Here is a 41,791-nt window from a genome sequence, read left to right as displayed (position 1 = left end):
CAATCGTTCCAATGTTAACATGCGGCTTCGTACGTTCAAATTTGCTCTTTGCCATGCCATCAATCTCTTGTTTTGTTCTCTTATTTCATTAGTACCTAGAAGTAGGACTATAGAACCGAATTAAGCCGAACGGCTACATCAGCCCGACTATTACAACTCTTAAAGACGGTAAAACCCGCCCACTTCATGATGGAAATATCCTTCCATCATACTCACTAGCCCAATCACTAACAACTGTTTGGCACCAACAACTGTTTGGAGCGGGTAGCGGGAATCGAACCCGCATATTCAGCTTGGAAGGCTGCTGCTCTACCATTGAGCTATACCCGCATTACCACGCACCAACTCTCCTTCGATGAATGGTGGAGGGGGTTGGATTCGAACCAACGTAGCATACGCAACGGATTTACAGTCCGCCCCCTTTAACCACTCGGGCACCCCTCCATTACATCGGCAAAGTCGCGCGACAAGGCATCACTCCAACCAAACTTTGATCACCTATTCAATCAAATTGGCTGCGAGGCGGTTATGCCGATTACTGTCCTATCTGTCAACAGAATAAACACGATTCTGTACAAATTTTCTGCTAATAATTTTAAATTACAGCTTTTTTCTATTCATTTCTGCTGTTAACAAGCTATAAAGAAACCATGAAAGAAAAAATATCGCAAAATTCTCATTATGCTCGTTTACGTCGCCGATATCGCGATATAAAAGGACTTTCTTCTCGTTCTGCCGCATACCTGAAAAAGGAAGCTTCTCCCTTGCAGCAAGGGACAATTCGTCTTTATGGTATCCATGCAGTTCATGCTGCTTTAAAAAACCCAAAAAGAGTTTTTGACCGTCTTTATGTTACACCAAACGCCTTAAAACGATTAGATATACCCGAATCAGATTTACCTTGTTCTGTTACATTATGCGCCCCCAAACAACTCGATGCGCTGGTGGGAAGTGATGCAGTTCACCAAGGCGTTGTTTTGGAAACTACCCCCCTCAAGCCATGCCAATTGTCCGAATTAACGAATACTGATCTTGTCATTGTAATGGATCAAATTACCGATCCACATAATGTGGGCGCTATTATGCGCTCTGCAGTTGCGTTTAAAGCTGAAGCTCTTATCACCACATGTCGCCACTCCCCACAAGAAAGCGGTGTTCTTGCTAAAGCCGCCTCCGGAGCGTTGGAGTTGATTAATTATATTACTGTACGAAACCTTGCCGAAACACTCCACGAACTTCATAAAGCAGGTTTTGTCAGCTTTGGACTCGATTCAGAAGGTGAATATCCTCTAGAAACAGCACTAACAGGAAAGAAAATTGCCCTTATTTTAGGAGCAGAAGGGAAAGGCTTACGTAAAAAAACACGTGAAACCATTTGCGCATTAACACGCCTTGATATGCCCGGAAATATCAAATCATTAAATGTTTCAAACGCAGCCACAATAGCACTTTATGCGGCACATAAATATCTTAGATCTTAGTTTTTAACTTTTTTCGCGAAATATCAAAAAAACCAATCAACAAAAAGCCTGAAAAAAAACCACCAATATGAGCCTCCCATGCTATTGAAATACCATCGCCCTCAAAGAAAAAAGATGAAATACCTACAATGAAATCAACACTCAGCCATATACTCAGGTAAACAAGCACACTTCTTGAACACAGCGCTTTTTTAATAGGTAACAAAGGACCTAAAAATCTTTCATTCTGCAGATTGCCTCCCAAATAGTCCCGAAGAAAACCGTAACGTGCAATAGCGCCCATCATTCCAGACACCGCACCTGACGCACCGACAAGTGATATTGCACTCTCTTGATGAAATAGAAAATAAGTCAACACAGCTATGATTGCTGTTAATATCCAAAAAATTAAAAAACGAAAACCACCAATCTGTCTTACCAAAGGAGACCCAAAAACCAAAAGCCAAGCCATGTTAATAGCAACATGTTTAAAACTACTATGCATGAACGAATAACTAATAATAGTATAACAAAATACTAACGGTTCAGCCTTAAATAACATTGGTGTAAATGCAAACAAATCAAGATTTTTAATGTAGAATTGATGAGAAAAAAGATACTGAGAAACAAAATAAATACAAAAACAAAGTGCTATCAAAATAACTATAATAAATGGAACATTCAGTAATGGTTCTTTAGGTTTTTCTAGAAAAAACGATACATTATTATATTGGTTTTTGGCATCTCTCATTGTATAAAATCTCATATTTTCTATGGAATTGATAATGTTTGCACAAAACAAATATATCAATTTTGATAATCAAAGAATATTTAAACCTGACGTTTATTCAGTTCTTCTTGCTAATTCCAAATATCTCTATATAAAAACATTTATTTCTTGTAAAAAATATTTAAAAAAATGAATATTAAGAACACCATTCATAAAATTGTCGCATCATACTAAATATAAATTGAAATTTCTATTGTATAGGACATAGTTTTGATTATTAATCCGCTTAACATGCTATTCAATAAAAAAGGAAAGAGTTGATCACCATGAAAACAAAACTCTATAAATTCATTTGTATTTTCTCTATAGACGAGTGACATTTTATAATTTAGCAATTTGATAGCAAATACTTTTATAAAAAGCATTATAATTGAAAACAAAATAGATAGCTTGCTTCTTAAAGACATAAGTCAAAATATCAACAAGCACTCACTTTCAGCACCTAAGCGCTCTCTTTTCAAGAGCTGTATTAAGCGACTAAAGAAGAATTATAAGATAAACAAAAGCAACGAATTAGTTCCAAGACATCACTCTATATAAAATATCATTGAAGGGGCAGATTCTGAGAAGCCTGTTTACAGTCTTTTAACCAAACGTCATAGATAGGATGCTCTACAGCACTCAAACCAGGGCTATCTGCAAACATCCATCCTGTAAAAATACGCCGTACTCTTTTATCTAATGTCACCTCATTGACTTCAATAAAACCAGTCGTACGGGTTGGTTCGTTCTTGGAGCTCGTATAACACGCGCGCGGCGTCACCTGTAAAGCACCGTATCGATAAACCTCACCCAGAGAAACTTCAAAACGCGTGGTCCGGCCGGTAATTTTATCAAGACCTGCAAAAACAGCAATTCCATTGCTCATGCGTTCGGCCTGCACTCCATAAACACAGAACAAGACCACTACAACTCCCATGAAATAAACACAAAAAAAACGTCCTAATCCTAATAGTAAAAAAGTTCTCATTACATCAAATCAATCGCATCTAAAAAATCTGTTTATAAAGTAGCGCAAATGAGAAAAAATACACGCACGCATTAAAATATTTTATTGTTTAGGCGACCATGCATCGTAATCTTCATGCACACAAGGGCGCTTGCCACTGTAAGTAATCGCTCCTTTCGGGCGATAAGCCTCACTTGTCCCAGTCATATTTGCAATATGGGGCTTTTCCCATTTATATGGGCAATAATCCTCCTGAGGGGGAGGATTATCACAACGATGATGAATCCAACCATGCCAACCTGGTGGAATACTCGAAGCTTCAGAATAATCTTTATAAATGACCCAACGGCGCAGATAACCATCCTTATGAGTGCCCCCTTCATAATAAACATTCCCAAACTGATCTTCTCCCACACGTTTACCTTTACGCCACGTAAAAAAGCGCGTGTTTATAGTATTACCATTCCACCATGTAAAGATTTGCTTTAAAAAAACAGCCATCTTTTAATCCATTCCTTTAGTATACTGAGGAAGTTAATCCTTGGAGTAAACTTGTCATAATATTTGAAATTATTAAAAATAAAATTCCACCGATAAAACCACCCACGATTTCATTTGATAGTCCCATTTATATTCCTTAACATAGGAGTATCGTATTTATGGATCTCCCTCTACTCCATAAAACTTAATCTATGCCAAGTTTCATCTTAACCAACTCATTAACAGTTTGAGGATTTGCTTTTCCACCTGTTGTTTTCATGACTTGTCCAACAAACCAACCAGCTAAAGCAGGTTTTTGTTTTGCTTGCATAACTTTATCAGAATTATTGGCAACGATTTCATCAACAGCTTCCTCTATAGCCTTTATGTCTGTTACCTGCTTCATATTGCGCTCTTCTACAATCTGACGTGGATTCCCACCTTCATTCCAAATAATTTCAAAGAGATCCTTAGCAATTTTTCCAGAAATAGTCCCTTCTTTGATAAGATCAATAATTCCTCCTAATTGATCTGGTGATACAGGCGTCTCTTCAATCTCACGATTATCTTTATTTAAAGCGCCTAAAAGATCATTAATCACCCAATTGGCAACTGTTTTTCCATCACGCCCATGTGCTACTTTTTCAAAATAGTCAGCAATGGCTCTTTCTGTCACAAGAATAGAGGCGTCATATGCTGTCAATCCCATCTCCCTGATAAAACGTGCTTTTATATCATCAGGTAATTCAGGTAATTCAGCGGACAAAGCATCCACAAATGCTTGATCCAATTCCAACGGCAAAAGATCAGGATCAGGAAAATAACGATAATCATGCGCTTCTTCCTTTGAACGCATAGACCGCGTTTCACCTTTGGCAGCATCAAAAAGCCGAGTTTCTTGATCTATGACACCACCATCTTCTAAAATCGCAATTTGACGACGCGCCTCATATTCAATCGCTTGACCAATAAAACGAATGGAATTAACATTTTTTATCTCACAGCGCGTTCCAAAACTTTCACCAGGGCGACGAACTGATACGTTAACATCTGCACGCATAGAACCTTCATCCATATTTCCATCGCAAGTCCCCAAATAACGGACAATTGTACGCAATTTTGTCATATAAGCTTTGGCTTCATCTGATGAACGCATATCTGGTTTAGAAACAATTTCCATAAGAGCTACACCAGAACGATTAAGATCCACAAAAGACATTGTTGGATGCTGATCATGCAATGATTTTCCTGCATCCTGCTCAAGATGTAACCTTTCAATCCCAACTTCAATGTCCTCAAACTGTCCATTCGAATCTGGACCAACAGATATGATAATCCTCCCCTCTCCTACAATCGGATAATGGAATTGAGAAATTTGATACCCCTGCGGTAAGTCTGGATAAAAATAATTCTTACGATCAAAAACAGATCTCAGATTAATATGAGCCTTTAATCCCAAACCAGTTCGAACTGCTTGACGAACACATTCTCGATTAAGAACAGGCAACATACCAGGCATCGCTGCATCAATAAGCGATACATGATTGTTCGGCTCAGCACCAAATTTGGTTGACGCACCTGAAAAAAGTTTTGAATTTGATATGATTTGCGCATGAACCTCCATACCAATGACGACTTCCCAATCACCTGTAATTCCAGAAATGAAACGTTTAGAATCAGGGGTGCGCGTATCAACGATGTCCATTACCAATCCACTATCAATGTTTTCCAAACCTGATGGCTAATATAAAACCATTCTCAGTGCAAGCCTAGAATAGAAATCTTATAAAACAAGCCCGACTTTATCGGGCTTGTTCTTTTAGGATAAATATTAACCTTTTTTAGGTGTTTTTTTCTTAGATGGAACTTTCTCTACAGCTTTTTCTTTCACTGCAGATTTTTTCTTCTCTGGCTCTTTTTCTGTTAAATCTGTTTCGTCATATTCCTTCATTAGCTCTTCAACTGTCACTTCTTTATCTGTGATTTTTATCTTAGCCAACAAATGATCAATGACTTTTTCTTCAAAAATTGGAGCGCGTAAATTTGCAACAGCTTCTGGAGTCTTACGGAAAAAGTCCATAATTTCTTTTTCTTGTCCAGGATACTGACGCACCTGATCAAAAACTGCTGCTTTTAGTTCATCTTCACCTACTTTAACACCAACCTTCATGCCAATTTCAGAAAGTACCAAACCAAGACGGACACGACGCCGTGCAAGCACGCGATATTCCTCCCGTGCCAACTCCTCTGTAACCCCTTCATCTTCAAAACTGCGACCAGCCTTTTTTAAATCGTCATTAACCTGAGCCCATATATTGTTAAATTCAATTTCTAAAAGCCCTTCAGGAATCTCAAAATTATAATCAGCATCTAAAGCATCAAGAATTTGACGCTTAATTTTTTGACGTGTCATTAATCCATATTGACTTTCAATTTGCCCGCGAACAACTTCACGTAAGCGGTCCAGAGATTCTAAACCAACTTTTTGTGCAGCTTCATCATCAATTTTTAGCTCGTCCGGTTTAGAGATAGCCTTAACAGTGATATCAAATTCTGCATCCCGACCTGCCAAATGTGCTGCATTGTAATTATCAGGAAATTTAACAGAAATTGTCTTCGTATCACCTGCTTTCACGCCAACCAACTGCTCATCAAAACCAGGAACAAATTGCTTTGATCCAAGAATCAGTTGCGCATCACTTTCTGTCCCACCCTCAAATGGCTCACCCCCAAGCTTTCCTAGATAATCTATTGTAACACGATCACCTTCTTCCGAAAGACCTTCTTTTAGTGAATAACTACGCGTGGAAGAAAGGACACGCTTTACTTGATCATCAATCTCTTGTTCAGGAATAGTCGCAATCTCACGAGTAACTTCAATATGTTCGAAATCTTTAATTTCAAATTTTGGCAAAACTTCATACTTTAAACTAAAAACAAAATCAGCTTTGCCATCCAGAACTTGTTCATCTTCATTTATATCAATTTGCGGCTGCATCGCTGAACGTTCATTACGGTCAGCTAAAATAGAATGGGGGGCATCACTGATAATCTCATTGAGAATTTCCGCCATAAAAGACTTGCCGTACATTTTTCGTAGGTATCCAGCAGGTACTTTACCAGGACGAAAACCATTAAGCTTGATCTTACCCTTGGTATCATCCAACCGTTCATTCAATTTTTTTTCTAAATCTCTCGCCGGAACCACGATCTTAATTTCGCGCTTCAGTCCTTCATTAAGCGTCTCGGTAACCTGCATTAAACAACCTTCATTTTCCTGAGGAGCGGGATAATCCCACTCTGATAATAACTACATTCTAACACTTGAGTGTTAAATCACCATAAAGCGGAACTCTGAGCACATAAATATCTATAGTGCTCAAAAAAAACCTTTGGTGCGGATGGAGGGACTCGAACCCCCACGGTCTCCCGCCAGAACCTAAATCTGGTGCGTCTACCAATTTCGCCACATCCGCTCAAACTTATAAACCTGTAACCTTACATAAGCGGCGTTTCTATACCATTAATTAAAGAAAAAAAGCAAACAAATATATTAAAAATATCCAAATACACCTCATTCTTAATAAATTGCAAAAATAAAATCTATCCTTTTCATACAGAGCAGCTTCCGCTAAAAGCAGATTATGTTAAATACATTCAACACTCCAATCCATATCATCGGCGGCGGTCTTGCAGGCAGTGAAGCGAGTTGGCAAATTGCACAATCAGGAATCCCCGTTATTTTGCATGAAATGCGCCCCCAAAAAAAATCTGATGCCCATAAAACAGATATGCTTGCAGAACTGGTCTGTTCAAATTCATTTCGTTCTGATGATTCTTCAACAAATGCCATAGGACTTTTACATACCGAAATGCGACTAGCAAAATCTCTGATTATGAAAGCTGCTGACGCCAATAAAGTACCAGCAGGCAGCGCTCTTGCTGTTGACCGCGATGAATTTTCAAAAAACATCACAACAGCGCTTGAAGATCATCCCCTTATAACAATAAAACGTGAGGAGATTCAAGAGCTTCCTGAGGATTGGAATCATATTATTATTGCAACTGGCCCCCTCACCTCACCAGCACTTGCTCAAGCTATACAAGCAATAACCGGAACGGAATCTCTTTCTTTTTTTGATGCTATCGCGCCTATTGTCCATGCCGATAGTATCGATTTTGACATTTGTTGGTATCAGTCTCGCTATGATAAAATTGGACCTGAGGGGACAGGAAAGGATTACCTTAATTGCCCCCTTGATAAAGAACAGTATAAAGCATTCGTTCACGAATTAAAAAATGCAAAAAAAATAGAGTTCCGTGACTTTGAAAAAACACCCTATTTTGATGGATGCTTGCCAATCGAAATTATGGCTGAACGCGGAATTGAAACTCTCAGACACGGTCCTATGAAACCCATGGGGTTAACCAATATCCATAATCCCACGATTAAACCATATGCCGTCGTTCAATTACGCCAAGACAATAAACTTGGAACTCTTTATAATATGGTCGGCTTTCAAACAAAGCTAAAATATGGAGAACAAGTTCGTATTTTTAGAATGATCCCCGGACTTGAAAAAGCGGAATTCGCACGTCTTGGTGGGCTTCACCGTAATACTTACCTCAACTCACCAGTCATTCTTGATCAAACCCTTCGTTTGAAACGAAGACCAAAATTGCGTTTTGCGGGGCAAATTACGGGATGTGAAGGTTATGTAGAATCATCCGCGATGGGGCTTCTCGCTGGGCGTTTTGCTGCCGCTGAGTATAACCATAACTGCCCTTCTCTACCGCCCACAACCACAGCATTGGGAGCTCTTTTAAACCATATTACAGGCGGACACATTGTCGTGCAAGAAACAAAAAGATATTCCTTTCAACCGATGAATATCAATTTTGGACTTTTCCCACCTATCGTTTCTCTTAAGCACTCAGGAAAACGTCTGCCAAGCAAAGAAAAAAAGATAGCAAAAAAACAAGCTATAACTGCTAGAGCCTTGGATGATTGTATTCAGTGGCTAAAAGATGGAAAACAAAATGGCTCTTAGATCGATTTTTGTTTCTGATCTCCATGAAAGATTCGACAAGATAACCTTAAGACTTGTTAATCAAGCTGATTATCTGGACCAATAAATACCAATCTACGGCCGATCATTTAATATTAGAGTGTAACGTTTGCATTTTTTGCGGTATAATAATGGTTATAAAAAAAGATTCCAAATGTGCTTCAATCATCAAAAAGTAATCATGACACAAGTAAGAAAGATAACATGATATACTCATATGCCCACCTAATATGGATACCCAATCACTGCTATAGAGAGATCTTTTGCTATACCAAAACACCACCTCCCTCAGCTTGAAAAAAGCTACAGGTACTCTTCCCTACATCACTGCCTGTATCCAAATATTTTATATGAAATGCAACACAAGCATATTTTATGCACATATCATCTCACATATTTCCCGAAAGTACCCTCAAAAGTACGTACGGCTATTTGAAAAAACATATAATTTGACGCAAACACTTGCTAAAAAACTTTACGTAGAAAGCATGCACACAATATCTTTGAAAAAACCCGCTTATAGATAAACCGGGTTTTTTTATGTGGAACAAATTATTTTTTATTAACAGCTTCTTTGAGAGTTTTCCCTGCAGAAAATTTGGGCACAGAACGCGCTGGAATATTTATTTCAGCACCCGTTGAAGGATTACGCCCCTTTGTAGCAGCACGATGAGAAACTTCAAAAGAACCAAAGCCTGGAAGACGAACATCTCCTCCTGAAGCTAAAGCCTCTGTTACAGAAGCAATAAAAGCATCAACAACAGAGCCAGCTTGCGCTTTCGAAACACCTGCCTTTTCAGCAACGGAGCTAACCAATTCACTTTTGTTCATAAAACATTTCCTTTCCCTATATTACCAGATAACACAATTTAATCGTGTTGTCGGTTAGTTTATTGAAAAGTACAGCAAACAGAAGTCTTATTTTCATCCAAAACATTGTTTTTTTAGCAATAATCATAGTTATTCACGGAATTTTTTACTTTTTTTCAAAATAAACAAAAAAATAACCACGAAAATGCATTTTGTTGCTTTGAAAATGCAATTATAAACAAGACAATGAATCAGTGCGCTATCTGTATTCCTTCACTATCGCTCTCTGTCCTGATAGGTACAGGCACGGTGGAAGGTTCTGTCCATTCAATAGGTTCAGGAAAACGAACTAAAGCATGCTTAAGAACTTCACTCACATGATTTACTGGAATAATTTCCATATTATTTTTGACGTCATCAGGAATATCAATCAAATCTTTTGCGTTTTCTTCAGGAATAAGTACCTTTTTTATACCTCCTCGAAGCGCTGCCAATAATTTTTCTTTCAATCCACCAATCGGTAAAACACGTCCACGTAAAGTAATTTCGCCGGTCATTGCAATATCTTTATGTACTGCTATTCCTGTTAGCACTGAAACAATTGCCGTCACCATTGCAATCCCAGCTGATGGTCCATCTTTTGGTGTCGCACCCTCTGGAACATGAACATGAATATCACGTTTATCAAAAAGCGGAGGTTCAATACCAAAATCAACAGCACGAAAACGTACATAAGATGCTGCCGCTGAGATTGATTCTTTCATAATATCGCGCAAATTGCCAGTTACAGTCATTTTACCTTTACCTGACATCATAACCCCTTCAATGGTCAATAGCTCTCCACCAACCTCCGTCCACGCAAGCCCAGTAACAACACCAATTTGATTTTCTCCCTCAATCTGATTGTAGTGGTAACGCTTAACACCCAAAAAATCATTAATATTATCTTCTGTAATCTTTACAGATTTTTGATGTGTTTTAAGAATTTTTGTAACTGATTTACGTGCAATCTTCATTAATTCACGCTCAAGGTTACGTACTCCTGCTTCACGTGTATAAAATTGAATAATAGACTTTATAGCACCATCAGAAACGCTGAACTCTTTTTTAGACAAACAGTGGTCTTTTAATGCTTTTGGTAAAAGGTGTTGCTTAACAATCTCCATTTTTTCACATTCAGTATAGCCAGCGATACGAATAATTTCCATTCTATCCATTAAGGGTCCTGGAATATTAAGCGTATTGGCAGTGGTAATAAACATTACATCAGAAAGATCATATTCGACTTCTAAATAGTGATCAATAAATGTACCATTTTGTTCAGGATCAAGTACTTCCAATAAAGCTGACGAAGGATCCCCACGAAAATCTTGCCCCATTTTGTCAATTTCATCAAGCAAGAAAAGTGGATTAGATTTTTTAGATTTTTTCATAGACTGAATAATTTTTCCAGGCATAGAACCAATATATGTACGGCGGTGTCCACGAATTTCTGCTTCATCCCGTACCCCTCCTAATGAAATGCGAACATATTCACGCCCCGTTGCTTTTGCAATAGAGCGGGCTAGTGATGTCTTTCCCACACCAGGAGGGCCCAGCAAGCAAATAATTGGACCTTTTATCTTTGATGCTCGACTTTGTACTGCTAAATATTCAACAATTCGTTCCTTAACTTTTTCCAGACCAAAATGCTCATTATTCATGACTCTTTCAGCAAAGTCCAAATTGTTTTTAATCTTCGACTTTTTTCCCCAAGGTATTGCTAACAACCAATCAAGATAGTTACGTACAACTGTCGCCTCTGCTGACATGGGAGACATATTCCGTAATTTTCTCAATTCTGCCCAAGCCTTTTCATGTGCTTCCTTTGAAAGTTTTGTCTTCTTGATACGTTCTTCCAATTCAGAGAGCTCATCGCGGCTATCCTCACCCGCTCCTAATTCTTTCTGAATAGCCTTCATCTGCTCATTGAGATAATATTCCCTTTGGTTTTTTTCCATTTGCCGTTTGACATGCGAACGGATACGCTTTTCAACCTGCAAAACAGAAATTTCTCCTTCCATGAAAGAAAGAACACGTTCAAGACGATTGCGTACAGGTAATAGCTCTAATATTTCCTGCTTTTCTGAAAGTTTAATCATCAAATGGGAAGCAATAGTATCGGCAAGTTTAGAAGGATTATCAATCTGACCAATAGCATTAATAACTTCAGGAGAAATTTTTTTATTAAGTTTTACATAGTTTTCAAAATAAGAAATCACCGATCTTGAAAGAGCTTCAGTCTCAACACCATTCTCTCTAGGCTCTTCTGTAACAGTTACACAAGCCTGATGATAATCTTCACTCGCAACAAATTGACTCATTTTTGCACGCGCGGTACCTTCAACCAAAACCTTCACAGTTCCATCAGGAAGCTTTAAAAGTTGAAGAATATTGGCAAGCGTACCTATATCATAAACGTCTTCTGATTTTGGATCATCATCAGAAGCATTTTTTTGTGTAACCAAAAGTATCTGTTTATCAACCGCCATCGTTTCTTCAAGAGCACGAATTGATTTTTCGCGGCCCACAAAAAGTGGAACAATCATATGCGGGAAGACAACAATATCACGAAGAGGTAAAACAGCATAAAATCCCTCTCTTACTTCATCTGTTTTTTCACCAATATATTGCATAACTTTCCTTTCTGGAACTTATGATCTATCCATTACACAAGCCCACCTTTAGAAGAAACCTCGGCATCCCATAATACATGAAGTGGTAACTGCGAGCGTATAAATCAAGAATCATGACTATAATACATAGGAACATTCATCCTCACATGGTGTTCATTACCACTTCTCATATCTCAAAACATCATGCCGATACATTTTCTTTATCTTCTGCACGTTCTGAATAAATGTAAAGAGGACGCGCTTTTTCATCAGCAACATCACTCGAAATGACTACTTTTTGAACACCTTCAAGAGCAGGGAGCTCAAACATCGTTTCAAGAAGTATCTTCTCCATAATAGAACGCAAACCACGCGCACCGGTTTTACGCTCAATCGCCTTCTTAGCTATAACACGTAAAGCATCTTCATGAAATGCCAACTCAACATTTTCCATCTCAAAAAGACGCTGATATTGTTTCACCAACGCATTTTTGGGTTGTGATAAAATTTTAACAAGAGCGTTAACATCTAAATCTTCTAAGGTAGCTACAATAGGAAGACGGCCAATAAATTCTGGTATCAAACCAAACTTTATAAGATCTTCAGGCTCTAAATCACGAAAAATTTCACCAACACAACGCTCATCAGGTGCTTTAACAGTAGCAGAAAAACCAATAGAAGTTTTTTCACCACGTCCTGAAATAATCCGTTCTAAACCTGCAAAAGCACCTCCACAAATGAATAAAATATTTGTTGTATCAACCTGAAGAAACTCTTGTTGCGGGTGCTTACGCCCACCTTGAGGAGGAACAGAAGCAATTGTTCCTTCCATAATTTTTAACAACGCCTGCTGCACACCTTCCCCTGAAACATCTCTTGTAATAGAAGGATTGTCAGCTTTACGAGAAATTTTATCGACCTCATCAATATAGACAATGCCACGCTGTGCACGTTCAACGTTATAATCAGCAGCTTGAAGAAGCTTTAGAATAATATTTTCGACATCTTCACCTACATATCCTGCTTCAGTCAAAGTAGTCGCATCAGCCATCGTAAAAGGTACATCGATAATACGTGCCAATGTTTGTGCGAGATAAGTTTTACCGCACCCCGTTGGACCAACAAGAAGAATATTCGATTTTGCTAACTCAATATCACTGCTCTTAGACTGATGCGCAAGTCTCTTGTAATGATTATGAACAGCAACAGAAAGAACACGCTTTGCATGTTGCTGACCAATAACGTAATCATCAAGAACTGTTATAATTTCCTGAGGAGTGGGAACACCATCACGTGCCTTAATCCCAGAAGATTTATTTTCTTCACGAATAATATCCATGCAAAGCTCTACGCATTCATCACAAATGAATACAGTAGGCCCCGCGATGAGTTTACGCACCTCATGCTGACTTTTGCCGCAGAACGAGCAATAGAGAGTATTTTTTGATTCTCTCCCACTATTGCCAATTTTGCTCATTTCTCTTTCCTTTCACCACGCTATACGAATACTTTGTCTTTTCAAAGGAAGTTTTCCATAACGAAAACTAAAAGACATACAAAAAAACCGCGTGTCATAAATACTCTTTAGGTGTTTTTCCGCTATTTTCGTGATATTTTTATAAAACTCTCTCTTTAAAGTAGCTCTTTTTTCTATAAAAACTCTTAATCTTTTTCAGTTTCTGCGCGATATTGTATAACATCATCAACTAGGCCAAATTGCTTGGACTCTTCCGCTGTCATAAAATGATCACGATCAAGAGTTCTCTCAATAACTTCATAATCCTGACCTGTATGCTGAACATAAATTTCATTTAAACGCTGTTTCATCTTTATAATATCTTGTGCATGCCGTTCAATATCTGAAGCCTGACCTTGAAAACCGCCAGATGGTTGATGCACCATAATACGTGCATTCGGCAATGTAAAACGGTGACCTTTCGCTCCAGCCGTTAAAAGTAAAGACCCCATAGACGCAGCTTGCCCCATACAAAGCGTAGAAACAGGAGGGCGAATAAACTGCATAGTATCATAAATTGCCATACCAGATGTCACAACACCACCAGGTGAATTAATATAAAGACTAATTTCTTTCTTAGGATTTTCGGCTTCCAAGAAGAGCAATTGCGCACAAACAAGCATTGCCATACCATCTTCAACCGGACCATTAATAAAAATAATCCGCTCCTTTAAAAGACGGGAAAAAATATCATAAGCCCGTTCCCCACGATTAGTTTGTTCAATAACCATAGGCACAAGGCTTAATGCTGTTTTCATTAAATCACTCATGTTTTTACTTTCCGTTCATATAACAATCGCTCTTTACGCATTCAATGCTTTTCCCCATAGGCTAACAATAGTCTCTTACGCAAGCTACAATCTAATGTTCTTTAGGCAAAATTAAAACCCCAGTGGTTAAAATAGCAATAATAACTCTACCTGAAAAAATCATGCGCATTAGAAATGCGAGACACTGCCCAATGGTAAAAACTTCCTTCCTGAGGTTTTTGAGTCATCTTTGCTTTTCTGTGAATATGAAATCCTATCAAACGTGGATCTGCAAGTGGCTCAATACCAAAAGCTGAATCAAAAATGTACTCAGTTTTTCGTCCTGTCCAATAATAAAAAGTTTCCTTTTCTTTTGCTTCATGAAAAAAACCATATCGTTTAGCTAATCGTGAAATACCATCATTACCAAATATCGTAACTCCAAGACTTCCTGGTAAAATCGGCATTTTTTTCCTCTTTAACCAGAATGGTTTCCAAACACGACGCTTAAACCCAAGCCACTCAGGAACCATTTCTGTTCCGGCCCAATAATCTTCAAACACTTTTATAATAGGGTTATCGGACGGAAAATAAAGTGCAGAAACACCTACCCTTACAGCATTTTCTTTTGCAAACCAAACCTTATCCGCATCTGGGTGAAATTGTTTAACCAAATAAACATCTGTATCTAACCAAACACCTTGCCGATATTTCATCAGCATAACACGAAAAAAATCCGAAAACTGAACAACCGTACATCCTAGTTTATCATCAGAAAAATTAGGATCAAGGCGATAAATTGCTGAACGTGGTAGAATTGATTCGGCTTCATACAATTCAACACCAACAGGTAGATTTTCTATTTTTTTATCATAACTGAAAAGCTTAACGCGTTGCCCAGTTTTAACCATTGAAGATAAACAAAGTCTATCAACCAGTCTTAATGGTCCACTATACCAAAAAGTGCAAATATCCATAGGCGATATATCAAAAATATTCTAAACTCACACGAAATAGCTGCTCAACATCACGCACACACTCAGAAAGAGCAAAAATTACTATCCGGTCACCAGACAAAATACGCGTATCTGCCGAAAGCTGTATTATTGTCTTGTTGCGATAGATTGCACCAATTCTCAAACCATCTGATAAATCAAGCTCTGACAATGACTTACCAACCAATGAAGATGTTTGCATAACCTCAGCCTCGATAATTTCTGCCTTCCCATTAAAAACTGAGTGAACAGCACGTATACGACCACGGCGCATTTGTTGCAAAATTCTCGATATAGTAACACTATGTGGATTAAGATATGCATCCACACCAACTGCACGGCTAAACTCTTGATAAGCAACATTATTGATCAATACCATGTTGGCTTTGCATCCCAATCTTTTAGCAATAATAGCACTTAAGAGATTGACCTGATCCTGATTGGTCAATGTAATCATTAAATCGGCCTGGTCAATTCCAGCATCCTGAAGAATCACTGGATCTAATACGTTACCATATAAGACCGTTGTTTTTTCAAGTTGGTCAGCAATTGTTAGCGCTCTCTCTCTCTGCGATTCTATAATCTTCAATCTTAATTTATGAAGGCGCTTTTCAATAGCCTGAGCAACGTAAAGACCAATATGACCACCTCCTGCAATAATCATGCGATGGGTATCTTGTTCTTTATGACCAAAAAGCCCAACTGCACGACGCATCTGATCACGAGCAGCAACAAGATAGGTTACATCGCCAACGCGTAATTGCGTCTCTGAGTGCGCAACCAATAATTCTGAACCACGCTTAATAGCGATAACCGTCGTGCGAAGGTCGGGAAAAAGCTCCGTTAATTGACGTAAAGGTGTATTAATAACTGGGCAATCTTCCATACATTCCAAGGCTAATGTAACAATATCATCATTACAAAAATAAAGAACATCTATTGCACCAGGTAAAGCAATACGACGTAGAACCATTTCCCCAACTTCAACTTCCGGCGAAATAACCACATCAATGGGAATATTCTCTCTAGCAAAAAGCGTTTTATAGCGTGGCTCTAAATAAGATTGTGAGCGAATACGTGCTATTTTTGTTGGAACATTAAATAATGAGTGCGCCACTTGGCAAGCCACCATATTGACTTCATCAAATAAAGTTACTGCAATTAACATATCAGCTTTGTCTGCATCAGCAGCCAAAAGAACCTCAGGTCGTGAACCGTGACCGACAATACCTCTCACATCCAATGTGTCGCGAATTTTTTCAATCAATCTCGTTTCAATATCAATAACAGTAACATCATGATTTTCAGCAGCAAGACGCTCTGCTATTCCATAACCAACCTGTCCTGCTCCGCAAATAATAACACGCATAATATTACGAGACCCCAAGCGCTTTAAGCTTACGATGTAAAGCTGAACGCTCCATACCTATAAATTCAGCTGTACGAGATATATTTCCACCCAAACGACCAATCTGCGCCACCAAATACCTCTTTTCAAACAATTCCCGTGCTTCACGCAACGGTAAATCCATTATATTCTCATCTGCATCCATTTGAATACGTGGCAAAGAATCGTTCACTTCACTAGGGAGAAATTCTGCTGTTATTGGGCCATCACCATCACGCACAAGAATGAGAAGACGTTCAATATTATTGCGTAATTGCCGTACATTACCAGGCCAAGCATGTGTTTGTAAAATAGATATGACATCATCACTGATTTCACGCGGCTTAATACCAACCTGCTGCGATATTGTTTTCACAAAATGATGCACAAGTTCCGGAATATCTTCACGACGTGATGAGAGGGGTGGAACAGCAATGGGAACAACCGAAAGACGGTGAAAAAGATCCTCCCTAAAACGCCCGTCAGAAATGAGGTTTTCAAGATTTTGCGCCGTTGACGAAATGATACGAACATCCACCTTGACACGTTTTGTGCCGCCCACTCTCTCAAATGTCTGCCCCGTTAACACCCGAAGAATCTTACCTTGAGTCTCACGTGGCATATCCGCAATTTCATCAAGATATAATATTCCACCATGAGCTTCCTCTAATGCGCCAATTTTGCGCTCTCCCCCTTCCATTTCGTTGCCAAACAATTCTATCTCCATTCTTTCTGGAGTAATCGTTGCAGCGTTTATTGTCACAAATGGTCCATTTGAACGCGTTGAAAGCGCATGAATAGCACGTGCAACCATCTCTTTTCCCGCTCCAGAAGGACCTGTAATCATAACACGGCTATTAGTTGGTGCTACTTTTTCTATGATTTGGCGCAAATGTTTTATAGCGGTTGATGTTCCAAGCAGTTCCAATGTCTCACTTGAGCGTTTGCGTAATTCTAAAAGCTCACGTTTTAAATTTGAGTTTTCAAGAGTCCGTTCTGCAACCAATACAAGCCTATCAGTTTTAAAAGGTTTTTCAATAAAGTCATATGCCCCTCGTTTTATAGCGGAAACAGCCGTCTCAATATTACCATGACCAGAGATCATAACTACCGGAAGAGCAGGATATCGCGTTTTAATTTCATCAAGCAGCGCTAAACCATCGAGACGACTTCCTTGTAACCAAATATCTAAAAAGATGAGCTTTGGAATACGCTCATTAATTTGTACTAAAGCTTCATCAGAATTACAGGCAACACGCGTTTCATAACCTTCATCATCCAAAATACCAGCGACAAGATCACGAATATCTGCTTCATCATCAACAATTAAGATATCTGATACCATTCTATTACCCTATCTTGTGACTTGTGGCTTGTGTAATATTCCCCTGCTTGGCCCCATCCGATGGGAATATCAAACGGATCATTGCGCCACAGCCTTCATAAAAACTCTTCGGCGCATCATGCAATTCCATGGAACCACCATGATCTTCAATAACCTTGCGTACAATGGCTAATCCGAGCCCTGTTCCCTTTTCCCGCGTTGTTATATAAGGCTCTAATAATTTTTGTCTTTGCTCTTTAGGCAGTCCTTTGCCGTTATCAATCACATCCACAACCACATACCCTTCTTGACGATAAGAACGTACAAGAATATGCCCATGGATAGCTTCCTCTCGTATGACCATGTCTATAGATTCACTTGCGTTTTTGATAACATTGCAAAAAGCCTGTACAATAAGGCGATTATCAAATGCACCCACAAGTGGTACACTTCCTAAGTCCTGTTCAAAATAAATATCATGCCGAGTAACTTCTATCAAGAAACATGCTTCACGCAGTAAGCCGCGTATATCTAAAACATTCATTTGCGGTTTAGGCATACGCGCAAAAGAAGAAAACTCATCAACCATACGTCCAATATCTCCAACCTGTCGAATAATCGTATCAATACACCGCTCAAAGATCTCTCGATCTTGTGTAATAACTTGGTTGTAACGTTTACGAATACGTTCAGCCGATAACTGAATAGGTGTAAGTGGATTTTTGATTTCGTGTGCAATACGGCGTGCAATATCCGCCCATGCCGATGTACGTTGTGCAGCAACAAGGTCTGTAATATCATCAATTGTTAGAACCCAAGATTGTCCCTGCCCATCATCTTCTTCCATCGTAATTTGCACATTACAAACACGTTCTTGTCCTGCAACACTTAAAGTTACCTGCTCACGGTGATTTTTGCGACCTAACGAACGTGCGACCTGAAAAACTTGCCAAATTTCAGCACTTAACGATAAAAGACTATGCCCAATAACTTGTTCAGAGCGAATATCAAACATCGTTTCAATAGACCGATTGATAATTGTAACATCACCATTATCATCAATACCTGCCACACCCGCTGTTACACCAGACAAAACAGCTTCAGAAAAACGCCGTCTCTCATCAATTTGATCACGAACTGCAATCAACTCATTGCGCCGACTTTTTAATTCACTGACCATGTAATTAAAAGTTTTCGATAACTGCCCAATATCTCCATCCTTGGCGCGTACTGGTACAAAAACTTCCATATTTCCTGAAGCCACATCATCAGCAGCACTAATAAGAAGACGAATAGGGCGTACCAGACGATCAGCAACAGCAATACCAGCCCAAATAGCTGATAAAAATAAACTAAAAAAAAGACACAAATAAAGCATACCAAATGCGATTTGAGTCAGCAGACGATTTTCATTTAAGTCACGATAACGATCTGTATTGACTTCTGTCAAACGCAAAGCAGATAAAACTTCTTTATCAACATCGCGCACCAAATACAAAAATGTGTTTGGAATATTCGTAAATTTTAAAATAATGCCAAAATAATCATGAACCCCCGGTTGAAAAGAAAAAGGTCTTGCGCTGGTTGCACGCTCGATAAGATTAGCAGGAGGAATCGGTAGTTTATCCTCGTCACCAAGACTACTCGATATAAAAATATTTCCGCTAGAACTTAACAAAAATGCACCACGCAAATTGCGCCCTATAGCATGACGCGTTAATTGCATCTTATATTCAGCTGAATTACGCTCTAAAAGCTTTTTGTTATCAAGCGCAAATGCCATAGCGTAGGATAAATTTTTCATATTTTGAAGCATTTCATCCGCATAAGCATTCGCTAAATTGATAGAAGAACCTACAATTTGCCGTGTTGTCGTATCAAACCATCGATCAAGTCCTAAATTCAGTGCAGGACCTGATACAAGAGCAACTGCAACAGCCGGCATTGTTGCAACAAGTGCAAATAACGAAATAAGACGAACATGAAGGCGAGAGCCTGCACGTCTCGAACGCCACGCACGAATGATGGGAATCATCTCATAAAAAACAATGATTACGAGCCCTAAAACCCAGACACTGTTAATTCCTATAAGAACGAGAGTTACAGCCCTACTGGGAACAACAAATGTTAATCCAATAAGAATGATAAACGAAACAGATGCTGTGAGCAGAGCCAACACAATAATTGTGATCCCTAAAAAGATATACACCTTACTTAAGCGATACAACTCATCGTTAGAGATATTTTGATCTGTATCTTGGAGATTCATTACAGATGTTGTATTCATGATTAGCTTACATTACCTTATCTCGTTGCCCCATATAACCTTTTGTAACAAAAATTGACAATACTAATACTACATTTAAACTATAATCAAACGAGCAAATAGAGAAAGAACTTCTACATTTTACAAAATATCTTTAAAATAAAGCGCGTTCAGTAATATTTACAGAGGTGATAAAATGCGGTTAACCAAACAGACAAATTATGCGCTCAGGATGCTCATGTACTGTGCAGATAATCAGGGGTCTCTTAGTCGTATTCCAGAAATTGCCAAAGCATATGCTGTTTCCGAACTTTTTTTATTTAAGATCCTTCAACCACTTGTTGAAGCAGGTTTTATACAGACAGTACGCGGACGTAATGGTGGCGTTAAATTAGCTAAACCCGCAGCAGAGATTTCGGTAGCTGATGTTGTAAAAGTAACAGAAGATAACTTTTCCATGGCAGAATGTTTCGATACCGCAGAACCTAATTGCCCATTGATAAATTTTTGTGGTTTAAATACCGCACTTCAAAAAGCTTTAAATGCTTTTTTTGATGTATTATCAGTGATATCCCTTGCCGATCTTCAACGACCAACTTTTCAAAATCAATTTAAAATTGATGATCATAAAATAATAAACTAAGATAATGCAGAAGGGAGATTAAGTATTTCTATTGCAGCAATAATTCTAGCCGCTGGACGCGGTGAAAGGGCAAAATCTCTACACAAAATTCCAAAACAGTACCAGCTTCTAGGGCACGAGCCGGTTATTTGTCATGCTGTGCGTTGTTTTTTGCAAAATCCTGCCATCACGACTATTATCCTCGTTATTCATCCGGAAGACCGCCAAATTTGTGAGCAAGCTATCGTTGATTTTAAAGAGCAGCTTATCATCGTTGAAGGGGGAAATACACGTCAAATATCCACCTTATGTGGGCTTCATGCACTTAAAAAGTTCAAGCCCCAGTATGTACATATTCATGATGGTGCACGCCCCTTTATCGAAAACCAGCTCCTCGAGCAAATCCACGCGACTGTCAATCATCAAGAAGGCGTTCTGCCTGTTCTCGCAATTTCTGATACTCTCAAACGCATAAATAGCACATATTACGTTTTAGATACAATTCCACGCACTAACCTTTATAGCGCACAAACTCCACAGTGTTTTCCTTTTGAGAGCATTTTAGCTGCCCATGAAAAAGCAATGCAAGCTTGCAAAAAAGAATTTACCGATGATTCTGCAATTGCAGAATGGTTTGGGATTCCTATGCGTGGCATCCCTGGAGACCCTAACAACATAAAAATTACATGGCACCAAGATTTTGATACCGCACATTTATATCTCCAAAAAAAAATGCAAATGTTTCCTGATATCCGTACCGGCAATGGTTATGATGTTCATTCTTTCGAGGAAGGAACTTCTCTTACATTATGTGGTATAAAAATTCCTTTTCATAAAAAATTGAATGGACACTCTGATGCTGATGTCGCGCTTCATGCACTAACAGATGCCCTTCTCGCTACGCGAGGGGCAGGAGATATTGGTACACATTTTTCTCCTTCTGATCCCCAATGGAAAAATGCATCGTCAGAAATTTTTCTTCGTCACGCTCTTGATATTGTTAAACAAGCGTACGGTCGTATTGCCAATGTTGATATCACGCTGATTGCCGAAGAACCTAAAATCGGCCCCTATCGTCATAAAATGATAGAAAATCTTATGAATATACTCACAATTTCACCCGATCGAATCTCCATCAAAGCAACAACAAATGAAAAACTCGGATTTATTGGTCGTGGCGAAGGCATTGCAGCTTTTGCAACAGCCAGCGTCCTTTATCTAGGAGAAATTCCCAAATGACATATTTTTGTGAAAAACAAGCACGTGAAGTCCTTACAGCATGTCGCCAAAAAGGTTTGCTTTTAACAACTGTTGAATCTTGTACAGGAGGGCTTATTGCTGCAAATCTTACAACTATTGCAGGTTCATCAGAGGTATTTGATTGTGGATTTGTCGTTTATTCAAATGAATCGAAAACGCAGCTTGTTGGCGTATGCACTGAACTTATAAAAAACTACGGTGCCGTTTCAAAGGAAGTTGCTCTTGCAATGGCCGAGGGCGGATTAAAACACTCACAAGCTGGAATTGCAATCGCTGTAACAGGGATTGCAGGACCAGGAGGGGCATGTCTCGATAAACCCATAGGGCTTGTGCATTTTGCAATTGCTTACAAGAATCACAAAACCCTGCATACAGAAGTGCGTTTCGGAGATCTTGATCGTAACACTATACGGTATGCAGCTGTTGAAAATGCTTTAAAAATGATCTTGGAATCTCTCCAATGACATTCTCCATAGTCAAATTTCTAGATTTCACCTCATCACAATCTATAACATGCAATACTTACTATGCAACAAAATCAACAGAATAAATCATGCTACCGGAGGACCGTAAATTCGGTGCGCACGCATTTCAAAAGCATCGGTGAATTTACGAAAAGCAATATCAAACATTGATCCCATCACCAATCCAAGCATTTTGCTTTTAAATTCATAATCAATAAAAAACGCTACATTACATGCATTGGTATTCTCAATATCATAAAAAGTCCAACGATTTTCAAGATATCTGAATGGGCCATCAATATATTTAACCTCTATCAGATTTTTCTTCGGCTGAAGAAGTACTTGGGTCGTGAAAATTTCTCGGATAACCTTGTAGCCAACTATCATGTCAGCAAGAAGCAATGTCTTTTCCTCATATTCCTTACGAGAACGAACCACTAACGCCTCACACATTGGTAAGAATTCAGGATAACGCTCAATATCTGAGACAAGATCAAACATTTCACTAGCACTATGGGCAATCTGCCGATGTGTCGTAAAAGTTGGCATAACTATCTCTGCAAGGCAAATTTTTCATCACGCGCTTTTTGCAAAATTGCAAAATCATCGCCTGCATGATGAGATGAACGCGTCAGAGGATTGGAAGCCATATGTAAAAAACCCTTCACTTTACCAATCTTGGCAAAAGATTCAAATTCTTCAGGAGGTACAAAACGAATAACCGGATGATGTTTTCGCGTAGGCTGTAAATATTGTCCAATTGTCATAAAATCAACATCAGCAGAGCGTAAATCATCCATCAATTGAAGAATTTCATTTCTTTCTTCCCCAAGGCCAACCATAATCCCTGATTTTGTAAAAATTGTTGGATCAAGTTCTTTAACGCGTTGTAGTAACCGAATTGAATGAAAATAACGTGCCCCTGGACGAACCTTTAAATATTTAGATGGAACTGTTTCCAAATTATGATTAAAAACATCGGGCTTAGCAGCAACAACAATTTCTAAAGCTCCATCTTTATGACGAAAATCAGGTGTAAGAACTTCAATGGTTGTCTTAGGAGCCTTTCTACGAATAGCATAAATAACTTTTGCAAAATGCTCCGCACCACCATCCCCAAGATCATCACGATCAACAGATGTAATCACGACATGTTTTAATTCCATTTGTGCAACAGCATCCGCCACACGTTCTGGCTCATTATCATCAACTGCAAGTGGAATACCTGTTGCGACGTTGCAAAAAGCACAAGCCCGTGTACATATTTCACCCAAAATCATAAAACTGGCATGCCGCTGACTCCAACACTCGCCAACATTCGGGCAACCAGCTTCTTCGCATACGGTTACTAATTTATGAGTACGTACAATACCACGCGTTTCTTTATATATCTGTGATGTTGGCGCTTTTACGCGAATCCATTCCGGTTTTTTTTGAATGCTTGTATCCGGACGATGCGCCTTTTCAGGATGACGCAGGCGTCTATTTGTAACTCTGTCAACCACCGTAACCATTTAAGACCTCTGCCTTTTAAATATGGAACGCAAATTACATAAACAAAATTTTTCAGAAAATCCAATCATCAAGCATTTAAAACTTGGTCATAAGCATCCAATACACTCTCTTTCATCATTTCTGATAATGTTGGATGTGGGAAAACGGCGTGCATCAATTCTTCTTCGGTTGTTTCAAGATTCATGGCAATGACAAAACCTTGTATCAATTCTGTTACTTCTGCTCCTACCATATGTGCACCAAGCAGTTGTCCTGTTTTTTTATCAAAAATAGTTTTAACCAATCCCTGATCTTCCCCTAAAGCAATGGCCTTACCATTCGCTGAAAAGGAATAACGACCAACACGTATATCATAACCAGCTTCTTTTGCTGCTATTTCTGAAAGCCCTACAGAGGCAACTTGTGGTGTACAATATGTACATCCTGGAATTTTTTTCTTATCAAGCGGGTGAACATTCTCCAACCCCGCAAGATGTTCAATGCATATCACGCCTTCTTCTTCTGCTTTATGTGCCAACATAGGAGGACCAGCCACATCACCAATAGCATAAATTCCCTCTACCCCTGTCCAACTCCATTCATCGGTTACAATGCACCCACGTTCAGTTTTTACGCCCAATGCTTCCAATCCAAGATTCTCAATATTACCCTGAACCCCAACAGCTGAAATTAACCGATCAGCTGCAATTGTTTCTGTCTTACCTTTAACATCAATATGCGCAATAACAGAATCGGAAGATTTCTCAACTTTCATTACTTTCGCTTGCGTGAGGATCCGTATACCTTTTTTTTCTAACTGTTTACGAGCAAATGTTGAAATTTCAACATCCTCAGCAGGCATAATATGAGGCATCATTTCAACAACAGTTACTGTCGCTCCCATATCATGATAAAAAGAAGCAAATTCAATGCCAATTGCTCCAGACCCCATTACTAAAAGCGATTTCGGCATTGACTGTGGTATCATAGCTTCAAAATAAGTCCAAATAAGCTTTCCATCTGGCTCAAGCCCAAGAAGAGAACGAGGACGTGCACCCGTTGCAATAACGATGTGTTTTGCTTGATAAGTCCCTTCCCCTAATGTACCTTTAGGTACTGGATTTTGCGGTTGCATAATCGGTTTGGACGATGAAGAAATCATAATTTCCGTAAGCTGGCTCCCTTTCACCTTCTTGGTAAGTTTTGCTTCCCCCCAAATAATATCAATTTTGTTTTTTTTCATCAAAAAACCAACACCAGCATTTAAACGTGCTGAAACCCCGCGTGAACGTGCTACGACATCCTTGATATTTACTTCTATCGACCCGTTGAACGTTAGACCATAATCCTTTACATGTTCAGCAAAATGCTTTATTTCTGCGGAACGCAACAGTGCCTTTGTTGGAATACACCCCCAATTTAAGCAAATCCCACCAAGATGTTCACGTTCAACAATCGCCGTCTTGAAGCCACATTGCGCCGCACGAATTGCGGTTACATATCCTCCAGGACCCGATCCAATCACAATTACATCATAAAGATTCGCCACAGTAATTCCTCCATGGATATACACAAAACCGATAGGCACTCTCTGAGCTTAAGACCAAAAAACAACTTGACAGAATCGCGTGTTTTTCATTCAAAACTCACCATATATGCCTTTAACAGTCAGAAGAGATAGCAATATTGCCATTGAAACTCTCTCAGTCTGCCTCTACCATATTAACCTACCATACTCACATACAATTTATGTGAAGTACTTTTAAACAGCTCAAATTAACATTGCTAATGGATTTTCAATCATTTTCTTAAAAGTCCGCGCAAGCTCTGCTGCTAACGCGCCATCAACAGCACGATGATCGGCAGAAATTGTAACAGACATGACCGTCGCAACTGCCAATGCACTATTTTTAACAACAGCCTGTTGTTCACCTGCTCCAATCGCAAAAATTGTCGCATGCGGCGGATTAAGAATAGCAGAAAAACTTTTCACACCATACATCCCCATATTTGAAACAGCTGTTGTTCCCCCCTGATACTCTTCCATTTTTAACTTACGCTCACGTGCACGTTTTGCAAAATCCTTCATCTCATGAGAAATAATTGATAAAGATTTTTCTTCTGCATGGCGAACAATTGGTGTAATTAGCCCATTTTCAACAGATACAGCTACCCCAACATCACAATGTTTGTGATGAAGTATTCCATCTTCAAGCCAAGATACATTCGCATCGGGAACCGCCTTCAAAGAAAGAGCGACAGCTTTAATAATCATATCGTTAACGGAAAGTTTATAAACGGGCATAATCCCTTCTTGCGTCTTAATCATCGGTGCCGCAGCATTCAATTGCGTACGCAGATCCAATAACGCATCAAGTTCACAATCTAGCGTCACGCAGAAATGCGGTACTTTTTGCTTTGATTCCACCAAACGTTTAGCGATTGTTTTACGCATATTATTATGAGGTATGAAGGTGTATTCATCTTCTTTGAAAAGTTGCAATATCTGTTTATCAGAAGCAGCTACCACTATCGGCTGTTCAATTTGTGACGAGCCAGAATCCTTTAAAATACCACTACTCATAGCTTTTTCTACATCACGTTTAATAATACGCCCACGGGGACCACTCCCAGAAACAAGTGATAAATCGAGACCTGCACGAGCCGCCAATCGCCGCGCTAAGGGAGAAGCAAAAAGGCGTATGTCCTTTTTATCTTTTTCTACTAATTGCTGATACAATACAGGAGACATTTGTGCTGTCTTTGAATCTGCCTGTTTTGCGTCCTCTGATTCTTTGATTGCAAAAGAGGAAGAGGTTTCTTCTGCAACTTTTGCAGCCTCAGACAAATCTTCACCTTCTTCTGCTAAAATAGCAATTAAACTATTCACTTTAACACCTTGCGTTCCAGCAGGAACAACGATCTTAGCAACCTTTCCCTCATCAACGGCCTCTATTTCCATGGTTGCTTTATCTGTCTCAATTTCAGCAATAACATCACCAGAGGAAACCTTGTCCCCTGCCTTCACATTCCATTTTGATAAAGTCCCTTCTTCCATCGTTGGAGAAAGCGCAGGCATTGTAATTTTAATGGGCATAGTGCTTTCCTCCGTTATGCTCTATAAGTCACAGCCTTAACAGCTTCTACAATCTCAGCAATGTTTGGCAAAGCCAATTTTTCAAGATTGGCAGCATAAGGCATAGGAACATCCTTGCCAGAAATTGTAGCAACTGGCGCATCAAGATAGTCAAAAGCCTGCTGCATAACACGTGTTGCTATTTCAGTGCCAACGGATGACTGAGGATAACCTTCTTCAATTGTTACCAAACAACCTGTTTTTTTAACTGAAGCAAGAATTGTTGGAAGATCCATCGGACGCACTGTCCGCAAATCAATTAATTCTACGTCAATACCAAGCTTTTCAACTTCTGGCAGCGCTTGAACTGCATAATGCATCCCAATCCCACATGCAACAATCGTAACATCTTGTCCAGATTTATGAATACGCGCCCGACCGATAGGTAAAACAAAATCATCTATTTGAGGAACATCAAATTGATGACCATACAAAATCTCATTTTCAAGAAAAATAACAGGATTATCATCACGAACAGCAGCTTTTAGCAAACCTTTTGCATCCGCAGCACTATAAGGCATAACAACTTTAAGACCTGGTATATGACTATACCATGCGGCATAGCACTGAGAATGTTGCGCACCTACACGCGCAGCCGCACCATTTGGACCACGAAAAACCATAGGAGCAGTCATTTGTCCACCAGACATATAACGCGTTTTTGCTGCTGAGTTGATAATTTGATCAATTGCCTGCATAGCAAAATTAAACGTCATAAACTCAACAATGGGACGTAACCCTCCAAAGGCAGCACCAACAGCTAATCCTGCAAAACCATGTTCTGTGATTGGTGTATCGATAACTCGGCGTTCACCAAATTCTTCTAATAAACCTTGGCTAACTTTATAAGCACCTTGATATTGCGCTACTTCTTCTCCCAACAGAAAAACCATCTCATCACGCCGCATCTCCTCAGTCATAGCCTGATTAAGCGCTTCGCGCACTGTCATTGTAACCATTTGCGTCCCCGCTGGAATATCAAAATCAGGAGCGCTATCAAAAGTAGGAGAGACCGGAACTAATGAAGAAAGAGAAGAAGATGCAGCAGCCCCAGTTTTTTTATGTGCATTTAAAGAATTGACAGTTTGTGAAATATTCTCAACACTTTCATCTTCTTCCAACAATACCGCAATAACGGTATTAACCTTCACACCTTCCGAACCTTCAAGCACACAAATTTTACCAAGAGTGCCTTCATCGACAGCCTCGACTTCCATTATTGCTTTATCCGTTTCAATTTCAGCAATTACATCGCCAGAGCTAATTTTATCGCCTTCTTTCTTCAGCCATTTAGACAATTTACCTTCTTCCATCGTTGGTGAAAGCGCTGGCATCAAAATATCAATAGACATGCTTGCTTTCCTCGCATCAAACTAAAATATCAGTATAGAGCTCAGAAGCATCTGGCTCTTGATCACTTTGCGCAAAATCCGCTGCATCCGCAACAACCGCACGCACTTCCTTGTCAATAGACTTTAAATCGTCTTCGCTCGCCCAGCTTTGTTCAAGAATCCGATTCTTTACCTGATCAATTGGATCATGGTCCTCTTTTATTTTCTGAACCTCTTCTTTTGAGCGATATTTTGCTGGATCAGACATAGAGTGACCACGGTAGCGATAGGTCTGCATATCAAGGATAATCGGCCCTTTACCAGAACGCGCCCAAGAAATTGCTTCATCAGCAGCTCCTTTCACTGCTCGAACATCCATACCGTCAACAACAATGCCTGGAATCTCAAAAGAAAGACCACGACGAGAAAAATCCGTTTCTGCCGATGCACGTGCAACCGATGTTCCCATAGCATACTGATTATTTTCAATAATATAAACAACAGGAAGCCTCCAAAGTGAAGCCATATTAAAACTTTCGTAAACCTGCCCCTGATTGGCAGCGCCATCGCCAAAATACACTAATGTTACATTATCTTTACCAAGATACTGATTCGAAAATGCCAAACCGGAGCCAATTGGAACCTGAGCTCCAACAATGCCATGCCCGCCATAAAAATTCTTTTCTTTAGAAAACATATGCATCGAGCCCCCTTTCCCCTTAGAAAAGCCACCTTGACGCCCCGTAAGTTCTGCCATAACACCACGCGGACTCATACCAACCGCTAACATATGTCCATGATCACGATAAGATGTAATAACCTGATCGCCTTCTTTAGCCGCCTTCAGTGTTCCAATAACAACAGCTTCCTGCCCAATGTAGAGATGACAAAAACCACCAATAAGCCCCATACCATAAAGTTGCCCCGCTTTTTCTTCAAAACGGCGAATTAAAAGCATCTCACGATAAGCATCAATCTCCTCTTCTTTTGTAAAACGCGCTATTGGTGCCCTTTTTGTGGTGCTTGATAATGTAGTGCACACCACCGCCGCAGAACCTTTTTTAGACCTTTCTGCCATATTAAACTCCCTTTTATGATTGATCTAGGAATAACCTTTACGAACAAAAGTTACAAGCATTATCAATCAGCTCAAACACTACCATAGGTAATTGTTTCAAAATATTTTTTGAAATTGTATCATTTACAAGGAGTTAGAATTGTCAATTCATTTGGCTTAGAAAAGTTTAAATTCTTCCGGATATACTCATCCAACATATCTTTTTCAATGTGCCCATTGCGCAAAAGAGAAATACGCTTTTCCATGTATATCCGTTTAGCTTCTACTTTATGAAGTTCCTCTTCTAACTCCACAATATGTTTATTAACTTCACTGCGTGAATACAAGCCGTATTCACCATGGTAAATGTGATAACTGAAATAGCTCAAAACTCCCACTGTCATAAGTGGTAGTACAAAGCGTACTTTGATTGATCTGCGTTTCTGCTTTGTCCACATAAAATAGCACAGTCTTTATAGCATAATCCTCTTAATAATTAGCCAAACTATGCATGATTTTAATTAACACCTCATTACCAAAGACTTATACAAAAGCGATTTGTGGTTACACACTAAAACACCTCTGATATAACAAGGCTATGCCATATGATCTACTTTTATATTGTAATATTCGGTATATTCACTAACTTTTGACTCTAGCCCCACCGCTGTCAGTAAAAATTCCTGTTATAATAACTATAAAATCAATAAACGCCCAAAAAACTGTTAGAGTTAGAAGAAGTATTAAAGCACCTGTTCCAACTTGACCAACCATAAAGCTGTGGAGACCTAATACTCCTACAAAAAAACAAACAAATGCAAGTAGTACTTGTGATTGTTCTGATCGTTCTTGTTGCACCAAGAGAGGAACAACCGATTTAATGGCATCACCTTCACATACAAAATCAATAGCATCACCAACCTTCGGCGGCTTTTTTCCTAACCAATCCCAAATTGCGAACTGATAGCGCTTACCACTATCACCCGAAACGAGATAATTCTCTTGATCTTGACCAATAATCATACCTCTCATTTTGACCACTTATAGAATTGTCACTCACATGTTATTCATAAAGAAGTTTCTGCTAACTTGCTAATATATTGATGCACTTCACGGTACGAATACAATCCATATCCACCGTGATAAATACAATAATTAAAACAGCTTAAAATTCCCCAATAAATACACCCCCACCACTATAAGCGGCAATATAAAACACGCCTTAATCGATTTGTGTCTCTATCTTGCTCATATAAAATAACACAATCTTTAACAATGTTTTTATTTAACTATGCATCATTTTCATTAACATCCGATCATCAAATAAGTATACTAAAAAACTCTAGGTATTACAACTTCATCGATCAACTACAACAAAATTAAAAAACGTTATTTCCTTTTTACATATTATATTATGACGCATAATTTCTACCCACGTGTAATTTGCCTACCATCTTTGTCAGTAAACTTCCCAGCAACAATAATTATAAAGTCAACAATCGCCCAAATCCCTGTAATCAACAGCCCCAAAAACGTTAAAGACAGAATTAGCATTAAAGCACCAGTTCTCACTTTACCAACCATAAAGCGATGAACACCAAATAGACCAGAGGTCCAACAAATGAGTGCTAACATTGTTTTCGGAGGCTCAGAATCTTGTTGCAACAATGGGAAAACAGAATTAATACCGTTCTCTTCGAATACAAAATCAACAGCATCACCCACTCTCGGTGGATTTTTTCCTAACCAATCTCCAGTCGCAAACTGATAACGTCTGCCATCATCACCGGAAACGAGATAACTTCCTTGATCTTGATTAATAATTATACCTCTCATCCTTAATACCTATAAAATTGGTTTCACACATATCTTACAGTTACATCTTATAACCCCAATGAGATCACAAGCTAAAATCTTACGTTCATGACTCAACGATGCCAATTACCGGCATAATATGCCTGCTTCCCAAGCATTTCTTCAATACGAATGAGCTGATTATACTTTGCCAATCTATCCGAACGTGCAAGTGAGCCTGTTTTAATCTGCCCACAATTTGTTGCAACAGCAAGATCAGCAATAAAAGAGTCTTCCGTTTCTCCCGAACGGTGAGATATAATAGCACGATAACCTGCTTTATGCGCTGTTTCTACAGCATCAAGCGTCTCACTTAACGTACCAATCTGGTTAACTTTAATAAGGATAGAATTAGCAGCACCCATTTTGATACCATCGCGCAAACGCGCTGAATTTGTTACAAACAAATCATCACCCACAAGCTGACATTTTTTACCAATCGAATCAGTAAGTAACTTCCAACCTTCCCAATCATCTTCAGCCATCCCATCCTCAATCGTAATAATGGGATAAGTTTCAACAAGCTTTGCCAAATAATCTACCTGTTCCTGAGCATCACGACATTTACCCTCACCTTTATAGAAATACGAACCATTTTTATAAAACTCCGTCGAAGCACAATCTAAACCAAGTGCAATTTGTTCACCTGGTTTATATCCACAGATTGTTATAGATTCCATAATAAAATCAACTGCTTGCTCGGCGCTTTTAAATTGAGGCGCAAAACCACCTTCATCACCAACATTAGTATTATAGCCTGCATCTTTTAAACGTTTTTTTAACGTATGAAAAATTTCAGCTCCATAGCGGATTGCTTCTTTCACCGTTGACGCGCCTACAGGAATAATCATAAATTCTTGAAAATCAATTGGATTATCAGCATGGACACCACCATTGATAATATTCATCATAGGAGTGGGAAGAACATGCGCTTGTGTACCGCCAATATAGCGATATAAAGGCAAATTTAATGATTCCGCAGCCGCTTTTGCAACAGCCAATGAAACGCCGAGAAGTGCATTGGCACCAAGACGCGCTTTATTTGGTGTTCCATCCAAGGCAATCATTGCTTGATCAATAGCGATTTGATTTCTTGCATCTCGCCCACCAAGTTCTTCAAGAATTTCGCCATTTACTGCAGCAATCGCTTTTTCAACACCTTTTCCCTGATAACGCATGCCACCATCACGAAGCTCGATAGCTTCATGTACCCCCGTAGATGCCCCTGAGGGAACAAGAGCACGACCCAAAACTCCGTTCTCCAAATGAACATCAACTTCTACCGTTGGGTTACCTCGGCTATCAAGCACTTCACGTCCAATGATATCGACAATTATAGTCATGTGCGTTTCCTTATCCAACAAAAGTTTCAATTCATCTTTTTTGACAGATAATCAAATTCCATTAACGTCTCAAGAAGCCTTTGTAAATGATCAATTTTAACCATATTAGGTCCATCAGAAGGTGCATTATCTGGGTCTTGATGCGTTTCTAAAAACACCCCCGCTACCCCAACAGAAACAGCTGCACGCGCCAAAACCTCGACAAATTGACGCTGTCCACCAGATGAATTCCCCTGCCCCCCTGGCTCTTGAACAGAATGTGTTGCATCAAAAATAACAGGAGCACCAAATGAACGTAAAATAGGCAATGAACGCATATCAGAAATAAGTCGATTATAACCAAATGACGTGCCTCGCTCACAAAGCATAACATTCGGATTACCACTTTGCGTAACCTTTCTTAAAACATTTTCCATATCCCATGGAGCCAAAAACTGACCTTTTTTAATATTGATAACACGCCCCGTTTTTGCTGCTGCTGCCAAAATATCTGTTTGACGACATAAAAAAGCGGGTATTTGCAAAATATCTACCGTTGACGCAACAATCGTGCATTGCTCTTCTGTATGCACATCAGTCAATACCGGACAATCAAATTCCTTCTTCAAATCAGAAAAAATAGCCATTGCTTTTTCAAGACCAATACCACGTGCCGCATTTATGGATGTCCTGTTGGCTTTATCGTAACTAGATTTATAAACAAACCCAATACCAACCTGATCTGTAATTGTTTTAATCTGGCCTGCTATTTCAAAAGCATGATCTCGGCTTTCCATCTGGCACGGTCCCGCAATCAATGAAAGAGGTGATTCATTTGAAAAGATGACACTTCCAACTTTTACAATGGCATTTGGTTTAAACATTGTATCCCTCAAAAAGCAAATAATCCAATTTATGAATTAAACTAATCGACTCTGCTCCACAGTGGCTTTTATAAAAGAAGAAAAAAGTGGATGTGGGTCAAATGGACGAGACTTTAATTCTGGATGATATTGAACACCAATGAACCATGGATGATCTGCATATTCTATTGTTTCTGGCAAAATACCATCCGGAGACATGCCAGAAAAAATCAAACCACACTGTTCTAATTTGTCTTTATAATCAATATTTACTTCATAACGATGACGATGTCGTTCACAAATCCTTGTCATCCCATAAATTTTGGCAATATGGCTGCCTACCTTTAATTCAGCTGCAAAAGCACCAAGGCGCATTGACCCACCAAGATTTCCACACTTTGTCCGTTTCTCCAGAACATCCCCTTTGAGCCATTCTGTCATCAAACCTACAATCGGATTTTTTGTTTCGCAAAATTCACTTGATGAAGCATTCTCAATCTGTGCAATATTGCGCGCAGCTTCTATACAAGCCAATTGCATCCCAAAGCAAATACCTAAAAACGGAACTTTCCGTTCCCGCGCAAATTGAATTGCTTGAATCTTACCTTCTGCACCACGCGCCCCAAAAGCACCAGGAACTAAAATCCCATGGATTTTTTGCAAATAGGATGCAGGATCTTCTCTTTCAAGAAGTTCTGCTTCAATCCATTCAATATTAACCTTTACTTTATTGGCTAAACCGCCATGCGCAATCGCTTCGGTAAGAGATTTATAAGCATCCTTCAATCCGGTATATTTCCCAACAATAGCAATTGTTACTTCTCCTTCAGGATGGTGAATCCGATGTGTAATATCTTCCCAACGATCCATTTTAGGTTGAGGTGTCGGATTTATTCCAAAAGCGGAAAGAACTTCTGAATCTAACCCCTCTTTATGATATGCTATAGGAACATCATAAATCGTTGGCATATCCAATGCCTGAATAACTGCATTTGGGCGAACATTACAAAAAAGTGATAATTTACCCCGTTCTGTTTCTGGAATAGGACGATCTGCACGTACCAATAAAATATCAGGAGCAATACCAATTGATTGTAATTCTTTTACCGAATGTTGTGTTGGTTTGGTTTTTAATTCACCAGCCGAAGAGATATAAGGCATTAATGTAAGATGCACATAAACAACATTTTGCCTTGGTAATTCATTGTGGAGCTGACGAATCGCTTCTAGAAACGGCATTGCTTCAATATCACCAACCGTTCCACCTATCTCGCACAAAACAAAGTCAAATTCTTCGTTTTCCGCAGTAATGAATCTCTTAATTTCATCGGTAACATGAGGAATAACCTGAACCGTTGCCCCCAAATAATCACCACGCCGTTCTCGTTCAATGATATTGCGATAAATACGCCCTGTTGTGATGTTATCATGGCTATTCGCAGAACATCCGGTAAAACGCTCATAATGCCCAAGATCAAGATCGGCTTCTGCACCATCATCGGTCACAAACACTTCCCCATGTTGATAAGGTGACATCGTGCCTGGATCAACATTCAAATAAGGATCAAGTTTGCGAAGCCGTATACGATACCCACGAGCCTGCAATAATGCAGCCAACGCTGCTGCTGCGATGCCCTTTCCAAGGGAAGAAACCACACCACCAGTAATAAAAACATAACGTGCCATGGGCTTATTGTGATAAGCAGTTTATAATAATTTTTCCAGCAAAAAATGCAAAAAGAAACAATCTTTCTTCTATAAAATATAAAAAATGAAACAACCACCTTTTTAAATCTATACTCTCTTCAAAAAAACTATTTCATACCGTCATCCAGAACTGGATTTTCATGGACTGGTGGAACTGGATTTTCAACTTCAGGATCTGTAGATTGTTTTTGTTCCTGAGGTGGAATCGAAACACCTTCTAGCTGTTCAAGAATAGAAGGTTGAGGTTTTCCACCTGATGGTGGAACTGCTTCTGAAGCTCCTTTACTTGTAGAGTTCTGTTCTGAATTAACCGGTATACGTTTGAGAATATCAGAACTGGAATTTGATACACTCCCCACCACAGTAAGTCCAATGGACACGGCAAAAAAACAACATGCTAAAATAGCGGTCAAACGTGTTAACGGATTTTTTGTGCCACGCGTCCTCATCAATCCAGAACCACTACTCACACCAAGCCCGCCACCTTCCGAAGGCTGAATCAATATAACGCCAACCAAAGTAATAACAACCAAAAAATGGATAACAATAAGTACTGTTTGCATAAACCCTGCTCTTCAAATAACTTTTCATGGCTATTTACACATAAATAACACATAATCCAAGGGGGAACCGAGATTCCTCTGTTATAATTTACGATAAACATCGCAAATAGTTAAAAAATCAATCGCTTTTAGGCTTGCTCCACCTATCAGAGCACCATTAACATGTGTAGTCCCCAAAAGTTTAAATGCATTTGATGGTTTAACTGATCCACCATAAAGTAAACGCATTTTATTCCCTTGATCACCAAAACGAGAGCGCATCTCATCACGAATAAAATGATGCACTTCTGCAACATCTGCTGAAGTGGCCGTGTTTCCTGTTCCTATAGCCCATACAGGCTCATAAGCGATAATGACATTCTCTGCTGTTGCATCACTTGGCAAAGATTCCTTAAGCTGTCGTTTAAGAACATCCAGCACTTTATTACTTTTGCGCTCCTCCAATGTTTCGCCAATACAAACAAGAGCAACAAGGCCTGCTCGCCACGCTGCTTGCACTTTAGCACAAACAATTGCATTACTCTCCTTATAAACTGTGCGACGTTCCGAATGCCCAATAATGACATGACTTGCTCCTGCTTCTTTAAGCATCAAAGCTGAAACATCTCCGGTATAAGGGCCATGATCATCAAAATGACAATTCTGCCCCCCTAAAAGGAGGCTTTCACCACCTAACGTATCAGAAGCACGGGATAAAAGTGTTGTTGGAACACAAATAAGCGCTTCAAACAAACGCCCTAAATCAGAGCTAACACCAGCCGCAATGGCACGCAATTCTCCTAGCGATTCACCAGTCCCATTCATTTTCCAATTTCCAGCAATAAAAGGCCGAATATTTAGCAACATACTTTCACCTCAAGAGCTATCACAACACATTGTTTATCTTTAGGTATCAAATTATAAAATGAAAGCAAGTCTTTAAGCTTGCATCTTTCGTATCTTTATTGCAAATTCCGTTACTGCTTTGATAAATAATTTATGCAAGAAAATGGAATTGAACGATGCTTGACATCTTAAGAAATGCCACAAACTCTTGGGTTGCTAGGATTTTCCTTGCTATTTTGCTCGTATGCTTCATCCTTTTATGGGGAATACCACAATTACATACAAAGAGTGAAAGAGACCTTCTTACTTCTGGAAAATCCATAATAACTGTCGATGATTATCGTCTCGCACTTGCCGATCAAAGCGCACGTTTAGCACTCACATCTCGTCTTGGACGCATGTTCACACCAAATGAAATGCAGCAATACAAAATTCCCGCTTTTGTTTTCACTCAGTTACAACAAGATGTACTCTTTGATGAACAGGTGCGTAAAATGAAAATTAGTCTTTCAAAAGATGCGATAGCTCGTATTCTTAGTGCTGATAATATGTTTCAAATAAATGGCGTCTTTGATAAAAATTTATTTCGTAACTATCTTCAGAATTTACATATCAGAGAAAGCAATTTCCTTGATTATTACACCCAAAAGGAGAAGCGTAATCAACTCATTTCAGCTTCGCTATCTGGAATAAAGGCACCAGATCTCTTTTATAAAGCGCTCGCTCTTTATCAAGGAGAAAGCCGTATTGCCGATTATTTTGTTATTGATTTCAAAGAAAAGAAAACAATTTTTGACCCTGATCATGAAACATTGCAAAAATGGTTTGAAACTCATAGAAATGAATTTCGTGCTCCAGAGTACCGAACTGTTTCTTTATTAACTATGACATCGGCTGAGATTGTAAAACGCAAAGATATTTCAGCAGATGAGGTAAAAGCCTTTTATACCCAAAATACTTCGCGTTTTATGACTCCTGAAAAACGCACGATTGAAGAATTGCGATTCCCTACACGCGAAGCTGCCGATAATGCGGCAAGAAAAATAGCCGATGGATTGAGTTTTGATGAGCTAGTTAAAACTGAAAACAAAACTCTCAATGACATAAAAAAAGGACCTTTTACAGAGAATGACCTTTCTAGCCACCTAGCATCTGAGATTTTTGAACTCAAAAAAGGGCAAATTAGCGCTGTCATCAATGACTTACAAGGTCCTGTCATCATTCGCGTAGTACATATTGAACCTTCAGTCTCTATTCCCTTCGAAAAAGTAGAAGAAAATATTCGTCAAACACTCGCCCAGAATCGTGCTGTAGATGATATACGTAACAATTATACAGCAATTGAAAATGCACGTTTTGAGGGAGCTTCTCTCAAAGAGCTTGCTGACCAATACAAATTACCTTTGCGCACAATCACTATTGATAGAACAGGAAAAACGGTTGAAGGCACAATACTCACGGATTTACCTCAGAAAGATATTTTATTGAACGCCATCTATCAATCGAGCGAGGGTGTCGATCTTGATCCTCTCTCCCTTCAAAAAGGTGGATATCTCTGGTATAAAGTAGATAAAATTATCCCTGCCCGCGATAAAACATTTGAAGAAGCCAAGCACGATGCCCTTTCTCAATGGAAAAATGAAGAAGTCCAACGCCTTCTTGATGAAAAGGCAAAAGATGCTATCAAACAGCTTAGTGAAGGCAAAAGTCTTGTTTCTCTTGCTCATACACTTGGTGTCATAAAACAAACGACACAACCCCTACGGCGCCAAGACTCATCGAAAATCCTTGGAGCTGAAGGTGTTAAAGCATTATTTTCTGGGCCTAAAGGGCATTATGGCGTAATAAAAGGTCCGGTAGCAACAAACCGTATCATTTATCAAATAAAGACTGTAACCATTCCTCAAAACACTACCGCTCATACTCTTTCATCTGATATCCGTACCAGTATAGATATGATAATGAAAGAAGATCTAAAGCTAGAAATGCTAGAAATTGCTAATAAAGAACACCCTTTGGAAATTAATAACACGCATTATCATCAAATCTTCAACACTCTTCAGTAAAAATACTGTAAATAATTTGTAGTATTTAGGTAATAAAATCGTAGTCAGATCTTTTCTTATAACTGAGGAAGAAAAATAAATTTCTTTTTCGTTGTTATCAGAATGAGTAACATATGTATAAATAACAAGATTTACTGCAAATTTGCGAGTTTGTAGAAAAATATTAGATGCAATTCATAGTATAGTTTTCAGTGTATAAAAATGTTATCTATCCAAACTTAGACTGTAAATATTTTTATGGTAAAAGGTCATCAATTATGCTTTCATGATTTTCCTATAGCTAGAAATTTTTTGTAGGACAAAAAATGATTTTTTCGTAAAAATAAAAATCATGATTCACTAGAAATGTTCCCAATCCATACATTTACATGCTAAATATTATAAACCCAATATCACCAAAAAGAGCTGATGTATTTCATAAATTTAAGCTTAGGTTTTACATTCTCTAAACCATTCTCCGATATACAGAGCTAAACAAAATGAATAACTCATAAAAACAGTATACGCTATCTTCAATCTCATGAGTCCAATCCCTCACTGTTCTAAAACCATCGTCATCAACTTATTAGAAATGTTTCTGGAATGATAAAAAAGGATTTGGATTCATAGTATTGCAATTACCTTTAATATATTTACTAATTTTCCTGTTCTTGAATAACATTCTTTATTTTTGTAATATCTTTGGAAAATTACCGCTTATTGCTGCCCTTGTTATCACCCAATAGCGATGAATCAATGGTAAAGTTGCGCTTTCTTGGAAAATTGTAGCTCCTAATTGTACCGCTTTTTGAAGAGATGCTGGTATAATAGCCAATGGAAGAAATGCTGGTTTAAGCATTCTAGGCAAAGTACTAGAATGCTCGTAAAATTTGCTATAATGCTCTCGCGATAGCTCTACCATAACTTCAACAATGTGACACTTTTGTTTATCATTGACATAATTAGAGTCCAAATCCTTTCTATCCACTTCTATAGCCTTTAGCATATCATCAGGTAAATAATATTGATATCGTGACTGCATGAATGATAAAAGACGCAACACACCACTTAATCCTTGAGCAATTCCTCCATGTTCATAAACATTTGTAAAATCTTGTGCTGCATCAGGATCTAATATCTGGCAAGAAAGCTGTAAAATTATACTCGCTGTCTCCCTACAATAAAATTCGAGATCATAAAGATCTGCTATTGGATTTTGGTAAAGATTTAAAATCTGTGCATCGCAATAACGTAAAAAAGCTGTCTTAGGTAAATTAAAAAGAGTCATTGCTGTAAACAAATCACTCAAAATCGGATTATTTTTATTCTTTGGTATTTTGCTATTAGCGATAGAATCGTACCACCAACGTAATCGTATCTCACCGATAAGTGGATCATGTACGCTTTCGCGAATACGAGAAACTTCTACATTAAAGGCGTAAAGAGCAGCCAATGCTCTACGCTTTTTTTTAGGTGCGAATAAAACAGATATGTAGCGATCACGATCTGTAGCACGTAAAATACCAAGACAATAAGGAAGAGAATTTACCATTCTATGATGCCTCTTAACTTCCTTTTTTAGTAATTAACGTTCTATTTTATTCATATTTAAAAATGATAGATGAGCACATACAGCTAAGAGAATAGAGCTTCCCAATGTACCTCTACACCGTATTGTAAATTAAAACTTCTTTTCTAGCTATTTTTTAGTCGCATAAAACACCAACGTATTGTTATTTTTAATAAGTTAACCTCGAGCTATAACATAGCTACTTTAGCATGAAAGTTTATAAATAAGGAAATTATCACGAAGACTTGCCGTTTGCATCTATGTTTCTACTAAAATGAAAAAACAGATAATAATTACCTTTAAGCATAAGGAGGACAAATGCATAAAATTTCATTCATTTTTATATGTGACTGAAAAAAACTGTTTGCCTTTCAATGTCAGAATATCTCGTAGCGTCACCTGAAAATTACAAAAGAACTAGATAGAGGAAAAGGTAAAATATTTGAAAAATACTAATACACTATTTAAAAAGTTCGGCATTTAATATGCTAACGTCTGTGCACTCAAACCAATTCAAGCGCAATCTGTGCAAAACAAAAAACGTGATAAGAACATGAGAGACGTATGCTATTGAGATTGATGATTGAGAAAAAACGTTACCACAATCACCTGATAAAAGGTAATTAGACAGATTGCCATAATAGCTTTATAAAAAAGTAAAACCTTTCAAAAATTATACTTTACGTGTTACTTTTTCTCTTTTTTCATCAACTAAAGAACATTCCTTCCTATACTCCTGCACATTATGTATTCAACTCTGTGTCACTTATACCCAGTTCCATATCGATTGGTTTTCATAAGTTATTTTTTTGGTATAGCCCCCTGTACATTCCCTCAAATACCTATCAACAATAGCTAAAGACTTGCAAAAATACTTAATATTTTTAAATAGATAACTGAAAAAAGATCTTTGGAAAATAATCTAGCTTTAAGAGTAAAAAACGAGCTCTCAAAAACAAAAACGGAATGCCTATTTGGATAGAGGAAGACATTAAGAGATATTATTACAAAAGGCATCATGGTACGCAGGAATATATTTAGATTGAATTATTTCTGTACATAAACTCAAAGAGAAGGTGATGCAGTATGAATTGTTTAAAAAATAGATAAATGATATCATTTATCTAATATCTAAAGAGAGAAAAGTAAATTTTAAACAAATGCCTTTCTTTCTTGTAGCTTGACGGCAGGTTTTGTATATTTTGCCACTAGGTTTTGTACCAATTTAT

The 41,791-nt window shown here is 38.6% G+C and carries 34 protein-coding genes and 3 tRNA genes; 6 read left to right on the top strand and 31 right to left on the bottom strand.

The window, feature by feature from the left end; genetic code table 11:
• Positions 1 to 256: 256 nt before the first annotated feature.
• Both GQO39_RS05515 and GQO39_RS05510 read right to left on the bottom strand, forming a co-directional pair.
• Positions 257 to 330, bottom strand: a tRNA-Gly gene (locus GQO39_RS05515).
• A 30-nt stretch (positions 331 to 360) separates the two neighbouring features.
• Positions 361 to 444: transfer RNA gene (locus GQO39_RS05510), tRNA-Tyr, on the bottom strand.
• 206 nt (positions 445 to 650) lie between these two features.
• Between GQO39_RS05510 and GQO39_RS05505 the strand changes: the two genes are divergently transcribed.
• The gene (locus GQO39_RS05505; RefSeq protein ID WP_156851301.1) at positions 651 to 1,481 is read left to right on the top strand and encodes a TrmH family RNA methyltransferase; all 831 of its coding nucleotides are present in this window, start codon (positions 651 to 653) and stop codon (positions 1,479 to 1,481) included.
• Here the strand turns inward: GQO39_RS05505 and GQO39_RS05500 are convergent.
• From GQO39_RS05500 to GQO39_RS05475, 6 genes are all read right to left on the bottom strand, one after another.
• Complete coding sequence (locus GQO39_RS05500) at positions 1,471 to 2,211, bottom strand: rhomboid family intramembrane serine protease (protein WP_156851299.1); 741 nt, start codon at positions 2,209 to 2,211, stop codon at positions 1,471 to 1,473. The genes GQO39_RS05505 and GQO39_RS05500 overlap by 11 nt on opposite strands.
• 583 nt (positions 2,212 to 2,794) lie before the next feature.
• Entirely contained in the window at positions 2,795 to 3,220 is a 426-nt protein-coding gene (locus GQO39_RS05495; RefSeq protein ID WP_156851297.1) for a DUF2155 domain-containing protein, read from the bottom strand.
• Positions 3,221 to 3,301: 81 nt separating this feature from the next.
• Positions 3,302 to 3,700: an NADH:ubiquinone oxidoreductase subunit NDUFA12 gene (locus GQO39_RS05490; protein WP_156851296.1), complete on the bottom strand. Its 399-nt coding sequence runs from the start codon at positions 3,698 to 3,700 to the stop codon at positions 3,302 to 3,304.
• Between the two features lie 184 nt (positions 3,701 to 3,884).
• Entirely contained in the window at positions 3,885 to 5,384 is a 1,500-nt protein-coding gene (gatB, locus tag GQO39_RS05485; protein ID WP_156851294.1) for an Asp-tRNA(Asn)/Glu-tRNA(Gln) amidotransferase subunit GatB, read from the bottom strand.
• A gap of 126 nt (positions 5,385 to 5,510) precedes the next feature.
• The gene (gene tig / locus GQO39_RS05480; protein WP_156851292.1) at positions 5,511 to 6,938 is read right to left on the bottom strand and encodes a trigger factor; all 1,428 of its coding nucleotides are present in this window, start codon (positions 6,936 to 6,938) and stop codon (positions 5,511 to 5,513) included.
• Positions 6,939 to 7,072: 134 nt separating this feature from the next.
• Positions 7,073 to 7,155: transfer RNA gene (locus GQO39_RS05475), tRNA-Leu, on the bottom strand.
• 168 nt (positions 7,156 to 7,323) lie between these two features.
• Here GQO39_RS05475 and trmFO point away from each other — a divergent pair.
• Entirely contained in the window at positions 7,324 to 8,730 is a 1,407-nt protein-coding gene (gene trmFO / locus GQO39_RS05470; RefSeq protein WP_156851290.1) for a methylenetetrahydrofolate--tRNA-(uracil(54)-C(5))-methyltransferase (FADH(2)-oxidizing) TrmFO, read from the top strand.
• A 570-nt stretch (positions 8,731 to 9,300) separates the two neighbouring features.
• Here the strand turns inward: trmFO and GQO39_RS05465 are convergent.
• The 8 genes from GQO39_RS05465 to GQO39_RS05430 all read right to left on the bottom strand — a co-directional run bounded on the left by GQO39_RS05465 (position 9,301) and on the right by GQO39_RS05430 (position 20,470).
• A complete protein-coding gene (locus GQO39_RS05465; RefSeq protein ID WP_004860173.1) occupies positions 9,301 to 9,579 on the bottom strand; it encodes an HU family DNA-binding protein in 279 nt (92 codons plus the stop codon).
• A gap of 230 nt (positions 9,580 to 9,809) precedes the next feature.
• Positions 9,810 to 12,233, bottom strand: coding sequence for an endopeptidase La (gene lon / locus GQO39_RS05460; RefSeq protein ID WP_156851288.1), 2,424 nt, complete (start codon positions 12,231 to 12,233; stop codon positions 9,810 to 9,812).
• 181 nt (positions 12,234 to 12,414) lie between these two features.
• Positions 12,415 to 13,689: an ATP-dependent Clp protease ATP-binding subunit ClpX gene (gene clpX / locus GQO39_RS05455; RefSeq protein WP_156851286.1), complete on the bottom strand. Its 1,275-nt coding sequence runs from the start codon at positions 13,687 to 13,689 to the stop codon at positions 12,415 to 12,417.
• A 185-nt stretch (positions 13,690 to 13,874) separates the two neighbouring features.
• The gene (gene clpP / locus GQO39_RS05450; RefSeq protein WP_007552006.1) at positions 13,875 to 14,498 is read right to left on the bottom strand and encodes an ATP-dependent Clp endopeptidase proteolytic subunit ClpP; all 624 of its coding nucleotides are present in this window, start codon (positions 14,496 to 14,498) and stop codon (positions 13,875 to 13,877) included.
• A gap of 146 nt (positions 14,499 to 14,644) precedes the next feature.
• Positions 14,645 to 15,454: a glycosyltransferase family 32 protein gene (locus GQO39_RS05445; protein ID WP_156851284.1), complete on the bottom strand. Its 810-nt coding sequence runs from the start codon at positions 15,452 to 15,454 to the stop codon at positions 14,645 to 14,647.
• Positions 15,455 to 15,464: 10 nt separating this feature from the next.
• The gene (trkA, locus tag GQO39_RS05440; protein ID WP_007552008.1) at positions 15,465 to 16,841 is read right to left on the bottom strand and encodes a Trk system potassium transporter TrkA; all 1,377 of its coding nucleotides are present in this window, start codon (positions 16,839 to 16,841) and stop codon (positions 15,465 to 15,467) included.
• Positions 16,842 to 16,845: 4 nt separating this feature from the next.
• Positions 16,846 to 18,204, bottom strand: coding sequence for a nitrogen assimilation response regulator NtrX (gene ntrX, locus GQO39_RS05435; RefSeq protein WP_156851282.1), 1,359 nt, complete (start codon positions 18,202 to 18,204; stop codon positions 16,846 to 16,848).
• Positions 18,205 to 18,208: 4 nt separating this feature from the next.
• On the bottom strand, positions 18,209 to 20,470 hold the full coding sequence (locus GQO39_RS05430) for a sensor histidine kinase NtrY-like (protein WP_156851280.1): 2,262 nt from the start codon (positions 20,468 to 20,470) through the stop codon (positions 18,209 to 18,211).
• A gap of 175 nt (positions 20,471 to 20,645) precedes the next feature.
• On the opposite strand from GQO39_RS05430, the gene rirA reads away from it, so the two are divergent.
• From rirA to GQO39_RS05415, 3 genes are read left to right on the top strand one after another with little or no spacing between them, the layout of a single operon-like run.
• Positions 20,646 to 21,092 (top strand): iron-responsive transcriptional regulator RirA, encoded by a 447-nt coding sequence (rirA, locus tag GQO39_RS05425; protein ID WP_156851278.1) that lies wholly within the window; start codon positions 20,646 to 20,648, stop codon positions 21,090 to 21,092.
• Between the two features lie 24 nt (positions 21,093 to 21,116).
• Positions 21,117 to 22,310 (top strand): bifunctional 2-C-methyl-D-erythritol 4-phosphate cytidylyltransferase/2-C-methyl-D-erythritol 2,4-cyclodiphosphate synthase, encoded by a 1,194-nt coding sequence (locus tag GQO39_RS05420; protein ID WP_198039418.1) that lies wholly within the window; start codon positions 21,117 to 21,119, stop codon positions 22,308 to 22,310.
• On the top strand, positions 22,307 to 22,795 hold the full coding sequence (locus tag GQO39_RS05415; protein ID WP_156851274.1) for a CinA family protein: 489 nt from the start codon (positions 22,307 to 22,309) through the stop codon (positions 22,793 to 22,795). The genes GQO39_RS05420 and GQO39_RS05415 overlap by 4 nt, the downstream gene beginning before the upstream one ends.
• An 87-nt stretch (positions 22,796 to 22,882) precedes the next feature.
• Here GQO39_RS05415 and GQO39_RS05410 read toward each other — a convergent pair whose 3' ends face one another.
• From GQO39_RS05410 to tpiA, 14 genes are all read right to left on the bottom strand, one after another.
• On the bottom strand, positions 22,883 to 23,344 hold the full coding sequence (locus GQO39_RS05410) for a type II toxin-antitoxin system RatA family toxin (RefSeq protein ID WP_156851272.1): 462 nt from the start codon (positions 23,342 to 23,344) through the stop codon (positions 22,883 to 22,885).
• Positions 23,345 to 23,346: 2 nt separating this feature from the next.
• Positions 23,347 to 24,309 carry a lipoyl synthase gene (gene lipA / locus GQO39_RS05405; protein ID WP_007552016.1) on the bottom strand — a complete coding sequence of 321 codons (963 nt, stop codon included), beginning with the start codon at positions 24,307 to 24,309 and terminating at the stop codon, positions 23,347 to 23,349.
• A gap of 68 nt (positions 24,310 to 24,377) precedes the next feature.
• Complete coding sequence (gene lpdA, locus GQO39_RS05400) at positions 24,378 to 25,838, bottom strand: dihydrolipoyl dehydrogenase (protein ID WP_156851270.1); 1,461 nt, start codon at positions 25,836 to 25,838, stop codon at positions 24,378 to 24,380.
• A 222-nt stretch (positions 25,839 to 26,060) separates the two neighbouring features.
• Complete coding sequence (locus tag GQO39_RS05395; protein ID WP_156851268.1) at positions 26,061 to 27,386, bottom strand: pyruvate dehydrogenase complex dihydrolipoamide acetyltransferase; 1,326 nt, start codon at positions 27,384 to 27,386, stop codon at positions 26,061 to 26,063.
• Positions 27,387 to 27,400: 14 nt separating this feature from the next.
• Positions 27,401 to 28,777, bottom strand: coding sequence for a pyruvate dehydrogenase complex E1 component subunit beta (locus GQO39_RS05390; RefSeq protein WP_156851266.1), 1,377 nt, complete (start codon positions 28,775 to 28,777; stop codon positions 27,401 to 27,403).
• Between the two features lie 16 nt (positions 28,778 to 28,793).
• Positions 28,794 to 29,834 carry a pyruvate dehydrogenase (acetyl-transferring) E1 component subunit alpha gene (gene pdhA, locus GQO39_RS05385; protein WP_007552020.1) on the bottom strand — a complete coding sequence of 347 codons (1,041 nt, stop codon included), beginning with the start codon at positions 29,832 to 29,834 and terminating at the stop codon, positions 28,794 to 28,796.
• A gap of 119 nt (positions 29,835 to 29,953) precedes the next feature.
• Positions 29,954 to 30,271, bottom strand: coding sequence for an FtsB family cell division protein (locus GQO39_RS05380; protein WP_007552022.1), 318 nt, complete (start codon positions 30,269 to 30,271; stop codon positions 29,954 to 29,956).
• A gap of 184 nt (positions 30,272 to 30,455) precedes the next feature.
• On the bottom strand, positions 30,456 to 30,845 hold the full coding sequence (locus GQO39_RS05375) for an NINE protein (RefSeq protein ID WP_156851265.1): 390 nt from the start codon (positions 30,843 to 30,845) through the stop codon (positions 30,456 to 30,458).
• Between the two features lie 396 nt (positions 30,846 to 31,241).
• Positions 31,242 to 31,649: a TM2 domain-containing protein gene (locus GQO39_RS05370; RefSeq protein ID WP_156851263.1), complete on the bottom strand. Its 408-nt coding sequence runs from the start codon at positions 31,647 to 31,649 to the stop codon at positions 31,242 to 31,244.
• Between the two features lie 92 nt (positions 31,650 to 31,741).
• Complete coding sequence (eno, locus tag GQO39_RS05365) at positions 31,742 to 33,010, bottom strand: phosphopyruvate hydratase (RefSeq protein ID WP_007552027.1); 1,269 nt, start codon at positions 33,008 to 33,010, stop codon at positions 31,742 to 31,744.
• A 26-nt stretch (positions 33,011 to 33,036) separates the two neighbouring features.
• Positions 33,037 to 33,873 carry a 3-deoxy-8-phosphooctulonate synthase gene (gene kdsA / locus GQO39_RS05360; protein WP_156851261.1) on the bottom strand — a complete coding sequence of 279 codons (837 nt, stop codon included), beginning with the start codon at positions 33,871 to 33,873 and terminating at the stop codon, positions 33,037 to 33,039.
• A 36-nt stretch (positions 33,874 to 33,909) separates the two neighbouring features.
• Positions 33,910 to 35,538: a CTP synthase gene (gene pyrG, locus GQO39_RS05355; RefSeq protein WP_156851259.1), complete on the bottom strand. Its 1,629-nt coding sequence runs from the start codon at positions 35,536 to 35,538 to the stop codon at positions 33,910 to 33,912.
• Between the two features lie 128 nt (positions 35,539 to 35,666).
• Positions 35,667 to 36,122, bottom strand: coding sequence for a preprotein translocase subunit SecG (secG, locus tag GQO39_RS05350; protein WP_156851258.1), 456 nt, complete (start codon positions 36,120 to 36,122; stop codon positions 35,667 to 35,669).
• Between the two features lie 81 nt (positions 36,123 to 36,203).
• Positions 36,204 to 36,968 (bottom strand): triose-phosphate isomerase, encoded by a 765-nt coding sequence (gene tpiA / locus GQO39_RS05345; protein ID WP_156851256.1) that lies wholly within the window; start codon positions 36,966 to 36,968, stop codon positions 36,204 to 36,206.
• A gap of 155 nt (positions 36,969 to 37,123) precedes the next feature.
• Here tpiA and GQO39_RS05340 point away from each other — a divergent pair, with 155 nt between their 5' ends.
• Positions 37,124 to 39,013, top strand: coding sequence for a peptidyl-prolyl cis-trans isomerase (locus GQO39_RS05340; RefSeq protein ID WP_156851254.1), 1,890 nt, complete (start codon positions 37,124 to 37,126; stop codon positions 39,011 to 39,013).
• A gap of 664 nt (positions 39,014 to 39,677) precedes the next feature.
• On the opposite strand, the gene GQO39_RS05335 is transcribed toward GQO39_RS05340, so the two are convergent.
• Positions 39,678 to 40,544 carry a phytoene/squalene synthase family protein gene (locus GQO39_RS05335; RefSeq protein ID WP_156851252.1) on the bottom strand — a complete coding sequence of 289 codons (867 nt, stop codon included), beginning with the start codon at positions 40,542 to 40,544 and terminating at the stop codon, positions 39,678 to 39,680.
• Between the last annotated feature and the right edge of the window lie 1,247 nt (positions 40,545 to 41,791).

It is taken from the genome of Bartonella refiksaydamii (genome assembly GCF_902652675.1).
Taxonomy (GTDB): Bacteria; Pseudomonadota; Alphaproteobacteria; order Rhizobiales; family Rhizobiaceae; genus Bartonella; species Bartonella refiksaydamii.
The sequence above is the reverse complement of the archived record's forward strand: the minus strand, read 5'-3'. Positions and strand labels throughout refer to the sequence as shown.

Coding starts and splice junctions, on each gene's coding strand:
- GQO39_RS05335 (WP_156851252.1), bottom strand. CDS start 40,544: ATGGTAAATTCTCTTCCTTATTGTCTTGGTATTTTACGTGCTACAGAT.
- pyrG (WP_156851259.1), bottom strand. CDS start 35,538: ATGGCACGTTATGTTTTTATTACTGGTGGTGTGGTTTCTTCCCTTGGA.
- GQO39_RS05445 (WP_156851284.1), bottom strand. CDS start 15,454: ATGGATATTTGCACTTTTTGGTATAGTGGACCATTAAGACTGGTTGAT.
- eno (WP_007552027.1), bottom strand. CDS start 33,010: ATGACTATAATTGTCGATATCATTGGACGTGAAGTGCTTGATAGCCGA.
- GQO39_RS05465 (WP_004860173.1), bottom strand. CDS start 9,579: ATGAACAAAAGTGAATTGGTTAGCTCCGTTGCTGAAAAGGCAGGTGTT.
- GQO39_RS05500 (WP_156851299.1), bottom strand. CDS start 2,211: ATGAGAGATGCCAAAAACCAATATAATAATGTATCGTTTTTTCTAGAA.
- trkA (WP_007552008.1), bottom strand. CDS start 16,841: ATGCGTGTTATTATTTGCGGAGCAGGACAGGTTGGTTATGGAATAGCA.
- GQO39_RS05390 (WP_156851266.1), bottom strand. CDS start 28,777: ATGTCTATTGATATTTTGATGCCAGCGCTTTCACCAACGATGGAAGAA.
- GQO39_RS05340 (WP_156851254.1), top strand. CDS start 37,124: ATGCTTGACATCTTAAGAAATGCCACAAACTCTTGGGTTGCTAGGATT.
- GQO39_RS05495 (WP_156851297.1), bottom strand. CDS start 3,220: ATGAGAACTTTTTTACTATTAGGATTAGGACGTTTTTTTTGTGTTTAT.
- rirA (WP_156851278.1), top strand. CDS start 20,646: ATGCGGTTAACCAAACAGACAAATTATGCGCTCAGGATGCTCATGTAC.
- GQO39_RS05370 (WP_156851263.1), bottom strand. CDS start 31,649: ATGAGAGGTATAATTATTAATCAAGATCAAGGAAGTTATCTCGTTTCC.
- kdsA (WP_156851261.1), bottom strand. CDS start 33,873: ATGTTTAAACCAAATGCCATTGTAAAAGTTGGAAGTGTCATCTTTTCA.
- GQO39_RS05410 (WP_156851272.1), bottom strand. CDS start 23,344: ATGCCAACTTTTACGACACATCGGCAGATTGCCCATAGTGCTAGTGAA.
- lipA (WP_007552016.1), bottom strand. CDS start 24,309: ATGGTTACGGTGGTTGACAGAGTTACAAATAGACGCCTGCGTCATCCT.
- GQO39_RS05375 (WP_156851265.1), bottom strand. CDS start 30,845: ATGAGAGGTATGATTATTGGTCAAGATCAAGAGAATTATCTCGTTTCG.
- GQO39_RS05395 (WP_156851268.1), bottom strand. CDS start 27,386: ATGCCCATTAAAATTACAATGCCTGCGCTTTCTCCAACGATGGAAGAA.
- tig (WP_156851292.1), bottom strand. CDS start 6,938: ATGCAGGTTACCGAGACGCTTAATGAAGGACTGAAGCGCGAAATTAAG.
- clpP (WP_007552006.1), bottom strand. CDS start 14,498: ATGAGTGATTTAATGAAAACAGCATTAAGCCTTGTGCCTATGGTTATT.
- pdhA (WP_007552020.1), bottom strand. CDS start 29,834: ATGGCAGAAAGGTCTAAAAAAGGTTCTGCGGCGGTGGTGTGCACTACA.
- ntrX (WP_156851282.1), bottom strand. CDS start 18,204: ATGGTATCAGATATCTTAATTGTTGATGATGAAGCAGATATTCGTGAT.
- gatB (WP_156851294.1), bottom strand. CDS start 5,384: ATGGACATCGTTGATACGCGCACCCCTGATTCTAAACGTTTCATTTCT.
- lon (WP_156851288.1), bottom strand. CDS start 12,233: ATGCAATATATTGGTGAAAAAACAGATGAAGTAAGAGAGGGATTTTAT.
- trmFO (WP_156851290.1), top strand. CDS start 7,324: ATGTTAAATACATTCAACACTCCAATCCATATCATCGGCGGCGGTCTT.
- GQO39_RS05415 (WP_156851274.1), top strand. CDS start 22,307: ATGACATATTTTTGTGAAAAACAAGCACGTGAAGTCCTTACAGCATGT.
- GQO39_RS05380 (WP_007552022.1), bottom strand. CDS start 30,271: ATGTGGACAAAGCAGAAACGCAGATCAATCAAAGTACGCTTTGTACTA.
- secG (WP_156851258.1), bottom strand. CDS start 36,122: ATGCAAACAGTACTTATTGTTATCCATTTTTTGGTTGTTATTACTTTG.
- clpX (WP_156851286.1), bottom strand. CDS start 13,689: ATGAGCAAAATTGGCAATAGTGGGAGAGAATCAAAAAATACTCTCTAT.
- GQO39_RS05430 (WP_156851280.1), bottom strand. CDS start 20,470: ATGAATACAACATCTGTAATGAATCTCCAAGATACAGATCAAAATATC.
- GQO39_RS05490 (WP_156851296.1), bottom strand. CDS start 3,700: ATGGCTGTTTTTTTAAAGCAAATCTTTACATGGTGGAATGGTAATACT.
- tpiA (WP_156851256.1), bottom strand. CDS start 36,968: ATGTTGCTAAATATTCGGCCTTTTATTGCTGGAAATTGGAAAATGAAT.
- GQO39_RS05505 (WP_156851301.1), top strand. CDS start 651: ATGAAAGAAAAAATATCGCAAAATTCTCATTATGCTCGTTTACGTCGC.